Below are 41,559 nucleotides of genomic sequence, written 5' to 3'. Positions count from 1 at the left end.
GTGGAAACGCAGTTGAAGAATAATGATCGGCATAATTATGAGTATGACGTTGACCTGAATGGGGATACGGCTCCTGCTCGTGTAGTTCGTATGGTTGGAGATGATAAGCGGGTACTTGAAGTCGGAGCGGGTCCGGGTTCAATAACCAAAATGTTGAAAGGCGCAGGCAATTGTCAGGTGACTGGGCTTGAAATCGATGACGCGGCTATTGTGAAGTTGACGCAGTTTTGCGAAAAGGTTTATAAAACTGATCTCAATGATCAGGCATGGCCTGAGCAACTGTCAGGTGAAAAACCTTTTGATGTTATCGTAGCGGCAGATGTGTTGGAGCATGTTTATGATCCCCTGGCAGTATTATCTGCAATGGCCGGATTGGCAGGCTTGCATGGGGAGGTTGTGATCTCACTGCCTCATGTGGGTCATAATGCTGTAATCGCATGTATTCTAGATGAAGATTTTCAATATGGTGACTGGGGACTGTTGGATCGGACACATATCCGTTTTTTCGGTTTGAAGAATATGCAGCAGTTGTTTGCAGATGCAGGGTTGAAAATCGTGGATGCACAGTTTGTTATTACCCGACCGAAAGATAGTGAATTTGCCGGGAAATGGGCCGCTCTTGCGGGAGATGTGAAGTCGACTTTGCAAAAGCACAAGCACGGGCAGGTTTATCAGGTTGTGATTCGGGCTGTTGCCAGTTCGCGTACCGACACTGCTATTGATTTGATGTCGGTTCCCGTTGAAAACGCAGACAATTTATGCTCGTCTCAAACTGTAGAGAATTTTGCCAGGCGGATTGCAAGAAAGTATTTAAGTGATGCAACCAGAATGCGTATTCGCAGTATACTTGGTCGAAAGTGATTCTTCTGCTTGTGGTTTATAATATGAAAGGTGTGGTGGATTAGAATGGATATGGACAAACGCGCAAAGCTGATTGCAATGTATTTTCCTCAGCTGCATGCAATTCCTGAAAATGATGAATGGTGGGGCGAAGGGTTTACTGATTGGGTAAATGTGAAGGCAGCACAGCCTTTGTTTGAAGGGCATAACCAGCCACGCATCCCCCTGGATAAAAATCATTATGATCAGTCCGATATGGATACACTTATCTGGCAGGCTGACTTGGCTAAATCCCATGGGATTCATGGTTTTTGCCATTATCATTATTGGTTTGATGGTAAACAGCTATTGGAAACACCTACAGATTTGATGTTAGGGAACAAAGATATCAACATGCCCTTTTGTTTATCGTGGGCAAATGAAACTTGGTCAAAACGCTGGGATGGCCGTGATCACCATATATTGATGAAGCAGACTCACCCTCCATGTAAGGAACGCTGGAAGCTACATTTTGATTATCTGATTCGGGCATGGAGTGATGAACGCGCAATCTGTGTGGATGGAAAACCGGTTTTTGTTATCTACAGACCACAAAATATTCCGGAAATTGAAAATATGCTCGACTATTGGAAAGAGTTAGCTGTAGCACATGGTTTGAAAGGATTGTATTTTATCTTTCAGAAACAGTATGAGATGCCTAAGCGTGAGTGTCTGAAAGGGTTTGATGCAGCCTTCCAATTTCAGCCTTTTGAGGCCATTTATTCTCCGGAATTTGACCCTGGATCTATACGTCATAGTACGTGGTTTAAAATGATTCGCAGGCTTCCCGAGGGTGCTCAGGACTTGCTACGGGCCTTGCGATCAAAGTTTGTGAACGAGCTGACATTCTATGATTATGACCGTGTATGGGCGGAGGTTGTTAAGGTTCGTAGGGAACCTGATTTGACCACTTATCCGGGGGCATTTGTCGATTGGGATAATACGGCGCGCTATAAGAATAAAGCAACAATATTTAAGGGGGCATCTCCTGAAAAATTCACCTTCTGGTTAGATAAACTGTTGCAGACTATGCCTGAACGAGATATTCCTGAGCCGTTTGTTTTCATTAATGCTTGGAATGAATGGGCTGAAAGTACTTATCTGGAACCGGATGAAAAGAACCAGTTCTCTTACCTTAAGGCAATAAGTGATGTGGCAGGTTCGAAGTTATGATGCAATTACAGACGGTTATGAGAATGAATATTACTCTTTCGAATTCAGGTATGCTGAAAAATGTTGTTCATGAAAATTCGCTGGAAGCTTGTTTGAATGTAAGGTGGCTGACCGATCTGAATCAGGGGCATTACAGCAAAGCACGGAGAAGAGGGAGGGGTATTATCGGTAAATCAAATCAATCATTAGATGCGTGATAAGAAAGTCTTCGGTATGGATAAGGATGTCAGGTGGTAAACTTTTGTTTTAAAAAAAATAAAAAACTGTTGCCAGTTGTGTTTTTACACATCCAGAAAACTGCCGGATCGTCAATTGTGGATTTGGCGCGCAAATACTATGGTGATAGTGTCATCAGTCATGGTGATTATAGTGGGATCAGAGCTGAATGTTTTCAGAAGGTCAACTTTGTTTCCGGTCATTTTGGTTATGAATTTGCTCGCCATCTTATGCCCGGTAGATTCTCTTTTACTTTTCTGAGAGATCCTGTTCAAAGGGTCCTTTCATTTTATCACTATTGCAAAAAACAAAACCCTAATGATTTTGAGCCTTATCGTTTGGCTCAAGAGCTGAGTATTGAGGGTTTTCTTGAGTATGCATTAAAGCCTAACACGCTTAAAACAGCGGTGTGTAATAATCAGGCGTGGCAACTGGCTCATGGGTATGGGCATGGGACTGATCGGAATTATTATTCATTTGGTGAAGCGGAGATGCAAGACTTGGCGGTAGCACACCTAGAAAAGCTTTCTCACGTTGGATTTACAGAAACGTTTGAGGATGATAGAAGTTTTATCCTTACCAAACTTGGTATACCTGTTCCGGAAGTTAATGAAATAACGAATGCAAGTGGATATCGCCCTTCGGTTAACGATTTGTCAGGCTTGGCAGTAGAACTTTTGGAAGAAGTGACGAGAATAGATCAGACATTATATAGTTATGCATGGTCGATCAGGAAGCCGTAAATGAAAAAAGCTGAAAAAAGTCATAAGTTGTTAGAGGCCAGACGTGCTATTTAATTCGCATGAATTTATATTTCTGTTTCTTCCAGTGGCATTGTTCGCGTTTTATATTCTTGGTAAACGTTTCGGACATGAAATTGCTATGCTGTGGTTGGTTCTGGCTTCGCTCTTTTTCTATGCTTGGTGGAATCCTTTATATATATGGTTGATTTTACTATCTATGCTATTTAATTACGGTATGGGTTTAGCTTTGTCTGGTAGACGGGTGAGACGAACGCTGCTGACTATTGGTGTAGTGGCTAATATTATGTTGCTAGGCTATTATAAATACGCGAATTTTTTTGTGAATACTGTCAATGATGTAACTGGGGCATCATTTAATTTAGATAATATTATTCTTCCTCTTGCGATATCATTTTTCACCTTTCAACAGATTGCTTATCTGGTAGATGCCTATCAGAGAAAAACAGAAGAACATAGCTTTTTACACTATGCTCTTTTTGTCACTTTCTTTCCTCAACTAATAGCAGGGCCAATTGTTCACCATGGCGAAATGATGCGGCAATTTTCAAAACCTGAAACATTTAGATTTAATGCTGGAAAAATGGAGTTAGGTCTTGCCATTTTTAGTTTAGGACTCTTTAAGAAAGTATTCTTGGCGGACGGAGTTGCGCGTTATTCAACGCCGGTATTTCAGGCTGCATCTGCAGAAGAGAGTATTACTGTTATTGATGCGTGGATAGGGTCTCTGGGGTATTCCTTTCAGCTATATTTTGATTTTTCAGCCTATTCCGATATGGCTATTGGAATAGCGTTGATGTTCGGAATTAGTCTGCCGATAAATTTCATGTCACCTTATAAGGCAGTCAATATTATTGATTTCTGGCGCCGGTGGCATATGACTCTTTCCAGATTTTTGAGAGACTATCTCTATTTCCCCCTTGGTGGTAATCGCAAAGGAGAGGTGCGCCGCTACACCAACTTGCTAATAACCATGCTGCTGGGTGGTTTGTGGCACGGAGCCGGTTGGACATTCGCATTTTGGGGCTTATTACATGGTGGCTATCTTATTGTTAATCATGCATGGCACCATATGCGCAGATTGTTGGGGCATGATTTGGAGAAAAGTACTTTTTTTGGGCGAGTGCTAGCAAGAGGAATTACTTTTCTGGCGATTGTCATAGGTTGGGTTTATTTCCGTGCAGAGAGTTTTGAGTCGGCTAACCTTATTCTATCTACCATGTTTGGCCTGCAGCATGTATCGATATTAGGAACAACATTATTCCCAGGTAGGATGTTGTATCAGGTCTTTGTCTGGTTCGCAGGTCTTTCTGTGCTTGTCTGGTTGATGCCTAACGTACTTCAATGGACTGGTTATGTTAAAGAACAAGAGATATGGAATAGTAAGTGGATTCCACATCAATTACGGGCTTTGGTTCAGTTTCGGAGAACAGTCTTATGGGCACTGTTTGGTTCGGTATTGATGATCGTTTCGATTTTAAAGCTTACACATATCAGTGAATTCCTGTATTTTCAGTTTTAGGTGAAATGTGAGTAGATATCTTAAAGTATATATAGGCGCTTTTTCTACACTTCTTTTTTTAGTGTTGTTCAATGCGGTTGTTGATCCGTATGGCCTGTTTCCTCTGGTGAAGATGGAGGAGGTTAGTTGGCCAAAGCCTGAAATGGTAAACAGTGTGAAAATGCATAAATCATTCAAAGTGGCTCAAGTTAAACCTGAAGCCGTTGTGTTAGGAACATCTCGGGCAGCTTTTGGAATTGACCCTAGTTCCGATGCATGGTCCGGCACTGTTCAGCCCCGTTATAATCTTGCTCTTGCGGGGGCAAATATATTTGTTACGCGTCGTTTTTTAGAACATGCGCAGATATTACATCCATTGAAACAGGTTGTATTCGGTTTGGACTTTTTTGCATTTAACGTCTTCCGGCAACAGGCACCTGATTATCGTGGCGATTTTTTAACTGTAAATGATGACGGTAGCCAAAATCGACATTTTGATATGAAAATTATTGCGGCTTCTTTGCTGTCAATAGATGCTTTACAGGCCTCTTATAAAACAGTTACTTCCAAAAATAAAAATCCAATTATGACCAGTGAAACGGGAATGTTTGTTGGGCCGATATGGAAAGGAAAAGAACATCAAAGTTTCATGAATATGGAAAAGATTTATTTTCAATATGTGTATCTTGCAGGTAGAAAGAGAGAGTACGCATTTAACAGGCCGGATACAGGGGCATCGAGCCTGAAAGAGTTTCGTAAAATTGTAGTGTATTGTAGAGAGCACAACATTGATCTGCGATTGTTTATTTCCCCACCTCATGCAAGACATCAGGAGATCATCAGAGTCTTGGGGCTTTGGCCTATCTTTGAGCAATGGAAGCGGGAGCTGGTTCGGATACTTAAGGAAGAAGAATATAAAAATCCGCTGTGGGATTTCAGTGGCTATAATTCAATGACTACGGATGATATTTTATCTGAAGGTGAACATTACTACAGAGATTCGACTCACTATCTTCCAATCTTGGGCGATATGATTTTGTCGCGCATATTTAGTAATAACGATCAGAGTGTACCAGTTGATTTTGGGCGCGAATTAACACCTGAAAATATTGAAGAGAATCTACGAGTGATTCGTGCTGAACAAAAACAGTATCATGTTGATTATCCGGACAGTGCAGAGGAAATTGCATCGATGGCAGGAAAGTATGGTTTTGATCTGCAGGATCTTATCATCAGGCTTGATGAGGAGAGAAGCAAGGCAAGATGGTTTCGCGCAACATCCAGAGGCACTCCTATTTCTAAAGCATTGAGAGACCATGAGCGAGGAATGGTATTGGAAAAGCTCTGTGAGGTGCATGGGATTACTAAAGAAACATTTACTACTTGGAAGAAACTTTATGATCGTCACATGTGAGTATATAAATGAACACTCCTGTTGAACATGATCGCTATTACACCTATCTAAAAGAGCGCTCTAGATTAGGTGCCTTCTATCGAAACTATTATCTGTATCCTAAAATTTCATCAGGCCTTACCGGTGAAGTTTTAGATTTTGGTTGCGGAATTGGCGATTTCCTCAAATTCTTCTCAGGTACTGTCGGAGCGGACATCAATTTTCATAATGTTGAGTACTGCCGTGGATTAGGCTTGCAGGCGGAGTTGATCGAGAACGGACGTACCCCATTCGATGATTGCGCTTTTGACAGCATCGTGATGGATAATGTGTTGGAACATATTCCTCAGCAAGAGGTTAATGGTGTTATTCACGAGGTTTTGAGGGTGCTACGTCCCGGAGGAAGATTGCTTGTCGGTGTGCCGGGAATGAAAGGGTATGCTTCCGATCCAGATCACAAGTGTTTTTATTCCGAAGAAGATCTGATCGCGCTACTTGCGCATTATGGCTGCATTAAATGTAGATCATTCCATATGCCACTGCATATGCCCTGGCTTGAGAATAAATTGTCACAGTACTGTATCTATGTGCTGTTTGAAAAAAGTCAGGGTTAATGATTTGTTGTCATCAATTCAATGGCTTGGTGGGTCAGTGTGATGCCTAAGTTGGATTGTCGGCTCCCTGCAGTGCTTAACAACTTCGATCTTTTACGCCTGTTGCTGGCACTGGTAGTGGTCGGATATCACCTTTGGGTTTTGACTCGTGAAACCGTATTTTCCATGCTGCCGAAATTTCTGAATGCTGAATTGGCGGTGGATGGCTTTTTTGTCGTCAGTGGGTTTCTTATCGCCATGAGTTTCGAAAAGTCACGATCAATCAAACAATATTTCGAGAAGCGTGTATGTCGAATCTATCCTGCATATTTAACTGTGATTATTTTGCCGGCAATACTACTTGTGATTTTTTCTGTGGTTTCTGCAAGGGAGTACTTTGGTGGAGAATGGGTCAAGTATATTGTTTCCAATCTTTTTCTTTTGAATTTTCTGTCACCCGAGCTTCCAGGTCTCTTCGATGAGAATCGGATACAGGCGGTTAATGGTGCCCTATGGACAATTAAAATTGAGGTAATGTTTTACTTGTTGTTGCCATTGTTGGTTCTGCTGATGAGAAGATTAGGTCACTGGCAGGTGATGCTTACAGTCTATGCAGGTTCGATTCTTTATTCTGCAGGAATGCAGTGGATGGCTTCACATGAAGGCGGTTCATTTTATCTTATACTTGAGAGGCAACTTCCCGGCCAACTAGCTTTCTTCATGGCAGGGTCTTTACTATTTTTCTATTTTGATCGATTCTACTCTTACAGGTTCCCACTCCTGCTTATCGCTGCATGTGGTTTTTTAGCTGCCCGCGAATGGCAATTCCTTTATCCAATCTATCCAATGATGCTGGCAATCCTCGTTATTTCTTTTGCCACGACACTAAAATATTTAGGAAATTGGGGGCGCTGGGGGGACTTTTCATACGGTATCTATATCTGGCACTTTCCTCTTATCCAGTTACTGATAGCTACGGGTATAGTCGCCGCATCTCCATACCTAACATTATTAATTTTGTTTGGTGGGGTGTTTACTATGGCATTTCTCTCATGGCATTTTATCGAGCGGCCATTTCTTAATAGAGCGTCCCATTATAGGCAAGCCGAAAAAATATGAATTTTCTTTTCACCGCGCCTCATTGACCCAATGTTGATGTTTGCAATGGGCTTGCGGTAGCTTAAGGCTCTCTTATGAGTGAATCTTATATATCTGTCATTATTGTAAACTATAACTGTGGATCACTGCTTACGCAGTGCGTTCATGCAGCGTTGTCTTCTACTGTTCCTGTTGAAGTATTTGTATCTGATAATGGCAGTGCTGATGGTAGCATCGAGCATCTTAGAAATAAGGTCTCAGATGATCGGCTGCACATTATTCTTAATAACGAAAACCTTGGTTTTGCAAAAGCATCAAACATTCCTCTCCCAGTGACGGCAGGTGACTATATCCTCTTTCTTAACCCCGACTGTATCATCAAACCGGATACGATTGAGTCTATGCTAGCCGAAATGAAAACACACCCTGAAGCTGGAATGGGCGGGTGTTTGATACTGAACTCCGATGGTTCTGAGCAATGCGGGTGCCGGCGTCGCGTTCCAACACCGGCACGTACGCTGACCAGGGTCTTGCATCTTGATATACCATTTCCATTTTTGAGGGATAAAGGGATGCTTTTGCATCTGGAACCATTACCTGCTGACTCGCAAGAGCAGGAAGCAATTTCCGGTGCTTTTATGTTGGTGCGGCGTGAGGCTATGGAAGACGTTGGCCTTATGGATGAAGGGTACTTTCTGCACTGTGAAGATCTTGATTGGTGCATGCGCTTTAGACAAAAGCATTGGAAAATTTTGTTTGTACCTGATGTTGAAGTGACGCATGCCAAAGGCGTATGCAGTGAAGGGCGGGCAGTTCGTGTCGAGTGGCACAAACATAAAGGTATGGTCCGTTTTTATAAAAAGTTTTTTCGACACCAGTACCCGCTGCCATTAATGTGGAGTGTGATCGTTGCTGTTTGGCTACGTTTCAGCCTTTTAGCGATAGTGCTAACATTCCGTCAGTTGCTGCGTTAAGCCGATGTTTGCTCCTTGAATGAATATGTATTGTTTCATTTTCATGATTGGCCATTAGCATTCGCGAGCACATTCAATATTTCTAACATGCACCCTTAGCTCAGCTGGATAGAGCGTCGGCCTCCGAAGCTTGAAACGTAATGTCTATAATGTCACGCTATTCTACATAAATATCTTTAAAAACAATACATTATGGTGTTTGTGATTTGGTAATTCGATGCTATTAATGGCATATGAAATTGATTATTTGGGCGCAAGATGGGCACAAAAACCTGACTATTGTTGTTGTAAATTTGAGATCTTTTTGAAGCTAAAAGCTACAAGTTGATATACCTGATGCTGCATTTTTGCTGAGATGATTAATAACCCTTCTGTATATTAATCATATTATTGACTTATATGATTAATATATCCAGCCTTATTCATCATGAAATGGAACTGGCAACATAAAAACTGGCCCCACTTTGAATATGACACTTCTGCTTTGCAGGCGCTTGAAGATTCTTTCATAAAGGAGTCTGCAAAACTTATTGGCGCATCTGAGATTGTCGCAGAAGAACAACGTCAGAGGTTTACGATTGATCTCATGAGCGAAGAGGCGCTGAAGAGCTCCCGTATTGAGGGCGAGATATTGAATCGGGATAGCGTTGCATCATCTCTGCTGCGACAGTTTGGGTTTGCTCTGGATGACAGGATGAGTCAGGCAAATGACAAGGAGCGAGGGGTTGCGGCCGTCATGCTGGATAACTATCGCTCATATGATGAACCGTTAACGCATGAGCGTCTGTTTGAGTGGCATCCATGCATAGTAACAAGATCTCTGCTGGTCAGGGATATCGGCATCTATCGAACCAGCCCTGAGCCGATGCGGATTGTATCCGGATACGAAGGTAATGAGAAAGTTCATTATGAAGCTCCACCTGCGGATCGCGTGCCTGCTGAAATGGATACGTATATCCAATGGTTCAATAATTCGGCACCGGATGGCAATAACCCATTGCCAGCTCTAACTCGCGCTGGTATTGCACATGTCTACTTTGAAGCGATCCACCCCTTTGATGACGGTAATGGCAGAATTGGCCGAGCTTTGAGTGAAAAAGCTCTGGCACAATCAATTGGTAAACCAGGGCTTTTTGCTCTCTCGCATGTTATTGAGAAGGAGCGGCCTGAATATTATAGGCAGCTGGAAATAAATCAAAAGCAGCTGTCGGTCGACAACTGGTTGTTCTATTTCGCCAGGGCCGCTCTTGATGCAACAGCGCATTCACAAAAGCTGGTACGCTTCATCGTAGAGAAGGCCCAACTGTTTGACCGTGTTCGTGGTCAGATTAATGAGCGACAGAAGAAGGCTCTACTCCGGATATTTGCAGAAGGAATGGACGGTTTTAAAGGCGGCATGTCAGCAAAAAACTACATGCAGATTACAGGCGCACCGATTGCAACGACAACGAGAGATTTGCAGTCATTAGTTGAGTTGGGGGCAATGGTTAAAACGGGGCGACTTAAAGGGACTCGATACTGGCTCAATCTCAGCGAAGAGTTTGACACTCCCAGACTTGAACACCTGAATACTTAATTCATCAATGTGTAAAGTTATGGCGATTGCCCGTGCAACGCTTACCAGAATTGCAAATATCCCTGGCTATAACACTAACACAGATACAATTGATACATTGTGCAAGTTCTTTGAATGCCAGCCAGGTGATTTGCTTGAATATCATGAAGAAGAGTCGTCCTAAGCTTTTTCAAGTTGATCTATTCTGGATTTGTTGTACTTAGCTTTTCGAAAAGAGTCTCGGCCAGTTGATCTGCTTCAGTTTCAATCGTATTCAGGCGATTTTTAGTTAAATTGTGGAAGCGGGTAACTGGTATCATATCTTCCATGAGCTTTAGTATGTAGAGGCGTGGGCCATGTTTTAGTGCGATATGAGCGATTTCATGGCAGATGATTTTTTTGAGAAACTCTACGCCATCTGATCGTTGATCCGCCTCTTCAAGCAGTTCGTCGGTGAGAATAAGGCGCCGTCTTTTGAATGGAGAAAAAATAAACGCATTTGGGTGTTGTGAACGTAAAATATAGATTGAAGGTGCTGTGATTTCAGCAATTTTGCTAATCTGTTCAGTCATTGTTTCTATGAAAGGGGCGATAGTTGGCCTGGCAAGAGTCAGTGGTTCCATGTGCGGGTGTTGTTCCAGGTGCCAAACTATCCAGGCTGTTTTAACTGCAATAATCAATATAGTAATAGCGAAGATGGTAAGAAGTAGCTGCATCGGAATTAAGAAGCCAGCTGTTGAAACTGCATCCATAAGGCTTCGGGCATTTCATAGGGCCTGAAACTACGGCAGGGAGCATCAGGAACCGAATGAATCGATTCGAAAGGGATGTCAATATATTCACCTTGTTCCATATTAAAAAGGGTGAGGAGTAACGGCCCCTGTTCACCTTCTCTGTAAAAGATATAGGGAATCATCATATTACCATCTTCAGATTGCCAAATCATAGACTGACGCACTGCTTGAGCAATAATACGAGCTCTTAATTTAGCACTGCTTTCAAGCTGTCTGGTGTGGTCTTCAAAGAGGGCATGGATACGACCGGCCATAGCCAGATTAATGGATATATCATGATTATCGCCTACTTCATTTCGTCCACGCCAGCGTAGTAGAAGCGGATCATATTCTTTACCGATTTTAAAGGTGTTATCATTATCTTCATATAGAACCAGATAAGAGGATAGTGTCTCTTCACTAAATAGCTCTTCGAGTGGTTCTTTGATGTCCCTGATATTTTTGTGTCCGTATTCCTTCTGCAATTGCCGGGCAAGGCTCGACACGCAGATAGGATCATGTCTAAAACCGTTATCAATGGCCCGTAGCAGGCCTTGAAGCATTACATGTAAACGTTTATCAGAGCGACCGGGATCTCCTATTGTTTCTAACCAGAACTCAAACATGCTGCGAAATGTTTCAAATCGTCGTGCCATCACAAAGCCACTTTTATTACCTTCCAGACCGAAAATATCATCCATGTAACTTAAATGTCTGCCTGCCATTTTATAGGCGGCTTCTTCGCTGCTGGAGTTACCTTCAGAATAATACTCCTGAGCCAGACTTTTTCGGGTGATGCGTTCAGCTGAGATAAGGTGAGATGGTAGGTTTTTTACTGGACGTTGTAGTCGGATAGCTAGCAGAATCAGTCTTAAGTTATGATTGGTCTCTTTTTTCTTGCTGCAAAGAGAGTCGGTAAAGCCACTCGAATAGTGATCATCATCAGCAGTTGGCTGAAAAAATAACATTCTGTCTCCTCGATATGGTTTGATTACAGCATAGTGTAATAGGCTAATGGACAAATATGATTGTATCTATAGTTAGAGTCTATAACTCAACCGCGACATCGCAATGAATGCAGAACCAGCATAAGAACTCGAATGATGATCGATTTTGTCCATGCGTTATCTAAGCTCGACATAATATTTATTCGGGAGCTGACTATGATAAAGGACCAACCAACCACCACGGTATTGCTTGTCGATGATGATAAGGATGTTCTTTTTATTCACAAACGTTTTCTAGAGCGAATGGATTACAAAGTGATCGTCGCCAACAATGGGTTGGATGCGCTTGCCAAATTCAGAAAGAACCAGGGAAAAGTCGATATGGTTGTCAGTGATTTTCAGATGCCGGAAATGGATGGTATTACAATGATTGGGGAGATTAGAAAATTTAGTAGTGATCTACCAATTCTGGTTGTTACCGGTTACGTAGATGACTTTCTGCTGAATAGCTTGATCAACTACGATGCGGTGTTGGCAACCAAACCTGTAACTTTCAGTGTTTTTTCGAGCTTGGTGGAGAGCATTTCAAAAGCTCAAGGTGCAATCCGTCAGGGTGGTGAAGCTCTGCTTTCTTAGTAAGTGAGAAGGACTGTTATTTGTTCAAGGAGATTTTGAGAAAAGTTCTTGGTCCTCATTTTTTCTGGTCGGTGAGTTAAAAAGACTATTACCGAATTTAAAAATAAACTCTCTTGCTGGTATGGACGATTCCCATGATATGGTAGTGAATTATTTGCAGGGGATTGAATTGGCAGGTTAATGGATATCACAGACAGTTATATAGGCTGTGATAGCCAATGTTTAATTTGTTGTGCGCAACTCTACTGAGGTTTCAGCGAATTCGGTGGGACGCTGGTGAGATGGTCTTGAAGATGATCCTGTAGGGGAGCCTACCTCATTAATCTTAATGCCGCGGGTTTTAGTTTTGATATCCTTTGGTGCCGTGGTTACCAGGTAAACGCTACCAGCATCTTTCAGATGTAAATCACCGGATGGTGATGTGCTGGCATAGACAGTGATTGTCTCATTGCCAAAAGGTGGGGTTACCTCCATTTCAAAGCGATCATGTCCCTCCGGAATTTCGTACATAACTCCACCTTTAAAATAGTTGTCTTTGCGGTAAGGATTAGGCAGGAGCTGAATATTATTTTTGGCTGCATCTCCATAAACAAGTCTGCCAAAGAATGGTTTGTTGCCTTGTAAATAAATGTGTACCACTTCGCCTTGCTTATAAACCTTATTCTTTTTGTCTACCCATATTTTCACATTGAGCGGTGCCGTGGGATCATTAACAATTTTTGCCTCTACCTTTTTCATGATAACCGGGTCGGGTACAACTTCAGCGCGGATTCGCAATTGCAGGCAATAATCCATTTTTCCGGACTGTTCCCACTCTTCGCTAAGTCGTGTGATCAATTTAACCTGAGCATTGGAAAATGATTTGATAAGATCAGCCTGTACCTCGGCATCTTTGACAAGCGTTGATGATTCGAGGTGGGTGCCAGCCTTTTCGGACGCATCGCGTTTGGCATTGGTTAAGGCTAACCCATCAGCCTGAATGCGAGTGGTATTTGGACTGGTGCAGGCAATGCCTTCAGCCTCTACAATGGTAGATTGACCAGTAGCGTAGGAGAAGGGGATAAACCCGAAGGTTAATAATATTAATAGTGATAATCTCTTCATGATTGCCTCTCAGATTGCAGTGTTAATTCAGCCGTTAATGAAAACCAAGCAATAAACCTTTTACGCTTAAATCTTCATCTAGTTGTGGCCAATGGATGCCCTCGCCATTACCCAGTAGTTCATAGTTATGAAGTTCTTGTTCTGTCGCATTGGACAAACTTGAGAACCATGCAATGGGTACTGAAATTGTTCGTCCATCTGCCAGAGTTACCATAAGCTCAGATTCGGAAAAATGTACTGTCTCAGCTGCGGGATGTACTTCAATTGCTAAAGTGTTCATTCCATGCCTCCAATAATTCAGCTTTATTCTGTTCAACAAGTCTCTGCAGCTCACGAATTTCTTTCGGAGGAAAACTCGTTGAGCTGGCTAATGAAATCTGATTCAACCAAAACTTTGCCAATGCACGGTCTCGCTGGATATGTATATGCGGAGGTTCACCCGTTTCATTGCTATAGAAGAAAAAACGATATGCTCCTATTCTCAATACTGTGGGCACATACATCTCCCGCTTACATTCATTATTTTCAGCTAAAACTGCGTGCTTTTTTGTTGTTGGTCAATTTTTTACTTTGGATAATCTTATTATTGCAGAGCCCCCGTAATTTGAAATGCTGCCCAGTAGTAGGGATGATGGTACTTGGCTTTGGTGGATAGCTGGGCATTTCTGAGAGCTGAACGCTTATCTGTCTTGCCCAGATTAGCATAGAAGCCGGTCATAAGATCAGAGGTGGCGGCGTCATCCACCTGCCACAAGCTGGAAACGATGGAACTGGCTCCGGCGTAGAGAAAGCCTCTTGTGAATCCAACCACATCATCACCGTTGGCAACCTTGCCGAGTGCTGTTTCACAAGCGGACAGCGTAACCAGATCAGCGTTGAGGTTGAGATCGTAGAGTTCGCCAACAGTAAGCATGCCATCGTTTTGATCATCTTTTGCTAGTAGCAGCCCGGACTGCAACGGTTTCTCGGCATCAAATGTACCGTGGGAGGCAAAGTGGAGATAACGGAAGCTGTTACCGTAAGATTTCACCGCTGTTTCGGTGGCCTGGCCTCTGACCAACAGTTTCGCGCCTGCTGTTTTACCGGCAATCATCTCCGCTTCCTTCTGGGCAAATGGTAGATCGTATTTGGCATTACCCAAGTCAGGGTTGCCGAAGGCCAGTAGTGTGCCCGCCTTGTTATTATTATGTTTTAGGAATTTCATCACAGATGCCGAAGGTAAAATGCGAATGTTGTACTGATCAATCAGAAAACCTTTGGCACTGGTGAGAGCTGAGAAGGGGAGATAGTGCAATGCACCATGCGGAACAATGGTGAGGTTCGCTGTATTGATCCCTGATATCACAGGCGCAATCAGACGGTTGTAGAGACGATTACCGCTCTGCTGGTAACTCTTGCCCTTCGTATCAAGAATAGCCGCCCTGAATGCAGTTACATCAGTCTGTAACCCTTTACCATTCAGTTTCACACCACGAATGCCATCTGCGGTTACAATAAAGGCAAATAGATCATCTCCTGACCCATAGTATTCGATCAAGGTTTCACCAGCTGGTAAGAGAGATTGAATCTCTTTTACGTCAGGTGCTTTCACTGTCACAAGGGATGAAAGTTCAGGAGCCTGTTGAACTAAAGCATTTCTTGCATGGATCGCCACGCTACGGCTGTTGGATTGTTGATCTTTATTACCACTCAATACATGTGCTTTGGCCTCGGCAGTATCTAGCTGAGCTAGCAGCTTATTCTGCTCCGATACGCTGGTTACATCACCACCATCAAACTGCTTCTTGCTAGCTAGGATATCGATCAAAGCGCGCGCTTTACCCCGCTCGGCATAGGCAAAGGCCTCATCATATTGTTTTTGATCCATGAGCAGCTGGACCAGAAGGGCATATGCATCCAGTTTTCTGCCGATAAAACTCATTTTGCTTTTTTCAGATGCCATGGTGGCGCGATTCGTTTCAATTGCAGTTACAGCTTTTTTTAATGTTTCAGATGCACTCGTGCGGTCGCCCTTTGCAATTGAAACTCTTGCCCAGTCAAACAGCAGTTCCCAGGATTCCGATACATCTGTTAACCCCGAATATAATTCCAACAGCTTTTCATAGGCTATCTTTGCTTTTTCAATTCTTCCTGATTCAAGATAGGCTTTTGCTAAAGGGTAAGAGGCCTTTATTTTGGCAATGTTTCTTTTGTTGTAGTTTGCGTCTACACCTTCAAATACATAAGCCCAGGGGTTAACCGCATTTGCAATCAATGCATCTGGAATCCTTGTACCAGCCCATTCCAGATAGTGAACAGCTTTCTCATAATCTCCGATTTCTAGATAAATCTCACCTTTTGCTCGCCTTGTGAAAACATAGTAACTCTCCCGAAAAATTGATTCGAGTTCGTCCATAGTTTTCAATGCTTGCTGTTTGTTGTTCAATCGAACGTATGCTTTTGCTTTGATGACAAATGAGTCTGTTTCCATTAATTTCATTATATCTACTTGTTCTCCATACTCTTCTTTACCTTGTTCATATAGAGATATCGCGGTAGAGGCATGTTTTATGACCGCCTTGTAATCGTTTTTAGCCAGATCAATTTCAGCCATCGCATATGCAGTATAAGATTTTATGCCGATCTCATCCCAGTAAGGTCCGCCAGTTATCTCTCGATTCATGAGGTTATCGGCACATTCGTAGAACTGATCTACTTTCATGGCTTCCTTATAGGCGCGGCATAGCTGAGCATGATCCCATTCGCCTAGCGAGGAATAGGATCGTTCGCCCAAGTCACTGATGGTTTTTTTAGCGGTATTCATACATCCTGTAAGCAGTACAGTGATTAGTCCAAGTGCAATCCAGTGATTATTCATAATTTCTCTCTTTTATAGTATCTTGTTGCCAAAGACAGAGGGCAGACTCTCTGTGTGTTTATGAATCCAATCGGGCAAAGTTTTTCATGTGTTTGCGTACTTTCATGACATAACGCTGGGTCTCCTCATAGGGGAGATGGGCGCGCAGATGTTCATAGACCTGCTCATAGGTCATCGTGTTGATAATGGCAGAGGCTTTTTTGATGCTGCGGCTGCCGGGAATAAATGCCTTGGCCACATTGCCACCGCCGGTGTTGTAGGCTGCAATCGCACATAGCATGCGGGTTTTTGCATCCTTGATGCGACGCATTTCACGCACCTGCAACAGCTTTAGATAGGCGCTGCCCAATTCAATATTGTTTTCTGCATTGTAGAGGTAATCAGCCGATAGAATTTTCTTCTCTTTGAATACATATTCATAAGCATCCAAGCCACCGGAGCGGGGTACCAATTGCATCAGCCCATAGGCAGGTACATGCGAGCGGGACATGGGATTGAAATAGCTCTCGGTTTGCATAATGCCGAAGATCAGTGAAGGAGGGATGTTATAGCGTTGCGCCATCTCTTTTACGCGTTTTAGATAAGGCATTGCACGCTTTTTGACATGATCAGCAATCAATGCAACAGAGACAGACACTACCTGTTTCTTTCCTTTAGGGGTCTGGATTATTTTGCTTTTAATTGGTTGTGATTTAATAACCTCTTTGGCAAATTTTGAGGCACTTTTTTGTGTGACGGTTTCCCCATTAGAGAGTTTGAGTTGTCCTTTTAATGGATGGATATCCGCAGTGGCTGTATCCGTGATATCAAGATCAAAAGGCGGAGTCACTTTCAAGGCGGGATCTTCCCTGGCCGGTTCAGTAATAACCAGTTCAAGGCGTTTCTGAATGCGTTCTTTTACCTGCATGGATTCAGGTAATTCACCGGGTTCAAGTATGATATCTACCTGCAGTTCACCTTTTTCAAAATCGATACTGCTGCGTGCATCGCGTTTTTCGGAATATTCAACCCACTCTTTTTTTGAAGGGGTTTTACTATTCTCTTTACCCCAGGCTGCATCTATTTCTGCAGCATAGCGATTCCATGCTTGATCTATTTCATCGCTATATGTTTGCCATGAATTATCTATATCCTTTGATGCATCATCCCACATATTATCTATTTCAGCAAAGGCATCGTCAGAGGATTGATTCGCGTTATCAAAATCATCAGCATGACTTAGAGGCATAGGGCTGGCGATTGAAAGCCCTAGAATTATGAGCGCTATAGCCCGTTTCACTGCTGGCGCTCCAGGCTTCCCAATTTACGTAGTACCAAGAGAAGATCAGTACCAGAGATTGCTTTATCGCCTGAGAAATTGCCTTCAACCAGATCATCCGTGGCCATCAAACCACGTGAGATTGATAGAAATGCGGCATTATAGGCGTAGTGGTTGGCGTTAAGATCCGGGAACGGGCTCTTTGTGCCCATAAAAGCATGCGAGAGCTCCTCTTTTTTGGTATAAGCAATCAGAATCTCTTCAACCAATTTGGCTAGCTCAAATCGGCTGACATTGGCATTCGGATTGAATAAACCTTTTGTGTCGGGAGCGACACTGGTGATTTGAATATTCAGAAGTGTATCAATGGCGGCTGAATATGTGTTGCCTTTGCAGTCTGAAGGCAGGGCAATAGTGCGGCTTCGTTTATCGAACAGTTGCTGTACTTCGATATCATCAACCAAAACCGCTGCGAGTGTGGCACGGTCAATCGTTGCCCTGTCCGCTAAATCGCCAACCCAACCCTTGCCTGTACCACTGGCTTGAGCCTGTCGGAAAATGGAGGCCAGTTCCTGAGAGGCTACGGCAGCAAGTGGACCGCCACGTTCAATAACTTTATTGTAGTTCAGGCGTGCAGATCTCTCTTTGCCACCGGCGACTGAAGCGCGTGCCATCAACAGGTAGAGATCGCTGCGAGAAGTATCCATGTTTCTGGCCTTGAAGAAGTTCTGTTTTAGCTTACTAAGCCAGTGATTTGGTTTGGCAGCAAGATAATATTGTCCTTCAACGAGCAGGAACTCGAATTTCTCAGCTTTGGAATTGCTGACATCATCCAGTTCTTCAAGCGTACCCTTTAGTGCAGAGTACTGCTTTAGTTGCAATTGAATCTGAGCTTTTCCCAGCCAGGCCTGAGCACTTTTTTTATCTTTCTTAATGGCTATATCATATTCTGTCAGTGCTTTGGTAAACTGCTTTTGTGCAACATATCGTTCGGCTGCTTTATTGTGATGTGCTGAAGAATCAAGCGATGAGGCATGTGCTAAGCCAGTCATCATGAGGCAGAGGCTGGTTGCGAGAATGATTTTTTTCATAGGGTCTCCTTACGGGAATCTGAAAAGATGCCAAGGTCATGTTTATTCAACTTTAGCAATCTCATGAAATGGAATGACGCGGTGGGTATATCAGATGTAACTCTGATACTGCTCAATATCAGGTCAGTAGAGTGTTATAAAACAAAAGCGACGCGAGCCTGATGCAAGGTGTCAGCCATACCTGCGGCCTGTCCGATTTTTGCTGCATCATCGTTGCTGATGATAACATCTGTTTTATCCAGAATTTTCAAGGCTTTAATGGTTAGCGTACGTTGGCCAAGGCGAGGTAATTTAGATGCATCGGAGGCAGAATTATCATAGGCAACAATATTATTCTGCTTGTCAGCGCTAACCATCGAACCTGAATAGATTACGTGATGTTTCTCATCAAGAATACGGGGATGCAGGGCGGTCCTTAACCCCTTGCCAGAGGCATCAATGATAAGACCAGATACAGGGGATGCTTTTTCTGATGGTGCAGCATGCGACGTTTTTGCTTGTGGCATCGACGTGACTCTATTGCGATCTACTTTGGTGCCATAATTTTCCAGTAGGGTGGTGGCAATGTCCTGACGGTAATTAATTGCCATGGTTACTTCTACCAGTCCATCATCCATATAATGGGGTTTACCAACGACCGATGCGTTGCGTAGAACTGAACTTCTTAACTGGCCGTGAATAGCATCACCTTCAGTAACATTATCTTTGACTAATGTTTTTGATTTGATGCTGGTACCCATAACGATCTCTAACAGATTACGCTGTGCATCAACCTTTGCTGCGCGAATAGCCATAGCACGGCCACGAGCAGGTTGATTGGCATATCGTGGTGGGACTACACCGTACCCAATGGCATTAATCTCACCACTGCCCCAGTTTAAGTTTCCAATGTTTTTATGATCTGCGTTCTGAAAGCTATCCATATATGGCTCTGCTGTAGCATTCACAGCGAATATCGATAAGGCTGTGGATAATGCCAAGCTGGCAATAAATTGATGTTTTATTTTCATATGAATCCTCTCCCTGTAAGGTTTTATTCAGTATAGACTAAGACTTTCTAATTTAATACTGGCAATAGTTCAAGTGCGGAATAGCTGTATTATGGGGTGACACCGGACAAAAATGGTATCACCGAAAGGCTTCTTGTTTATACCATTTTTGTCTCTTTGTATGTGCAGAGTGTTGGCAAAGGTGCTGTTTTCGTCTATAAAGTTGGATATACAATTAAAAAGGGAGGGTTCATGCAGATAGCGTTGCGATGGAGGAGTTTGGCTTTGCAGTATCTAGTTGTGTTGTTGACGATGATGTCACTGGCTTCATGTGGAGGAGCAACAAAAAATATGGCAATTGCGATTCCTGCCATCAATACACATGAAGATAAAAGCGCACAAACAGATGTCAGCTCATTGCCACGTTCGATTGCCGTATTGCCTTTTATTAACCGAACCGATGAAGATGCAGCGTTCGAAGTAGTGCGCCGCACTATCTTTAATCACTTCGCCTCCAAAAACTATCGTAGCCTGCACTGGAAAGATGTGGACAGGCGCCTGAAAGCAGCAGACCTGTATGCAACAGATAAGCTCGATGCTGCCAAGGTGGGGGATCTCGCATCAACACTGGGGGTGGATGGTCTGCTCTATGGTGAGATTACCCATTATGATAAACACTTCTTTGTGCTTTATGGTCAGGTGGCGGTGGGTGTGCGTCTGCGTTTGATCGATCGCAACGGTAAAGAGATCTGGTCTGGTGAAGATATTGTCCGTACTCATGCCGGTGGTATCTCTACCACGCCGATTGGTCTGATTATGAATGTGATCTCTGCAGCGTATCATACCCGTGATATCAACCTGTTCCGTGCCGCTGATGAGCTGGGTCGGGAAATGATGCCGAATATTCCGGAACCTGCTCGTTTGAAAGGAGCCTTGCCACCGCAGATTAAACAGGTGGTGCATGATGGTATTGGTCGGGTACTTCATTACGGTGATACCCTGGCTGTCGCCATGGAGGGTGAGCCGGGTAAGCGCGGTTTTGTCCGTATTGATGGTTTCAAAACCATCGATCTGGTGGAAGAGCAGCCCGGTTTCTATACCGCCAAATATAATATAGCTCCCGGTGATAATATTGATGGGGCTGCTGTCGTGGGCGTGCTAAGTGATGATTCCGGTATTCAAAATGAATGGATCTGTCCGATCGGACTGCTTGCCATTGATAATAAGGCACCGGAAGCTCCATCTGGCATCCACAGCCAGACGGTTCAGCATGGCCTGAAACTGAACTGGGATATTGCCGAGGAACAGGATGTAGTCGCGTATGAGGTAATGGTGTCTGATCATGCTCAGGGCCCGTTTGCTAAACTGGCAGGTAGTAAAGATAATCATTATACAGACAGTTCGGCCAAATCATTTGCCAACCGCTATTACCGTATCGTGGCTATTGATCACGCAGGCAATCGCGGTGAATCATCCACGGTTTCAGGTGGCGTACTGGCTGATGCAAGGCTGGCTTCAGCCATGGAATTGCCGGAAACACTACCTGCCGTCATAGAAGGCATTGCAGTACTTCGATCTGGACGAAAATACAATCTCTCTGGTGACAGTTCTTTACCCGCTACCTCTATTTTATTGATTGAACCTGGAGTCATTATCAATGCTGGTAGCAGCGGTAGCCTTAAAGTATTTGGTGAACTGCAGAGCTTTGGCAGTAAAGAGAATCCTATCCGCATCAATGGTGGTAAACAGGCTTTGGTGCTCTCCAGTGAGCATCCTGTGAAATTGCAGGGGGTGATTGTGGATGGTGCAGCTATCGCTATTACGGTTACTGCCGGAGCTCCTGAGATTATGGATTCTACCTTGATGAATAATCGCTATAGCGCTATGGAAATATCCGGTGTCAGTCGTCCGCTTATTTCAGGCTCAAGACTTGAAGGTGCGACCTCAGGCGGAGTGCTGATTATGGGCAAAGCGCAACCTCGCTTTAAAAGGACCAGCTTCAAAGAGATGAAACCGTTTCATATCCAAAGTATGTCACCATATCGCATTGATGCGCGGGGTAATAGCTGGTATCCGGCTCCATCTGCTTCAACCATTATGGGAGATGTAGATTATTTCGGTGGAACGGGAGCTACTCGATGAATAAATGGAGATATTATATATTAGGGACGTTTTTTTCGGTTATTTTATTTATGGGTACAGCAGCCTGGGCGGAGAAACCCGGTGAAGTGATTGAATGGAGTGGTAGTTCAGGCGGAGTGAACTGGAGTTCTGGTAAAGTATTTGCCGAAGGTATTGGCGTCCCCCCTGATCGTGCTAAATACGCTGCTCAGAGACATGCTCTGGCTTGTCGTGCTGCAGTGGTTGATGCACAACGCAATCTGCTGGAGACAACAAAAGGTGTTCGGGTGCAGTCGAAAACACTGGTGAAAGACTTTGTTGTTGAGAGTGATGTGATTCGCACGACTGTTGAGGGCGTGGTGAAGGGTGCCCAGATGCTGGATAAAAGCTTTGAGGCTGATGGCTCCTGTCGGGTTATGCTTGGTTTTTCTCTCTCCGGTGATTTGGCCTCTGGTCTCTATAAGCGTGCATATCGGGGTAAAACAGACTCCGCTGATAGCGCCGCAATAAAGCTTGCAAGGCTTCTACTGGGTCAATTTCCTGATCTGATCCCTGCTGTTCAGGCAGAGCCGGTGCCTGTCCAGGCGGATTGGCGTGTGGAGATTGGTAAAATGAATCGTCGTCTGGAATCCTTGGAAAAATTGATGAAAGTGAATCCTGAACGCGTGGCGGCAGGTGTGGCTAAAGGTGATCCAACTGGTCTGATCATTGATGCACGAGGCTCCAATTTCATTCCTTCACTAGCTCCTAAAGTGCGGCGACTTCGTGGCGGGGTGATGTATCCGGGTAACAAACATCAGAACGAAGCGAAGGAGAGTGGTAAGCTTATTTCATTGTTTATGAATGACCTTTTATTGGCACAAGGCCACCCCAGAGTTGGTGAGCGCCCGCTGGTACTCAAGGCTCTGCGCACCTGGGGTAAAACGCGCACAGAACTGGTTTTGGGTAATTCATCTTCCGACAAGCTGAGTAAGTTGATCAAAGATGGTTTTCTGGAAACTGCCAGTGTGATTGTGGTACTGGATTAGATCGTTGCTGTAGTTTACAAACTACATCGTCATTGACAGGGTATTGTGATAGATGTATTAGGAGAGTTTATGCTGAAAATATTAACTATACTTATTTTGTTGACTGTTTCAATGACGCCAGTTGTACAAGCGTCTGAATACCCAGATGAATTTTCAGAAAGTACAATAGCAGAGCTTTTCGAACGATCAATTCATACCCCTAGTCTCAGTGAAAAAAAGATGCTACGTAGTTATGTGGCAAAGAAGTCACCGAATTCTCCGGAGGGGATGTTTTCGCAAGCTGCCGTGGCCGGTTATGAGGGGGATGAACAGCGGCAGGTGGAGGCATTGAAAAATTGTGTTTCCCGCTATGGGAATAAAGCAAAAGCCTGTATAGCAAATCTTTTTTACCATATTGATGTTGACGAAGATTATTTATCTTTAGCTGAACAATCTCTTCAGGATGATCCATCTGCTTATGGGTATTGGTTATTTACCAATGCAGCTTTTGAATTTAAAGCGCCGCAGCAGGATGAGTATATACAACGCTGGAGGGCCCGAGTGCCTGCAGATGTGATTGATTATATTCGTGCCAGCGTGTTGAGATCCGACAAAAAGTATGTTGAATCAGCAGAATTATTCTACAAAATATTCAGCAATAGCCATGAACATTTTATTGTTTCTAGTTCATATGAAAAGTGGGTTGGTATTCAATTGGATCACTTGATGGGTTCATCACTATCTACTCAGGAAAAAGCTGGTCGAATTACCGAACCATTGCAGGGAATCATTCAAAACTTAATGAGTTCGAAGTATGGCAGAGAATCAATTAGTGAAATGATGATAATGCTAGCTGAACGTTATGAGAAGAGATTTAAAGCAGAGTCTGATGCTCTGAGCCTGTACAAGTTATCATTGAATTTTCATCCGACTGTTGAAACTTATCTGGCAATGGCTCGATTAAAGAACTCTTTTTCTTCTGGATATCAGCATCTGGAAGCACTGGAAATTCTCGAGCGGGGATTGCAGATGTTCCCGAATCAGGATCAGATGGAAGCTGCTATTGCAAAGATTCTATTTGAAAATGGTGATCTGGATAATCATGAGCAAAGGGCAAGGGATTATTTTCAACGCAGTATCAGACATGCTTATATTAATAAGGACAAGGTTAAACATCTCAATAGTCGCGCTGATATGGCGATTGCTACACTCGATTTTGATGAGATGTACAAGACACTCCAGTCATATATCGGGCTTGGACATGATGATCAGTTACATTTTATGATGTATAGGAACCGTCTGGCAGCTCAGGATTTTGAGCAGGCACTTGTTCATTTGGATCGCCATTGTTCATTGAAGGGGGGAGATACAGTCAGGTTGTACAAATATGAGCGCCTCGACCTTCTACGATATATGGCTAATAAGAAGAAAGTGGATACGTACACTAAAACTCACCCCTTTCTGCAGAAATGGGAGAAACAATTTGGTCAGGCACTTAAAATCAATGTGCATTTTAGCTCAGGTTCGGACGTCATTCCTCAGTCAGATTATTCCAGTCTTGATCAAGTGGCGAGATTGCTGACAGATGCTCAGGCACAGGATTATATTTTCGCAGTAGACGGACATACCGATGGACAAGGCTCCTCTGCTACAAATCAAAAGCTATCATTGCGCCGGGCACATTCAGTTGCGAATTATTTTATTAGCAAACATGGTATTTCAGCTGGTCGCTTGCAGGTGCATGGTTATGGTGAGTCTTTTCCTGTAGCCAATAATATGACTGCAACTGGCCGCTTGCAGAATCGGAGGGTTGCATTGTCGCCAATTGGTAAGGTAGGAGAGCCTTCAATATCGTATAGCACTTTCATGGATTTTAGTTACAAGAGCATTTCTCCTGATGGCCGTTATATAGCTTCTGGTACCATGCCGACATTGATTTGGGATATGGATAAACATGTCGCAGTCCGTTCTCTTGGGCGTTCAGGGTCCAAGTCATTTTCTCCGAATGGTAGGTACGTTGCAACTATAAGTCGTTACACAAACACTGATGCTTCTGTGAGTTCGGCTGTGATTGTTTACGATACCAAATCTGGACTTCCATTGATTCAGCAACCCGTCATTTCTTCGAGAACGTCAGGTATAAGCTGGGCCCCAGACAGTAGTAAGTTTCTCCTTGGTGGTTTTGGACTCTCTGGGATGTGGGTTTTTGATATGGAGAAAAAGAGGCCTGTCAGATGGGTGAATGCATGGGCAAACCAAGGTGCAGGAAGGGCTGTTTGGGGAAAAATGGGTAGGTATATCTTTAATGTGGCTGGCATAAGTGGAAAAATAAGTGTTCTAAATGCTCAATCCTATGATCTTGAACGAGAAATTGATGTGCCTGGAACGTGGATTTTCAATCTTGCTATCAGTGGGGATGGTCGCAAACTCACATATCAGGATAATTATGATCAGCAACATTTTTGGGATATCGATACATGGCAGGAGATGAAGGCAGTTAAACAGGTGAGTTATGCAGAAGCTATTGCTGATTCGTCTCTTTTTCTGATGAAAATGAAAGATGAGTCGTATGTCCATTACAACTCAGATACAGGAGAAATCAAGCAGAATCCGCCGGTTAGTAAATATATGCAAAAGGGGATTAGTTATAAGGAGGCCCCGCATGGTAACAGAGCATACCTCTTTGATAAAAAGGCAGCCTCCATCAAGTTGTTGGATACTGAGAGTATGACTATCAAGGATCAGAAAACATTTGAATCCTCTGCTGCCTGGAATAGCTATGCTTATAAGGAGCGTGGTCTTCTAGCTATTTTTGATATGAAAGGTGTCAAAGTGCTGGATACAGCAAGTGGTCGCGTAGTTCATCTATGGAAGAGTGAAGGTGTTTCTCTCTCTACTCAGCTGGAACAAGGCTTTTTGACATTAGAAGGCAAGAGTTTTTATCGTTACAATATAGTTGATTATACCCGAACACATGTAGCTGATGCTGAGTTTAATGTGAAGAGTTTCACTTACCATCAGGGAGTGCTTGTAGTGGCAGGCTCTGTTAATAATGAATCTAATGAAATGATCTTCGAGGTTTATCGATTGTCAAATAGTGAGCGAATGCATCGTTATACCGTTCCTTTGCGTACCTCACATTTACGCTACAGAAAGACAACATCTGATAATGGTTTGACTGGGGTCGAGTTCTCACCTGATGGTACAATCATTTATTTTGCCACTAAATGGGTTGAGAAAGGTTATGGATGGACCCGTTCCAAGTATTTGCGCTCTCTCAATCTGGCCAATGGAGATGTAAGGGATGTTGTTCACTTCAAGAATAATGGTATTAGTGATATTGAAATAAATAAAGATGACCCTGAGGCGCCAATTTTGTTGGCGAGCGATGGGCAGAATGATGGCAGAGTCTACCAATATACTCGAGCGGGCGAATATAAAGGTACTGCAAAGTATTCGAAATGGGAACTCAGAGAGCAGGTGGATGGTATGCAACTGGTTTATGGTAAATCCTATCTGGAGCTGAAAAAACTAGGTAGCAGCTCCAAGCGAACCTTAAGTGTGGATTATACTATTACCAAAGCACATATGTTCCCAAAAAATAATCTATTGGTCATTCTGTATAAAGATAATCATGTTGAATATTTTGACCTTAAACAGCTGAAAAAAGTTTTGAGCATTGTACTCGAAGGGGATGGCGAATGGTTTGCCTATAATGGTCAGGGGTATTTCACCAGTTCGATATATGGGGCTGATAATGTTTATCTGGGTATTGGCGATACACAGTTAAACATTCGAGATGCTGCTGCCCATATGGAACGACCAGGATTGATTGCCAATCAATTGCGTTCTGTAGCATCTGATGAAGCAGGGAGCACTGGAGAAGATGACCATACATTAGCGCAGCAAAGTAAACAGATGTTTCTTTCACACTATAAAACGGAGCTGTTGTCTCTGGCCAGGGGAAAATCGTCAAGTGGGACTTATCTCATGCGCGTGAAGGTGAGTTTGAAGGATAAAGGTGCTGACAAACCCAGGGTTGCTTATATGCATAACGGCAGGACTTTTGCGTTGCGAGGCATTAAGATCAAGAGTATTAAAGAGTCCGAAAATAGTTACCTTTTTGAACAGGAGTTTAAGCTTGAAGAAGGGACTAATGCACTTCGTGCCTGGGTTGATATTGATGGGCTTCGTGTTAGTCCCGTTGAGGCATATATAGAGAAAGTAGCCAAGCCTGTTGCTTCACACTCTGCAGCTGGTAGCGATGTTCATCTATGGTATTTCGGAGTTGGTGTCTCTGAGTATGCAAAAACAGAGATGAATCTGGATTATGCTGATGCCGATGCTCAGTCACTTGGCGAAGCGCTGAAAAAACAGCAAGGAAAGCTCTTTCGTGAAGTCCATGTTAAGGTACTGAAGAATAGCGATGCGGATGCAAGAAGTATCAAAGTGGAGATGAACAAGTTTCTGCGCCAAGCATCGAGTAATGATGTGATCCTGATTTTCCTGGCAGGTCATGGTGTCCAGGATTCAGATCAGTCACTCTACTTTATGCCCAGCGATGGGGATTATGCTGTACCATATTCAGGTATTGATGTTGCCGAATTTAACCGTTTTTTACGCAATCGACCGCGCAATCAGAAAGCGTTACTTTGGATTGATATCTGTCATGCCGGAGCTTTGGGGAATAAGGATTGGAAAACACGGGGCAGACTCTCATCTGCAGATGTCATGCAGGAACTGGCGAACGGAACGGGCATCGGTGTGCTTGCATCTTCAACAGGGCGTGAATCATCACTTGAGTCGCGTGACTTTTCTGGAGGGCATGGTGCCTTTACCGCGGGTTTGTTGAAAGCTCTCGATGGTGAAGCCGACCGAAAATCAGGCAATAATGATGGCACGGTCAGTCTGCTGGAGTTGCAGAGTTATGTCTCACGCTATGTACCAACGATCACTGATGGGCAACAACACCCAACGAGTCCTGAGATGAGTAATCTGCGTGATTTCCCAGTGGCATTGAGCTTCTAATTGAGAGTGATGTGCATGGTTAACTGTTTGCAAGCTCTTCTTTTACACTGGCTGGTGAAGAAACGTTGCCTGTTGACTGGGTTCATGGCGAGATTGCGGTGAAAGGTGTCGGGTTTGTTCCAGAGAGGTTCCATGGCTATAGGGACCCAAATGCATTCAGACTACACGTACGCAAAAGTGCGAGAATCAATGCTAAAAGAAATATGTGGGAAGCAGTATTGCTATTGCAAGTGGATGAAAAGCATCGGGTAAGAGATTTGATTCTGGATGATGATCATTTAGGCGCAGAGCTTGCCGATGAAGTGAAGCATGCAGATGTAATGAGTGAGCGTTTTAATGCCGATGGTTCCTGCGAGGTGTCAGTGAGTCTTCCTCTGCGGCGATTGGGCGAAATAATTGGTAAGCTGAAAGGTTTTGACAGGTTCATGGAAAATGAATCGGCTTAGGCCGATTTAACAGATTAAAAGTAAGATGTGACACTTTGGGGTGCTAAACTGATTGTTGGCGGGGCTCATGGGAGGATATGGTGAATCGTATAGGGTGGTTTTCGTGTTGCGATAAGCTGGATGTTCGAAAAGATAGTAATTGGGAGTGTTTATGAAAAGTAACAAGGGATTCAAGGTCGTTAGCTCGTTGTTGATGTTGTTGTGGGCTGGCCCACTGTATGCGGGTATTAGTACCACAGATGGAAAAAGTGAGATCTGTGCGACAGGGATTAGTATTGGCGAGCAGAAAAAAGCGATGGTAGCTTCAATTATAGATGGATTGAGAAATATTCAAGAGATAGAGAACCCAGCAAAGAAAGTTAGTCTAGATTCTGAGCCTGAAACCTTAACTGTTAATAATGATATGGTGATGCGGTCATTACAAAAATCTAATGGTCATAGGTTATATTCTATTACGCAAATGGACGAAGATTCAGTGATATTGTACGATAAGGTTGTGTTGACTCTTAGGGGAGCTAAGGAAAATTATGTCGTAAGAGATTCTGAATTAGTTGCGCCGTCTGGAGAAAAAATAAACTTTTCTGCGCATAAAGTGAACGGTAAACATTACCGTTATATGCTGGAGGGTTTCACCGGTGAAGTGGATTTCACAATTTCAGATGATGGGATAATTGAATCAACACTTTGCAAATCAACTGCATTCAAAGCAATGCCAACAGGGTTGTTTGTGGATGCCCGAAAATTAAAACTGAAACCAGGGTCTGCGTTTCAAATAGTCGATGATCACGGTAAAAAAGTGTATCAGGGGGATGTCTCTCTTTATTCAGAATCACTTTCCGGAAACTCAAAGTTTGAAGTGATAGACAATAAAGAGACTGCACATAATCCGGGCTGGAATGCTGCACTTGTAGAAGCAGTTCGAGTAGTGAACGGAAACAAACTGGTCATCAGAAATAAAGATGCAGAAAAACTGGCTTCGTTACTTGGTATGAAAGGCGCTCTTGCTAAAGGTGCGGTGGCGGTGGCGGTTCAAGGTCCTGATGCCACAGGCTTGATTATTGATGCCACAGGTACAGAGCTTCGTACAGCACTTTATCCTCGAATCTTGGATGAAAATGGTCATGTGGTTTTTTCCAGTGCAATGGTAGTCAAAGAAAAAGGGAACAGTATTAATGGTTATGCACTTTCAATTTCTGAAGCAAAAGAGATGCCTCGTGTTGGTACTAAGCCTATGGTTATCAAGGTGATGAAATTGAGTGATGAGAATTCCGATGTAGTGATTAGTCATGCCGATGCAAACAAAATTGCCAAAAGAGGTGGAATGAAGGAAGCCCTGCATCATGCCCGTGTAGTTTTTGCACTAGGTGATCCTAAGTCACGTACTCGCTAGTCGGCGTGATGAAGGTAAGCCAGGTTGAACTGGGAAATTATTCCAAAACAGAATCCAAACAGATCGCCAAAGGTTTTGGGGCATGAGCAGGAGCCGTTGATTATCACAACGGGCAAGATAATCCTGTGTATCGATTGCAGTGAAACAAGGAAGTGAATACGTGAAAACAATTTTAGTTGGACTGATGTTTGGATTAATAGGCCTTATGCCGCCAATGGCGATAGCGGATGAAAAGCTTGAGATATTTATGCAGCAGGGGCATACCGATAGTGTGTCGGCGCTCGATTACAGTTCAGATGGTCAATTTATACTCTCTGGAAGTTGGGATAAAACAGTAAAATTATGGCATATCGACTCTGGCAGAGTTCTACGTACCTTTCACTTGGACTCGCCTGTGAAAGATATTAGCTTTACTAGTAGTCTGAGAAAATTTGTAGTAGGGAATTCTAAAACTTCAACGCTAGATATTGCTACTGAAAATAAAATGATCGCCGATAAAATAGGCTTTCCATTGGCAATGAGCTTGGATGGAAAGTGGGCTTTAACAGAAGGGAACGCCCCCCACGAAGCTGAAAAAGGTGCAATTCTGGAGCTCTGGAATATTGCGTCTAACACGAAAATTAAGGGGTTTATCGGGCATGCTGCTGAAATAACCTCCGCACGTTTTAGTGCGGATGGAAAAACCATTGTTTCTGCTGATAAGGATCAAAACATCAAGGTTTGGAAAGTTCCTTCCGGGGAAGAAATTGGCAGTTTATCGACAGGCTTATTTTTTGGAATAAATAATGATACAGTAAATGATGTGGCGATCAGCCCTGATGGTGCCTATGGAGTATATGGGAATCAGGCTGGCGAGTTAAGGATTTGGGATGTAATTACCGGGGAGTCTATTCGTATTCTTAAGATACCGTATGATAGGCAGCGTGGTGAGGTTGCAGTTGAAGGGGTCGAATACGCTTTAGATGGAAAAAAGGTATTAGGATTCAATGATAAAGAGTTGTCGGTTTGGGATGTTGATTCAGGGAATGTTGTAAAGCATTTTTTCGCTGGAAATGATTTTATTGCATCTGCAACTTTTAGCCGTGATGGCAAAAGTATTGCGATAGGAACGGCAAATGGTATTATACATCTTAGTGGCCTGGGCGTTAAGCAAAGTGAAAAAATACTATCGGGTGTCTCATCTAAGAAAAATTATTCCGATACCAATGTTGAACTTCTTGGTTTTAACTCAGATGAAAGGACCCTGAGGTTTCTTCAAGGTTCAGATCTAGGATCCTGGGATCTATCTACTGGCGAGCTGGCTGATTACCGAGGTTCTTTTTCAAAGGGTTCTGCGACCTTAAGTCAAAATGGAAATTTAATATATCAAATTAGAAACTATAATGAACTCTGGTATACAAATATAGCTACTAATAAGCAAGAAAAGTTATTTAAAGTTAAAGACTACTTTTCAGCACTATCCGTTAGTGCTGATGGTGAAAATGTTGTATATTCCACACTTGAAGACTTTAGTGTAAAAGTGTGGAATTTGAGGTCTGGCAATAAAGTTCAAACATTTGGGGCCAGTTACTTTGGCTTGGGTGAAGGTCATTCAGAGCGCGTGACGGAGCTAGTTTTTAGTCCTGATGGAAGATATGTGGCCTCTGGAAGTGATGATCACACAATTAAATTATGGGACGTATCTACTGGAGAAATAGTTCGAGATTTTAAAGGTCTACCCTGGAGGATAAATAACGTCTCATTCAGTGAAGATGGAAAAAAAGTATTAGGTTCCGCTCTAAAAATGTTAATGCAATGGGATCTGGAAACTGGACGTGAAATACATTCATACGAAAATATTGATTTTATTGCATATAACCCAATGCGTGACCTGGTGCTTTTACAGGAAGATATTAGAGGGTCAGGAAGTTTAAAACATTTACAGGTTATGAATGTTTCTAATGGAAAGAAATTGCCTTTTTTTGAAGGCGATTTAAGCAATGTGAGTTCGGCACTATTTAGCCGGGATGGAAAACAAGTAATAACGGTAGATGCCAGATCATTAATTCGAATTTGGAATGTTGAGAATGGTGCGGAAATTTTAAGCATGATTAACCTGAATTATGGAGAATGGATCTCTATTACTCCAGAAGGTTTTTTCAACGCTTCGTCGCCCAAAGCATCGCAAAATTTAAATGTTCGTATCGGTAATGAAGTCTATGGAGTTGATCAGTTTTATGATCGTTTTTATAGGCCTGATTTGGTCGCAATGGAACTGACAGGTGAAAAGAGTGGCCAAGTAAAACTCGTTGTAAAAAAGGTTGATCTTCATCAGGTGGTAGCAGCAGGTGCACCACCAAGAGTTACATTTGTCTCACCATCATCAGATAAATCCTCCGTGCGTGATGTTGAAGTGGTTGCATCATTGATTGAGCAGGACGGTGGCATCGGCAGAGTTGAGTGGAAGCTGAATGGTTTGACAGTAGGCGTGATGGAGCCTGGGCGCGGGATTACGATTAAAGGTACTGCGCCTGTTAAAGAGGGCATTCGATTATCGCGGACGCTTACACTTGCACCGGGAGATAATACTATCGAAGTGGTGGCCTACAGTAAGATGGGCATCGCTTCCAACCCTGCAACGCTTTCGTTGAATCTAAAAGACGCGATTTCCGAGAAGCCAGCTTTGCATGTGCTTGCTGTGGGCGTGAACAAGTATCGGGATAAAACCCTCTGGCTGAATTATTCGGTGCCGGATGCCAAATCATTGGCGGATTCGATGAAGGCATCGGGGACGTCGATTTTCACCCATGTGGATATTACACGGATTTATGATGCCGATGCGACGAAATCAGGAATCGAAGCTGCCTTTAAGAAAGTGGCCGATACGGCTAAGAGCAATGATGTATTTGTCCTCTACCTGGCTGGTCACGGCATCACTATGGATGGCCGATATCATTTCCTGCCGGTGGATTTCCGCTATGTAAATGAGGATTCAGTACGCACTGCTTCAATTAATCAGGGAGATCTGCAACGCTGGATGGCCGATATTCCAGCCATGAAAAATCTTGTGTTGCTCGATACCTGCAATTCCGGCTCATTCGTGGATGCACAGGTGGTGACGCGTGGTCTGGCTGAGAAAACCGCCATCACCAAACTGATTCGTGCCACGGGTCGCGCGGTGATTTCCGCCTCATCGGATACGCAGGTGGCATTGGAAGGATATAAGGGGCATGGCGTATTCACCTGGGCATTGCTGCAATCGTTAAAGAATGCAGATAAACAGAACGGCAACAAAGATGGTGTTACATCAACTGCTGAGATTGCCTCATTCATCAACAGTACCGTACCGGATTTGACCTACAAAAAATGGGGCTATGAGCAGGTGCCGCAGGTGAATCTGCATGGACGGGAATTCCCTGTTGGAGTGGTGCAATGATAAAGGTGTTGGATAATCACGTGGAAGATAAACTTATTGAGGCTGTAACTAGCCATTTTCCTGATGTGCAGGCAATATATCTCTTTGGTTCATGGGGTACTGAATATATGCGAGAGGAGAGTGATGTGGATATCGCACTGTTACTCCCTCATAAAAAGGCCAAAGAGTCGAAGTCGCTGCAGATGAGTCCGTTGCAGTTTGAACTGGAGAAACTGTTCAAACGAAATGTGGATCTGATCAATCTTCGACAAGTTTCCACGGTATTGCAGAAAGAGATTATTTTGGCAGAGCGCAGAATGGATTGCAGAGATGAAAATGCCGCTGCTGAATTTGAAATGATGACGGCATCCTATTATCAAAAACTTAATGAAGAGAGGGCATCCATTCTGATTGATGCACAAAGAACGGGAGTATTTTACCAGCAATGAATGATGTTGTATTCAATAAGAAAGAGAGCCTTGAGCGATGTATTGCACAGATTCGCAACTATTACGCGGCACCATCGGATATTGTGTTTGAAAAAGACTATATGAAACAAGATGCTATTGCCGTGAATTTACAGCGTGCATGCGAGCAGTGTATTGATATGGCCAATCATGTTATCAGAGTAAAAAAATTGGGTTTGGTTAAAGCTAGCCGAGAAAGTTTTGAGGTATTAGCACGTGAGCAGCTGATTTCAGAAGAACTGGCAGCAAAATTAACGGGTATGGTGGGATTCCGAAATACACTGGTTCATCAATACCAGACATTGGATATTGAGCTGATGAAAAGGGTGATTGAAAACCACCTTGATGACCTTTTAGGCTTTAGTCGGATCATGATGGATGCAGTTGCAGCTTAATGAATAAGATGAAAACACTTTTCTCATTGCTACTGACGCTACCGTTAATTGCTTGCTCCGATCAACAGGGAGAAATAGTTCATGATGATCTAATTCCATCTTATGATAAGGCATTTATCTCTTGTGCTGATGGGGTGTTGCATCTTACAGGCAAGGCGATAAAACCGGCGAATATATCGGCTCAGCGCTGGGCGGTGATGGCGTCACGAGTCAGCCACGCAGATGCTCAGGATATATGTGCCGGTGCTTTGGAGCATGTGAGACTGGGAGCGAAGTCGGGTGTGAGTGATTTGTATGAATTTCGAACGAAAAATAGTGATTTTTCCCCTCCAGTTCAAATCACTTCAATCTGTCAGGCTACGGTACGTGATGGTAAAGCACGTTTGGTTGATGAGCAGATGAGCCTGCAGAGCTATACTATTTCAGCTGACATGTTGGCTGAGCAACTCCCCGGCTACATGTTTGCATGTGATACCGTTGAGCAACCGAGCGGATAGTGCTGCTGAAATAAAGTTTTCTATTTTTGTCCTGTTAGCAGGTATCTTTTGCCATGTTGAGCCTGTTGTCTAAGTTTCTGATTTTTAGCTTGAATTGATGTTTAAAAGATATTGTCTATATTAAAGGTCCTTCGATGGGAGTGAAATGATGAAAAGTATTTTGGCGTTATTTTTATTAATGATGATGGGTTCATCGATAAGCTCTGCAGAACAAATGACGGGCATGGACTGGAAGCGTGGCGAAATATCAGCAATTGGTATTGGTGTGCCTCCTGAGCGTGCTATCAGCAAGGCCCAGGGAAATGCTCTGGCTTGTAGAGCCGCTAAACTAGATGCATTGCGCAATCTGCTGGAGACCTCCCAAGGGGTTCGGGTCGATAGTGTTACGTTGGTCAAAGATGCGATGGTAGAGAGTGATCTTATTCGGTCGGCTGTAAAGGGATTGGTGAAAGGAGCCCGTGAAGAAAACCGCAGTTTGATGTCTGATGGATCATGCGAAGTGAGACTTGTGATGCCTGTTGCGGGCCAAATGTTTTCAGCATTAATCTCTGAAGAAGAATATTATAAAAGAGTGGGAGATAATAGGTCTAGCAAGGTTGATTTCTCTGAACGAATGCAAGAGCTGGCTAGCTATTTGGCTGAGTATGGTTTAGTTGGAGAGGCTCATGCTGGAATTGTGCCGGAGATAAAGATTGAAGATGATTCGCAGTTGAAGCTGGCTAAACAATTGATGGAAACTTTTTCTGAAAAAGGAGATCAGCTCGCTTCTACGTTAATGCAAAGCGCAATCAGGGCATACGAAGAGGTCAGTGGCTTTACCGGAATTGTAATTGATGCATCTCACCTACCAACTTTTAGTGCAGCGATGTTGCCTTTGATACGGGATCATGAAGGTAGAAAATTATATCCTAACAAAAATACTACATATGAGGTGGTTCGAAATCGAATGCCATTCTCCTACGAAATGAATGTGAACGATGCAATGACGAGCGACCGGGTTGCCAATAAACCTTTGGTGATTAAAGCCACTTCGACGTACAAATCTAAACGCTCTGATTTGGTGCTTGATGAGGCTGGCGTAAAACGATTCGTCGCAGTGATTCAACAAGGTGGTTTGGATAAAAAGGCCAAGATTATGATTGTGTTGGCTGATTGATCATGGTGAATAGGTTAATCTATTTTGTGGGGCTGTTTGTTTTGTTATGCCTCAGCTCAATTGCGCATGCTGAGGTATTGTCTGAGGGGGATTTAGAAAAGTATTTGAAAAATGAGAATAGAGCTGTCGTGGGAGGAGGGAAGTTTATCGATTATGGAGAGTATGATCACGCCAATCAGTTGTTGTCTCGAGCGATTATTCTTTTCCCTGAGAATTCGATGCTTGCAGCACTATATGGAAAATCACTCTATTTCACAGGCAACAAAGATCTTTCTGAAACATATTTGATGGATGCTCTTTCCTTTAATCCTGAAAATAGGATGGCACAAAGCTTTATAGAACATATTCGACGGGTAAGAACACTCACTGAGAGCGAGGAGGCTCAAGAGTGGGATAGTATTATGAAAGATAAAATAGGTGATTTGATCGTGTTTGTACTGAGCATCTGGTTGGGCACCTCGTTTAATTCTATCTGGCGTTATTTTCTGAGGAAGTGGCGCTGGCATCAGGCGAAACGCAGTTATGTGCAACAGGATTATGATGATGTGGTACGTATCCTGGAGTCTCATGTGATCGAGATGGAACAGGAGTCGATCAATAAATGTTTACAGTTTATGCTATCAAAGAATCACGACGTAGATACAGTAGGTAAAGTATTGACAGAATTTGTAGTGCGGGAAGAGGATTTGAAGGTGTTGCTACGTAGCCTGGAACTGCTTGAGACAAAACAAACCTGATTACCGGAGATTTGAATAATGCAATGTCGTAGCAAATTTATAGTTATTGCACTGATGTCACTGTTAATCGGTTTTTCAGGGCTTGCCATTGCTGAAGATAACAATGGCCTGGTTACCATTATTAAGGGTGAAGCAAATAAACGTTCTGTTGCTGGGCATTGGAAAGGGTTAAAAGAGCAGGAAAAGGTGATTACCGGTGAGCGGGTACGTACTTTTGAGAAATCTCTGGCAGAGATCGTCATCCATGAAACGCAGAAAATTCGACTGGGGCCTGAAACTACCGTTGATTTTCAGCGGGTATTTGAAGAGGGTGAAAAAAAGGTAAGCGAGCTTGATCTGATGGAAGGTGACCTCTGGGCTGAGATCGAGAAGCTGGATGAAGACTCCTCTTTTGAGGTGAGCAATAAACTGGCTCATGCCACGGTACGTGGCACAATATTCAGTCTGCATGCAGATAAAAACAGTGCGACCCTGAATGTTTACCGGGGAGCTGTAGAAGTTAGTGGTGAACAACAATTACAAACAACCGTGCGGCCTTCATTGCAGCAGGAGATGAACACACGACATGTGAATGAACCTGTAGAAATAGCAGGGCCACATGAGGTACAAGGGCCGAAAGAGGTTACACTGAAAGAGTGGATGCAGATTATTAAAGCGATGCAGCAGATTGTTATATCTAAAGATGGTTCATGGCAGGTGCATGACATTGATAAAAGCGAGCGTCAACAGGTTCACTGGGATGAGTGGAGCCAGGCAATACAGCGGCATTGATGTGATTATTTACGATGCGTTTTTGAAAAGCGTTTCTCTTGGTTGAGAAAAAAACAGTTCGATTAAAAAAATGGTGGTGGTTTTTGCCACTGTTATTTCTCTTCCTTGTTCCATTGCTGTTTACCAAAACATGTTTAAACAATGAACGCGTTCGCCAAGAAATCCTCTCTTATGCACAACAGCAAGGTCTAGTTCTCTCTTATGGGGAAGTGACTGCATTCAGTTGGTGGGATGGTATTGCGGTTGATTATATGCATCTGGAGAAAAATGGTGCTGGCGTTGATTTAACAGATATATCTTACCTGCTTGTGGGTGATCTGCATGTGGCAGAAGCCATGTTTTCTGTTGATGCCTCAATGTTTGATGCCAATAAGGACGCATCAATAGATACAATGTCCATTGATCCGAGCTTACTTGCCCTGATTCCCGAACGTTCACATATTGATATGATGCACATTGAGGCAGGTCGGGGCAGTTATAAGGGCTCTGTTGAACTGGTTGTTCATGCTAAACAGGAAATGATTAACGTTTCACTGCAGGGGCAAGGGCAGTGGCAAGAGGATGAACAACAGGAACCTTTAACCGGCTCTGTGCAAACTGTATTCAGTCTTGCCTTGTCACAAGGGCGTTTAGATATGCCCGAACTGGCTATAAAAAATGAGGCGACGGAGCTCATGGTTACAGGTTTACAGATAGAAGCGATTTTCTCTCAACCTGATGTGTCGATTACTCATATTTTAGTAAAGAGTGATGTCGATCCCTATATACATCTGTTAGCAGAATTAGCTCCCCAGCTCTCCCGTTTCCAGCATGTTGAGCTAGATGCCGATGATTTCAGGTATGGTATTAATGAGGCTACTTTGCTCTTAAAACTGCTCCTGCTGAAAACGGCAAATGATGGTGTTGCTGAGCTTACCGGTCCGGTGAAATGGCGCATGCAGAATAAGATATCCCTGCTGGAGAGTGATGATCTCGCACTCAAACTTTCGATACCCGATCCACAAACTTGGGGAATCACAATACCTGAAGAAATTCAGTTCACTGGTCATTTACGTGGTGGTCTGAGTGTTGCAGAGAGTGGGGGAATGGCCCTTAATAATTTTGATATGAACAGTTTGATAAAGCTAGGTGAGAAACGGTGGCTGGCTGATTTTATGGCTGATTCGCTAAAGATTGATAATGACCGCGTGATACTGGGCAAGGCAGATATCAAGCTGATAGGTGATGAGTCGACGAGCATAGCAGGAGAGCAGCTTAGAGCAGGGAAATACCTTTTGACACTATCCCGGACTACATTGGATTTAAGCGATCTGAAAAAGCTTGACTGGCAAACTTCGGCCGATGTTGATGTTGCGATTCAGGGTATGCCCGCATTGGTTGGACACCTGGACTCAACAGGGATACGTCAGTCTGATCGAACCGAGTTCACTACTCTGAATCTAACGCTAATAGAGGGCGAAGTGAATGCTACAATTCAGGGCACACTGCATGATAGTGGTTTGGCCCATCGCTCAAGCCGGATGCAAGGCTCTCTGTCAGTGGGCAGTCTGGCAGCGCTGAAGTATTGGAGTGATTTTCTGCCCGATATGGAGGGGGAAGGGAGAGTGAAGTGGAAGTCTGAGGGGCGTGGTTCAGACAAGGTATATTTGCAGAGTAAGATGAATGTCTCAAAATTTAATTTGAACCTTAACGGTTTGAATCTACAGGGTGGAGAGCTTGATTTGCCGTTCAGACAGCAGTTGAATTTATCAGACTTTAGTTTGAAGAGGGGGCGCATGATGAATGGTGCAGATCTGAGCCGTGTTTCAACTAAATCGCTGCCCGGTTCGTTAAGTTTTAAATTACTGGCCATGGAAGGTTTTGAGCTGACGGATTCACAGTTAGCGATGCAATTCGATGATGGTCTACTGTTGGGTAAAGTGGAGCAGGGAAAATTTTTAGATGGTAATGTGTCCGGTTATTTTCAGCTCTCCATACCAGACAAAGAGATGTCTTTTCCCAAAGCTTTTGCACGTTTCTCGTTGCTGCATGCTGATAGCGCTCGGCTCAACCCCGATTGGCAGGCTGAAGCAAGTCGATTAAATATCTATGCGACCATAAAAAGTGATGGCAGGGATCTCTCGGGTCGCTTGAGTGTACCTGATATTCAGCGTCAGAGTTTGGATCATTTGATTGATTGGCTTGACCCGGATGCAACTAAAGCATCATTGCAAAATATAAAGCAGATGATGGAAAAATATCATTATGCGCCTTCCTCAACCGATGCAAGGCTGCAAAATCAATATGCCGATGTTGATGTGGTGCTAAAATCAAGTGGTGGCAGTAAAATGCATATCCCGATTCACAATCTATCCGTAGGCCATTTGATTGGGCAATAGTGGTATATTGAACGGTCGGTGAAGCCAGAACCATTTTTGTCCAGTTTTAAGGTATGCTGCTCTCTATGCTTTTTTATCACTCCAATCTGTTGAGAAAAGAGTGGTTATCATGTCGATATTGGTCTATAAATCGATATGTAATCACTTAGGGCAGGGGTTCAGGCGCGTTTTATCTCAGCAATGATACATGATATATGTTTGGAGTATGATCAGGGAAAGGTGTTAATAGTTACTTTTTCTGTGTAGCGATCTGTGTGTTGGATAACAATAAAGTTTCGGGAGTAAGTCATGATGAAAATCGGGATAAGGAAAATATCACAATATGCGATGGCATTATCTCTGTTGGTAACGGCAATGCCCATGGCGGGCCAGACGTGTGGATATTTTAAAGATTGTTTTTCCAATGTACGCGGCACAGTGCATGACCGGGAAGACAATACGATTCAACTCGAAGGTGCGAAGGTTGAGTTGCTTGATGCTGATAATCAGGAGCATGTTGTTCGAACGGATGAGTATGGTGATTACACCATTAAAAATATCAGATCTGGCAAGGCAACACTGACCGTTAAAGCAAAAGGTTATCTGAAAAACCAGTTGGAATTGAATATACCTGATTCGGGTACCAAGCAAGTTGATGTAGGCATGGAAAATCGTGAAGGTGGAAGAGTGGTAAGTCTTAAGAAATGGTCACAAGAAGCGACCGACCATTTGCTGAAGCTGGTTAAAGAGCAGGGCTATAAAAACAGTAAAATGATGTTTGTGTTCTGGGATGAAACTTCCAATTGTGCTATGCCATTTGTGGTGACTAAATTTATGACTTACATGAATCAGAAAATGACTGTCGCTACAGATATTCGCATGGTTAACAGGGATGAAAAAATTTCTGAAGCGATCAACAGTGAGATCAAGACTCAGCGAAAAAACCATTCAGATTTTGATAAACGTACACTGGTTCGGTTGGGTAAGAAATACGGAGCCAATGTGGTGGTATATGGTAAGTTTGAGGAAACAAAAAGTGCATATGACGCATTCATGACTGGTTTCGATGTCTCAAAAAACATTTCACTGCCTGGGTTCTCTGAAACGGGGAGAATCAATCGTGGTGATGTAAGTTGTCAGTAAGCTTACTTCGAATTGCCTTTCTGTTTCTTCTCTTATCTGTAGCTGTTACAGATGCTTCAGCAAAGAGTGTGCATGATCTGCGAATGCAGCTGCTTGGCCCTCAGGGGGTTTTGACCAGTCAGGTAGTTGAAGCAATTGAAGGTGATATAAAAACGGGACAACGCCCTTTCTTTGCAATGTCTGAAGTGAAGGTGCAAATCAATGGTCGGACATCTACTGATCCTTCGATTGCCAAACGTATTGAAGAGGTGGTGCTGACTGCATTGACCAGACAGGGGTATTTTCAAAAGGAAAATGACCGGACGGGTGATTTAACCGTTAGATATATCGAGAAAGTGCCTGATAATACCATGTTCTTTCATACTAATCGTATTATGGGGAGCATCCATGTTGCGGTGACACTGGACGCCGAACATAATTTTGAAAAAGGTCCGGTTTTAGTCAAAGACTCGTCGGTTGAAACTATTGCTCTGCGGGTGGGGTTATTTGTTTTTGTAGCTCTATTGCTACTCTTCTTCGGCAGACAGTCAGGTATGATTTATGATTTCGGTTTTCGCGCCGTAGCTGGGCTGCTGGTTGTGGCAACAGGTTGCCTGAGTCTGGGCGGTTTGTTGTAATTGCACAGATGTTTAAATGGAAGGGGATTAAATGTTAAAGCTCGGCAGTAGTTTTTTAAACGGCAAATATACGATTGAGTCAAAGCTCGGTCACGGTAGCTTTGGCGTTGTTTACAAAGCTCTTGAGAAGTTCTCCCAAAAACACGTTGCTATCAAAGAGATTACCGATGATGACTATAAGGAAGCACTGCTCTCCGAGATCGAGCTTATGGCTGGTCTTCATCATCCCAATGTT

At 43.4% G+C, this 41,559-nt stretch carries 37 protein-coding genes; 28 read left to right on the top strand and 9 right to left on the bottom strand.

Translation table 11 applies throughout. The annotated features are described in order from the left end of the window. The 11 genes from D8Y20_RS10880 to D8Y20_RS14055 all read left to right on the top strand — a co-directional run. Positions 1 to 861 (top strand): bifunctional 2-polyprenyl-6-hydroxyphenol methylase/3-demethylubiquinol 3-O-methyltransferase UbiG (locus D8Y20_RS10880; RefSeq protein WP_236075402.1); only part of this gene is annotated, 861 nt, incomplete at its 5' end. Positions 862 to 912: 51 nt separating this feature from the next. After that, positions 913 to 2,052 (top strand): glycoside hydrolase family 99-like domain-containing protein, encoded by a 1,140-nt coding sequence (locus D8Y20_RS10875; protein ID WP_201265626.1) that lies wholly within the window; start codon positions 913 to 915, stop codon positions 2,050 to 2,052. Continuing rightward, a complete protein-coding gene (locus tag D8Y20_RS10870) occupies positions 2,049 to 2,249 on the top strand; it encodes a hypothetical protein (protein WP_121543646.1) in 201 nt (66 codons plus the stop codon). The genes D8Y20_RS10875 and D8Y20_RS10870 overlap by 4 nt, the downstream gene beginning before the upstream one ends. Positions 2,250 to 2,282: 33 nt before the next feature. Next, positions 2,283 to 3,011 (top strand): sulfotransferase family 2 domain-containing protein, encoded by a 729-nt coding sequence (locus D8Y20_RS10865; protein ID WP_121543644.1) that lies wholly within the window; start codon positions 2,283 to 2,285, stop codon positions 3,009 to 3,011. Positions 3,012 to 3,096: 85 nt separating this feature from the next. Further along, positions 3,097 to 4,551: an MBOAT family protein gene (locus D8Y20_RS10860; protein ID WP_201265625.1), complete on the top strand. Its 1,455-nt coding sequence runs from the start codon at positions 3,097 to 3,099 to the stop codon at positions 4,549 to 4,551. A gap of 7 nt (positions 4,552 to 4,558) precedes the next feature. Next, positions 4,559 to 5,944 carry a hypothetical protein gene (locus D8Y20_RS10855; protein WP_147434062.1) on the top strand — a complete coding sequence of 462 codons (1,386 nt, stop codon included), beginning with the start codon at positions 4,559 to 4,561 and terminating at the stop codon, positions 5,942 to 5,944. An 8-nt stretch (positions 5,945 to 5,952) separates the two neighbouring features. Further along, entirely contained in the window at positions 5,953 to 6,537 is a 585-nt protein-coding gene (locus D8Y20_RS10850) for a bifunctional 2-polyprenyl-6-hydroxyphenol methylase/3-demethylubiquinol 3-O-methyltransferase UbiG (RefSeq protein WP_121543638.1), read from the top strand. 21 nt (positions 6,538 to 6,558) lie between these two features. Beyond that, on the top strand, positions 6,559 to 7,635 hold the full coding sequence (locus D8Y20_RS10845) for an acyltransferase (protein WP_121543636.1): 1,077 nt from the start codon (positions 6,559 to 6,561) through the stop codon (positions 7,633 to 7,635). A gap of 74 nt (positions 7,636 to 7,709) precedes the next feature. After that, positions 7,710 to 8,588 carry a glycosyltransferase family 2 protein gene (locus tag D8Y20_RS10840; RefSeq protein ID WP_121543634.1) on the top strand — a complete coding sequence of 293 codons (879 nt, stop codon included), beginning with the start codon at positions 7,710 to 7,712 and terminating at the stop codon, positions 8,586 to 8,588. Between the two features lie 427 nt (positions 8,589 to 9,015). Further along, on the top strand, positions 9,016 to 10,164 hold the full coding sequence (locus D8Y20_RS10835) for a Fic family protein (protein ID WP_121543632.1): 1,149 nt from the start codon (positions 9,016 to 9,018) through the stop codon (positions 10,162 to 10,164). Positions 10,165 to 10,171: 7 nt separating this feature from the next. After that, positions 10,172 to 10,327, top strand: a complete 156-nt coding sequence (locus tag D8Y20_RS14055; RefSeq protein WP_121543630.1) for a helix-turn-helix transcriptional regulator — start codon at positions 10,172 to 10,174, stop codon at positions 10,325 to 10,327. 16 nt (positions 10,328 to 10,343) lie between these two features. Here D8Y20_RS14055 and D8Y20_RS10825 read toward each other — a convergent pair whose 3' ends face one another. Both D8Y20_RS10825 and D8Y20_RS10820 read right to left on the bottom strand, forming a co-directional pair. Beyond that, entirely contained in the window at positions 10,344 to 10,895 is a 552-nt protein-coding gene (locus tag D8Y20_RS10825) for a M48 family metalloprotease (protein ID WP_121543628.1), read from the bottom strand. Next, positions 10,865 to 11,884, bottom strand: a complete 1,020-nt coding sequence (locus D8Y20_RS10820) for a hypothetical protein (RefSeq protein ID WP_121543626.1) — start codon at positions 11,882 to 11,884, stop codon at positions 10,865 to 10,867. Before D8Y20_RS10820 ends, D8Y20_RS10825 begins: the two co-directional genes overlap by 31 nt. A 195-nt stretch (positions 11,885 to 12,079) precedes the next feature. On the opposite strand from D8Y20_RS10820, the gene D8Y20_RS10815 reads away from it, so the two are divergent. After that, complete coding sequence (locus D8Y20_RS10815) at positions 12,080 to 12,499, top strand: response regulator (RefSeq protein ID WP_161957625.1); 420 nt, start codon at positions 12,080 to 12,082, stop codon at positions 12,497 to 12,499. A gap of 222 nt (positions 12,500 to 12,721) precedes the next feature. Here the strand turns inward: D8Y20_RS10815 and D8Y20_RS10810 are convergent, their stop codons facing one another. The 7 genes from D8Y20_RS10810 to D8Y20_RS10780 all read right to left on the bottom strand — a co-directional run bounded on the left by D8Y20_RS10810 (position 12,722) and on the right by D8Y20_RS10780 (position 19,819). After that, on the bottom strand, positions 12,722 to 13,603 hold the full coding sequence (locus tag D8Y20_RS10810; protein WP_121543622.1) for a DUF4384 domain-containing protein: 882 nt from the start codon (positions 13,601 to 13,603) through the stop codon (positions 12,722 to 12,724). A gap of 34 nt (positions 13,604 to 13,637) precedes the next feature. After that, the gene (locus D8Y20_RS10805; protein ID WP_121543620.1) at positions 13,638 to 13,883 is read right to left on the bottom strand and encodes a DUF2442 domain-containing protein; all 246 of its coding nucleotides are present in this window, start codon (positions 13,881 to 13,883) and stop codon (positions 13,638 to 13,640) included. Continuing rightward, positions 13,864 to 14,106: a DUF4160 domain-containing protein gene (locus tag D8Y20_RS10800; protein ID WP_370050709.1), complete on the bottom strand. Its 243-nt coding sequence runs from the start codon at positions 14,104 to 14,106 to the stop codon at positions 13,864 to 13,866. Before D8Y20_RS10800 ends, D8Y20_RS10805 begins: the two co-directional genes overlap by 20 nt. 80 nt (positions 14,107 to 14,186) lie before the next feature. Continuing rightward, positions 14,187 to 16,460 (bottom strand): CHAT domain-containing protein, encoded by a 2,274-nt coding sequence (locus D8Y20_RS10795; RefSeq protein WP_121543616.1) that lies wholly within the window; start codon positions 16,458 to 16,460, stop codon positions 14,187 to 14,189. Between the two features lie 58 nt (positions 16,461 to 16,518). Next, positions 16,519 to 17,688 carry a murein transglycosylase domain-containing protein gene (locus tag D8Y20_RS10790; protein ID WP_147434061.1) on the bottom strand — a complete coding sequence of 390 codons (1,170 nt, stop codon included), beginning with the start codon at positions 17,686 to 17,688 and terminating at the stop codon, positions 16,519 to 16,521. Positions 17,689 to 17,735: 47 nt separating this feature from the next. Continuing rightward, positions 17,736 to 18,809: a lipopolysaccharide assembly protein LapB gene (locus D8Y20_RS10785; protein ID WP_121543612.1), complete on the bottom strand. Its 1,074-nt coding sequence runs from the start codon at positions 18,807 to 18,809 to the stop codon at positions 17,736 to 17,738. Positions 18,810 to 18,943: 134 nt separating this feature from the next. Beyond that, a complete protein-coding gene (locus D8Y20_RS10780; RefSeq protein WP_121543610.1) occupies positions 18,944 to 19,819 on the bottom strand; it encodes a hypothetical protein in 876 nt (291 codons plus the stop codon). 264 nt (positions 19,820 to 20,083) lie between these two features. Here D8Y20_RS10780 and D8Y20_RS10775 point away from each other — a divergent pair, with 264 nt between their 5' ends. The 16 genes from D8Y20_RS10775 to D8Y20_RS10700 form a co-directional block, all read left to right on the top strand. Beyond that, on the top strand, positions 20,084 to 21,940 hold the full coding sequence (locus tag D8Y20_RS10775) for a GNA1162 family protein (RefSeq protein WP_161957624.1): 1,857 nt from the start codon (positions 20,084 to 20,086) through the stop codon (positions 21,938 to 21,940). After that, positions 21,937 to 22,947 carry an LPP20 family lipoprotein gene (locus tag D8Y20_RS10770; protein WP_121543606.1) on the top strand — a complete coding sequence of 337 codons (1,011 nt, stop codon included), beginning with the start codon at positions 21,937 to 21,939 and terminating at the stop codon, positions 22,945 to 22,947. The genes D8Y20_RS10775 and D8Y20_RS10770 overlap by 4 nt, the downstream gene beginning before the upstream one ends. A gap of 69 nt (positions 22,948 to 23,016) precedes the next feature. Next, positions 23,017 to 27,954, top strand: a complete 4,938-nt coding sequence (locus D8Y20_RS10765; protein WP_121543604.1) for an OmpA family protein — start codon at positions 23,017 to 23,019, stop codon at positions 27,952 to 27,954. 65 nt (positions 27,955 to 28,019) lie between these two features. Beyond that, complete coding sequence (locus D8Y20_RS10760; RefSeq protein ID WP_121543602.1) at positions 28,020 to 28,400, top strand: hypothetical protein; 381 nt, start codon at positions 28,020 to 28,022, stop codon at positions 28,398 to 28,400. Positions 28,401 to 28,551: 151 nt separating this feature from the next. Next, positions 28,552 to 29,790 carry a hypothetical protein gene (locus D8Y20_RS10755; RefSeq protein ID WP_121543600.1) on the top strand — a complete coding sequence of 413 codons (1,239 nt, stop codon included), beginning with the start codon at positions 28,552 to 28,554 and terminating at the stop codon, positions 29,788 to 29,790. 160 nt (positions 29,791 to 29,950) lie between these two features. Then, positions 29,951 to 33,205, top strand: a complete 3,255-nt coding sequence (locus D8Y20_RS10750) for a caspase family protein (protein WP_121543598.1) — start codon at positions 29,951 to 29,953, stop codon at positions 33,203 to 33,205. Beyond that, on the top strand, positions 33,202 to 33,633 hold the full coding sequence (locus tag D8Y20_RS10745) for a nucleotidyltransferase domain-containing protein (RefSeq protein ID WP_121543596.1): 432 nt from the start codon (positions 33,202 to 33,204) through the stop codon (positions 33,631 to 33,633). The genes D8Y20_RS10750 and D8Y20_RS10745 overlap by 4 nt, the downstream gene beginning before the upstream one ends. Then, positions 33,630 to 34,046, top strand: a complete 417-nt coding sequence (locus tag D8Y20_RS10740; RefSeq protein WP_121543594.1) for a DUF86 domain-containing protein — start codon at positions 33,630 to 33,632, stop codon at positions 34,044 to 34,046. Before D8Y20_RS10745 ends, D8Y20_RS10740 begins: the two co-directional genes overlap by 4 nt. A gap of 8 nt (positions 34,047 to 34,054) precedes the next feature. Continuing rightward, positions 34,055 to 34,543 carry a hypothetical protein gene (locus D8Y20_RS10735; RefSeq protein ID WP_147434059.1) on the top strand — a complete coding sequence of 163 codons (489 nt, stop codon included), beginning with the start codon at positions 34,055 to 34,057 and terminating at the stop codon, positions 34,541 to 34,543. Positions 34,544 to 34,691: 148 nt separating this feature from the next. After that, complete coding sequence (locus D8Y20_RS10730; RefSeq protein ID WP_121543590.1) at positions 34,692 to 35,699, top strand: hypothetical protein; 1,008 nt, start codon at positions 34,692 to 34,694, stop codon at positions 35,697 to 35,699. Positions 35,700 to 35,701: 2 nt separating this feature from the next. Further along, positions 35,702 to 36,436, top strand: coding sequence for a tetratricopeptide repeat protein (locus D8Y20_RS10725; protein WP_121543588.1), 735 nt, complete (start codon positions 35,702 to 35,704; stop codon positions 36,434 to 36,436). Positions 36,437 to 36,490: 54 nt separating this feature from the next. Next, positions 36,491 to 37,207 carry a FecR domain-containing protein gene (locus tag D8Y20_RS10720; protein WP_161957623.1) on the top strand — a complete coding sequence of 239 codons (717 nt, stop codon included), beginning with the start codon at positions 36,491 to 36,493 and terminating at the stop codon, positions 37,205 to 37,207. An 83-nt stretch (positions 37,208 to 37,290) separates the two neighbouring features. After that, entirely contained in the window at positions 37,291 to 39,585 is a 2,295-nt protein-coding gene (locus D8Y20_RS10715; RefSeq protein ID WP_121543584.1) for a hypothetical protein, read from the top strand. A 288-nt stretch (positions 39,586 to 39,873) separates the two neighbouring features. Then, entirely contained in the window at positions 39,874 to 40,707 is an 834-nt protein-coding gene (locus tag D8Y20_RS10710) for a carboxypeptidase-like regulatory domain-containing protein (RefSeq protein WP_121543582.1), read from the top strand. Next, entirely contained in the window at positions 40,698 to 41,324 is a 627-nt protein-coding gene (locus D8Y20_RS10705) for a hypothetical protein (protein WP_121543580.1), read from the top strand. Before D8Y20_RS10710 ends, D8Y20_RS10705 begins: the two co-directional genes overlap by 10 nt. Before the next feature lie 31 nt (positions 41,325 to 41,355). Beyond that, positions 41,356 to 41,559, top strand: a 204-nt coding sequence (locus D8Y20_RS10700; protein WP_147434058.1) for a protein kinase, incomplete at its 3' end; no start/stop codon positions are given.

Origin of the sequence: Mariprofundus sp. EBB-1 (assembly GCF_003665155.1) — a bacterium.
Lineage (GTDB): Bacteria > Pseudomonadota > Zetaproteobacteria > Mariprofundales > Mariprofundaceae > Mariprofundus.
This window is presented reverse-complemented; position numbering and strand designations above follow the sequence as displayed.

Bases quoted from the DNA above. Each gene is read 5' to 3' on its own strand.
- D8Y20_RS10875 (WP_201265626.1), top strand. From the start codon at position 913: ATGGACAAACGCGCAAAGCTGATTGCAATGTATTTTCCTCAGCTGCAT.
- D8Y20_RS10735 (WP_147434059.1), top strand. From the start codon at position 34,055: ATGAAAACACTTTTCTCATTGCTACTGACGCTACCGTTAATTGCTTGC.
- D8Y20_RS10820 (WP_121543626.1), bottom strand. From the start codon at position 11,884: ATGTTATTTTTTCAGCCAACTGCTGATGATGATCACTATTCGAGTGGC.
- D8Y20_RS10805 (WP_121543620.1), bottom strand. From the start codon at position 13,883: ATGAACACTTTAGCAATTGAAGTACATCCCGCAGCTGAGACAGTACAT.
- D8Y20_RS10835 (WP_121543632.1), top strand. From the start codon at position 9,016: ATGAAATGGAACTGGCAACATAAAAACTGGCCCCACTTTGAATATGAC.
- D8Y20_RS10765 (WP_121543604.1), top strand. From the start codon at position 23,017: ATGCTGAAAATATTAACTATACTTATTTTGTTGACTGTTTCAATGACG.
- D8Y20_RS10850 (WP_121543638.1), top strand. From the start codon at position 5,953: ATGAACACTCCTGTTGAACATGATCGCTATTACACCTATCTAAAAGAG.
- D8Y20_RS10725 (WP_121543588.1), top strand. From the start codon at position 35,702: ATGGTGAATAGGTTAATCTATTTTGTGGGGCTGTTTGTTTTGTTATGC.
- D8Y20_RS10825 (WP_121543628.1), bottom strand. From the start codon at position 10,895: ATGGATGCAGTTTCAACAGCTGGCTTCTTAATTCCGATGCAGCTACTT.
- D8Y20_RS10815 (WP_161957625.1), top strand. From the start codon at position 12,080: ATGATAAAGGACCAACCAACCACCACGGTATTGCTTGTCGATGATGAT.
- D8Y20_RS10720 (WP_161957623.1), top strand. From the start codon at position 36,491: ATGTCACTGTTAATCGGTTTTTCAGGGCTTGCCATTGCTGAAGATAAC.
- D8Y20_RS10785 (WP_121543612.1), bottom strand. From the start codon at position 18,809: ATGAAAAAAATCATTCTCGCAACCAGCCTCTGCCTCATGATGACTGGC.
- D8Y20_RS10840 (WP_121543634.1), top strand. From the start codon at position 7,710: ATGAGTGAATCTTATATATCTGTCATTATTGTAAACTATAACTGTGGA.
- D8Y20_RS10770 (WP_121543606.1), top strand. From the start codon at position 21,937: ATGAATAAATGGAGATATTATATATTAGGGACGTTTTTTTCGGTTATT.
- D8Y20_RS10845 (WP_121543636.1), top strand. From the start codon at position 6,559: ATGGCTTGGTGGGTCAGTGTGATGCCTAAGTTGGATTGTCGGCTCCCT.
- D8Y20_RS10790 (WP_147434061.1), bottom strand. From the start codon at position 17,688: ATGCCTCTAAGTCATGCTGATGATTTTGATAACGCGAATCAATCCTCT.
- D8Y20_RS10710 (WP_121543582.1), top strand. From the start codon at position 39,874: ATGATGAAAATCGGGATAAGGAAAATATCACAATATGCGATGGCATTA.
- D8Y20_RS10795 (WP_121543616.1), bottom strand. From the start codon at position 16,460: ATGAATAATCACTGGATTGCACTTGGACTAATCACTGTACTGCTTACA.
- D8Y20_RS10810 (WP_121543622.1), bottom strand. From the start codon at position 13,603: ATGAAGAGATTATCACTATTAATATTATTAACCTTCGGGTTTATCCCC.
- D8Y20_RS10745 (WP_121543596.1), top strand. From the start codon at position 33,202: ATGATAAAGGTGTTGGATAATCACGTGGAAGATAAACTTATTGAGGCT.
- D8Y20_RS10730 (WP_121543590.1), top strand. From the start codon at position 34,692: ATGAAAAGTATTTTGGCGTTATTTTTATTAATGATGATGGGTTCATCG.
- D8Y20_RS10800 (WP_370050709.1), bottom strand. From the start codon at position 14,106: ATGTATGTGCCCACAGTATTGAGAATAGGAGCATATCGTTTTTTCTTC.
- D8Y20_RS10755 (WP_121543600.1), top strand. From the start codon at position 28,552: ATGAAAAGTAACAAGGGATTCAAGGTCGTTAGCTCGTTGTTGATGTTG.
- D8Y20_RS10740 (WP_121543594.1), top strand. From the start codon at position 33,630: ATGAATGATGTTGTATTCAATAAGAAAGAGAGCCTTGAGCGATGTATT.
- D8Y20_RS10870 (WP_121543646.1), top strand. From the start codon at position 2,049: ATGATGCAATTACAGACGGTTATGAGAATGAATATTACTCTTTCGAAT.
- D8Y20_RS10780 (WP_121543610.1), bottom strand. From the start codon at position 19,819: ATGAAAATAAAACATCAATTTATTGCCAGCTTGGCATTATCCACAGCC.
- D8Y20_RS14055 (WP_121543630.1), top strand. From the start codon at position 10,172: ATGTGTAAAGTTATGGCGATTGCCCGTGCAACGCTTACCAGAATTGCA.